This window comes from Rhodococcus sp. 1163, from assembly GCF_002091985.1.
In the GTDB taxonomy this organism is placed as follows: domain Bacteria; phylum Actinomycetota; class Actinomycetes; order Mycobacteriales; family Mycobacteriaceae; genus Rhodococcoides.
On record NZ_MKKX01000018.1, the window covers coordinates 2501 to 60171 of the forward strand.

Genomic DNA, 57671 nt, shown 5'->3' on the forward strand with positions numbered 1-57671 from the left:
GCCCAAGGGGACTCTCGACGCACAATGCCTCCACAGACCGATGGGGTCGTCGGCATATCGGGTTCCCGTTTTCGTGCGTACCAAAGCGCCCTTGAAGACTCGCACCAGACCTAGACGCTTGGCGGCATTGCGCAGATCGGCGACCTGGTGATTATCGACCTCACGGAGGCTGGATCCGATCCACCCCAGTCCCCATTCGAGTTCGACGCGCATGGCTTCGACAGCTGCCGGCGGAAGATTGCCTCCGGGCGCCAACTGCAATCCGGCGTCTCCTACGAGCTCGAGCAACCACGAAAGTTTTCTCATCGCCACAGTTGCAACCGGTAAATCGACAGAGCTTTCGATAGTGAGCTCACACCGCGGTAGCAGCGCCAGCAGAGCGGGCATGTGGTCCGGCTGGGCGGTCCCGAAGAGCCGTGCGATCAACTTCGATGCGACAGCGGCCTCGGCCTCGGCCGATCGCACGGGAGCGCCGGCCCGAAAACCTTCGTTGACGCGAGCTACCTCGAACTGCTCCGGATCGAACGGTCCAACCGATTCCCGCAGACTTTCGTATTCCGCGTGGCCAGGGTCTCCGAGTACGTCGAGTAGATGGCGATAGCCGACGGGTCCTCCGCTGTTCTCGGGCGGACACGCACGTGCGCCGTCGAGGCACAGGGTACGGAGATCCTCGTGATACTCGATGAGGGATTCGAGTTCGACGGTGTGCTTCCAACCGTCGCCGAAATCGTATTCGTATTCGATGACGTCGCCCTCTTTGTCGAGAACGCTATCCAACCTGACGTGCTGTTCGTTGATTACCGACCCTGCTTCGACCAGCGAGGTCTCGAAGTCGTATCGCATGACGGCTACGGACTTCCGTAGCCGGTAGCGGTGCGAATGAGCAGCATTCCACCCCATCACCTGGTGCAGCACCTGGTGAAATTCGGGGAGTAAGAGGTCGGACCGGACCTCGAACTTTCGCCACACTGCCGGTTCGACGCCGTCCAAGGAGACGCGAATCGTGTACCTCGCGACCGGAGCGCCATAGTCGCCGGACGCGTTGGTGAACGTATCGTCGGCGATCTCGAGCTCGGGTCTGTCAGAGCTGTCCAACAGGTCTGGCACCAGGGACAGGTGCCGCACACGTCCAGTGCGATTCCGCATTACTCGACCTTAGTAGCGGCTGCGCTCCGGCAAGGCTCAGACTGCGTTCAGAAGGCCACTGTTGATCGCATCGATGTCGAATGCCAGTTTGTCTGCGTGGTCGGCGAAGGTGGTCACCGTGAGTTGAACCAGGTACTGTGTTTCGTTCTGCACGACGACGTACCTGGTCGTGACGGCCAGTTCCCACTGCTCGGCGACGAATGTTCCCCTGATGAACCGCGATGGATGCCCACCGAACGAGTCGGAGCTCGCGTCTGTTTCGACCCAGCCCTCCATCGCGCGGGCGTCGGTGAAACTGCAGTCGAGGAGGTCATCGGCGTCGATGCGAGTGGACAGCAAGCCCACAAGCAATACTGCGTTGGGCGCGAAGCCGCCTTCGACCAGACCTGGCTCGACAAGAACCTGGGTGGCGCCGGGGAATTGCCCTTCGGGCGCCGCTTGCCAGCCGGCGGGTATGGGGGCCTCGATGCCGAGTGTCGCAGCCTGAGCGCGATCGACGGGTGTCACCGCTACGGCATGCGCCGCAAGGTACTGGGCGACGGTCATGCGATTGGATCCACTGCTCTGTTCCACCCGTACATCTCCTGACGTTTCGAGACAATAGAATTTCGATCGTAAAGTGCGCGCTGCTCACGGTGTGCCGGGCATCTTCACCCGGGCACACTCTCGGCAAGCGGCGCCTGTCCGAGGTAGTTCCGTCATCGACGGCCGGCGACGAGCTCTTCCAAGTACCCCGCGACGCCGTCGTCATCGTTCGAATGCAGCACGCGATGAGCTACAGCCTTGATCTCGGTCATCGCGTTGGCAGTGGTCAAGGCAGTACCCGCCCAGCGCAGCATCGGTAGGTCGTTGAACGCGTCACCCACCGCCGCCACGGCAGCTCGCTCGATCCCGAGTTCCGCACACAGCACCGATAGCGCACTGGCTTTCGACACGCCTGCAGCGGACATCTCTATATATGGCGCGCCCGAATGGGTCAGCTCCACTCCGCCTACCCCTGCTGCCAGGACAGCGTGGAACAGGTCGACGCTTGTCAGCTCCGGATGTCGGGCGACGATCTTGACGGTCTGCTCCGAAGCCGCGGGCAAGACGTCGACCGAGACGTCCATCTCGTGGGGATGTCGATGATGGTCCGCGAAGACACACATCGCTGCATAGTTGTGCTCGGCGACGAACCGAGTCGGACCGACCGTGGCGAAGGCGACTCCGGGAACCAGCTCGCGAACCCTGGTCATAGCAGTGGTCACGACGTCGGATTCGATTCCGGTCGTCTCGGTGATGACCGGCGTGCCGTCGGCGAGGTCGAGCACGACTGCGCCGTTGGCACCGATGGCCTTACCGGTGAATCCACAGGAGGCAGCCAACTCGTCGATCGAATGGCGTGCGCGCGCCGTGGCCCAGACGACCTCGATCCCCGCCGCATGTGCCGCCGCCATCGCTTCGGCGGTACGCGCCGAAATGGTTCGGTCCGAGCGAAGCAGGGTGCCATCGAGGTCGGTGGCGAGAAGTTTGACTGTCACGGCGCCTCTGTCCGCAGGACGAGCACGGTGATCTCGCTGGGCGCAAAGATGCGAAACGGCGGTCCCCAGAAACCGGTGCCGCGGCTGGTGTACAGCTGGGTGTGCTTGCCGTGCCTGCTCAGGCCATGAACTGTCGGTTGATCGAGTCGGACCAGGTACTCGAACGGCCAGATCTGCCCACCATGGGTATGACCGGAAACCTGCACTTCGACGTCGCGTCGAACCGCCTCGTCGATTTGCTTGGGCTGATGTGCCAGGAGGAAGACCGGCAGGTCCGCGTCGACTCCCTCGAGCGCACGATCGAGGTCCGCTCCGTGCCCCGCGAGTGTGGAAGCTGCTGCCGTTCGATCGTCCACACCGGCGACGACCAACCTCGCACCGCCACGTTCGACCACGAGGTGCTTGTTGTGCAGGGCCGTCCAACCCAGCGTCTCCATGTGATCCAGCCAGTCCTGCGCTTCGCCGAAATATTCGTGGTTGCCCGTCACGTAGACCTTGGCCAGCGCTGCACGTCCCCCACGTAACGGCTGGACCTGATGCTCCCGCCGCAGGACCGAACCGTCCGCCAGATCTCCGAGGTGACAGAGCACATCTGCTTCCAATGCGTTGACGACGTCGACGACCTTCGCCGACCAGGCGGCTCGATCCAACGGCCCGTAATGCGTGTCGGTAATCATCACGACACGGAGTCCGTCGAGTCCGGCACCGAGACGCGGAACCACAACGCTGCGCTCGACGACGCGTGGCACGCGCATCGCCTCGTAATGGCCCCACACCAACAATCCGAGGACCACGACGAGCACCGCGGCAGCCACAAGTCGCGATCGCAGGGGATCTTCCAGACCGGCAAGGGCGAGGAGCACTCCGACGATCGAACCGAGCACACTCCACACGAACAGCACCCACACGGTTCCGAGCAACGTGTCACCGATCAAGGCCGCGCGGTCATGAGCGCGCGCATGACCGCGAGCCATGGATACCGGCAAGGCGATCGCAGCGGCGACGAACAGGACGAAGCCGAATATTTGCATCGAGAACGGCCAGTCGGAACCGGAGAAGAAAAGCGTCCACAGTGGAACACCGAACAGCAGTGCAACGACGATCAGAACTATCGGTGCGATCAGCCATCGACGTCGGGAAGGCCCTGACTCGGGCGGGTGGATATCGGTGTCACCGGTCGGCTGTGAATCCGCCATGTGTGTTCCTCACTGCAGAGACGGCGAAATTCCAGGACAAGTGCTCGGAGATCCGACTCAGCTGAGCGCCTCTGCGATGGGTGTGTCGCCGTTGTCGAATTCGATGACACGTCCGATGGTCCCCGGAGTGTCGACGGTTTCGGCGACTACGGCTGCGACGTCGTCCCGGGTGACCGAAGCGCCGGTGGCACCGTTGTCTTTGGTGGAGATCGATCCGGTGCCGGGGTCGAGTGTCAATGCACTCGGTCCCAGGATCGTCCAGGATAACGACGTGGATTTCAGGTACGCGTCGGCGGCCGCCTTGGCCTCCGCGTACGCGAAGAAGGAATTGCTCGGATCTACTCCGTGCTGGGTGTCCGCCCCGAAATACGACACCATGACGTAGCGCGTGATGCCCACTCGTCCGGCAGCGTCCATCGAGCGAATTGCTGCATCACGGTCGACGGCATACGTTCGGTCGGCACTGCCGCCGCCCGCGCCTGCAGACCATACGACTGTGTCGAAGCCGTCGAGTAGTGCCGCGATCTTCTCGACATCCAGATTCTCGATATCGGCCACCAACGGTGTGGCGCCCACATTCGCGATATCGGCGACGTGATCCGGGTTACGAACGATCGACCCCACTTCGTGTCCGCGCTCCACGAGCAACGGCGCTAGACGGAGCGCCACCTGCCCGTGTCCTCCGAAAATGGCGATTCGCGACATTGGCACTCCTTCGACAGACACAGTCGGACGCCATCCACGCTATAGCATTTGGTTCGGTCAGTTGTGGTGGCCATGGCCTCCATCGTGATAGCCGTTGATGGGCAACTCAGCAGTCGGAAACCGGTGCTCGGGGTCTTCGCTCGGAATGGTCCACATGTCGTACTTCTCGCCTTCGGGCGCTGACCGCCACGCGTTCCACGGCGTTTCCGCGGTTGCACTCGTCTGGCTTGTGTCGGGGCGTTCCACTGCATGATCAGCCTGCGCATCCACCGCTACGCCCACTGGCATGTCCTCTGCTTGCACCTCATCGTGCGGTCGATCCAAGTCGACTGGAATCCACTCCTCGGTTACCGTTTCCGCGGGCGCAATCGAAATCGTATTCGGTTCGATTCCTAACGTGGACAGGGTATTCCACAGATCCTCCAGCGCCGCCTCGACATCGAGGTAGTACTCCGACTCACGCACACGCCAGAACGTCCAGCCACAACGTTTGAGTTCCTGCTCGCGCTGAAGGTCGGCCAGACGACGTTCGGGCGTGGACTGAATCGAGTCCCCATCGCATTCCACGGCGAGCCTGGATACCTGCCCGGTGACCACCAGGTCGATACGTCGATTGTTCACCTCGACTCCGGGGTTGACGTGATATCCACGATCTCTCAGATCGACGAACAGCCGCTGCTCGAACAGACTCTCGAACTCGCTGCGCCGAACATCCGGCGTGACATCGCGCGGCATCGGATTCGCAGGCGCAGGCGAGGTCGACGTGACATACGCGAGCAGCGAGTTCCGTAGGTCGGATCGCTTGAGCCGATCGACTGTGACCGAGTGAAACAGCCAGAGTTGATCCTGCGCACGCGAGGCCGCGACATTGAACCGCCTCTTGTACTGGCTTGCGCTGAGAGCGGGAAAGTCCTGGTTCGGTGCGACCACCATCGACAGGAAGACGACACTTCGTTCGTCTCCTTGGAAGTCCGGCGGTGTCCCGACGCGGAGCCTTCGATCCGCCCATTGGTCGATTCCGATGCGTTTGATCAATTCGTTTCGGATTTCATCGACCTGAGCCGTTCCCTGCAGCACGACGACGCCGAATGTCTTACCGTCGTATAGGGGATCGGCAAGGCATTCGAGGATCTGACCGGCGATGGCTTGCCCCTCGGCATGATTGACGAGCGAAGCGCCCTTCCCTCTCACCGATGCATCGGGTACGAAAGTATGGCGAAGCGGCGGGAGCCTGTCCGCGCCGAATTGACGCACAGGAACCAGGGGCGAATCTCCATAGAATTGTTGGGACGACCAGTTGATGATTTCCGGCATCGATCGAAAATGCTCGCGCAGACGGACGACTTGTCCGAAACGCGTGCGCAGCATCGAGAACAGTGACGACCGTGGAGTCAACGTCGCTCGAACATGTTCGGGTAGATCCGGCAGATACACGTCCAGTCGGGTGAACACGTCCTCGAGTGTCCCCGCCTGCGGGACGTCTGCGGGTGCACATTGCCGATCGTCACCGACGACGATCACCCGTGGTGCCAGATACAGAAGGAACAGACTGCTGATGTCGGCCTGGCTGGCTTCGTCGACGATCACGACGTCGAAACTGTCCGCTATGGGCGGCACTGTCGCCAAGACCTGAGAAAGGGGCATGACCCAAGCAGGAACGGCACTTTGCGCATCTCGCATAGCTGAACGCGCAGCGCTGCGGAACGTTTCCGCGTATCGACCTGCTCCTGCCCCGATCGACGACATATGTTCCCGATACGTTTGCAACGCACGCACTTCCACAGCCGTCATGCGCTCGAGACAGTCGCGCCAGGCCATCGCGGCCGCCAGCTGAGCCGTCAGGTACTTCAGATCCGCGTCGAGTGCGTTCAGTTCGACATCGAGCTGATGTTCGACACCGCCGCGATGCTGTTCGCTCACCCACTCACGCGCTCGACGCCACGCCCATGCCTTGGACATCTGCCAACTGATTTCATCCCAGTCGGAGTCCCCGGCCGTATCGAGAACCAATTGGTACAACGCGGGCGCAGCATCGGCGAGCTTCTTCGCCAACTCGTCCTGTACCCGCTGATCATCCTGCTCCTGGCATGCCGCGATGTAGTTCCCCGACGCCTCGGCAACGGCGTCCTCGTCGGCCGAGTTCAGCGCCGTCACGAGAGCTTTTCCCTCGGGCGACGGTCCGATATCCACCTGTGTTGCAACGGAATACAGAATTCTACTCAGTTCAGCCTTGGCCACGTCTGCATCGATACGAGTAGCAATCGCCCTTGCCGACCCTGCGAACTGCGCCGCTTCGTCGAGGCTTCGAATCCACGGCGCCGAAGGCGAGACCGCGTACAGCTTCTCGACCAACGCGTCGCGCGCATGCAGAACACCTGCCACCAACGTCAGCTTGTCACTGACGAGCCGAAGATCGTTCACACGCCGTGACCGAGGCCCGTCGGTGGACACCGAGATCCGTAGGTCTCCGAGCAGGGTCGCCGCGGTGCTGACGATATCGAGAGCACGAATGTGCTCTGTCACGAGCCTGCCGTCGCTCGCCGACGCAACTGGAACGCCATCGACGGTCGCCGTGATGCCAAGATCTTCGACAACACGCTGCTGTTCGCTCTTCCGGAACCGAGGCTTCCACTCGATTCCCGATTCCAAAGCGACAGTGAGGGATTCCATCGCGTTGAGCGCAGCGGTCGTCGACGAGGAACACTGCACATCATGAGCACCGATGAAGCGATCGGCCCGAGCCGCGACCTCGGCCATGGATGAAATCCCGCTTACCCGTGACCATAGGTGCGCAGCTTCGCCGGACAACACGGAATCGGTCAATTGCTGGAAGAGTTGGTCCAGTTCGAGAACGTCACGCACTCGCGCGTCGAGTTCTTCGCACAGCTGCCGAATACCCAGCGCTGCAGCAGGATCGACTCCGCGGAGGAACTCGACAAGCCTGGACGAATGCTCGGACTCCACATGCACCTTGGCGCTCGCTCGCCGACACAACAAACGTAGTTCGGCCGAATTCGGCAGAATTGTGTCCAGCCGTGGGAGTGATTGCCCGGCTCGTGCCGCACGCCCATCCGGCGCAGTCGCGATCAACTTCCGCAGCCGATCCACCTCGGTTCCGATCAGTGTGGGGCGATCCGTCGACAACGGTCCCGGAAGCCACTCGTGAGCCTCTTCCGCTGCCTTGACCTTGCGGACGATTGCAGCCGCGGTCCCCTCGAATCCATCGGAAACATGCTGATGCACAACAGTTTCCGACACGCGCAGGTCGGCGATGGCATCGAGTAGCACGGCACGCCGCTCCGAAGCATCCGCCCGTCGCGCGGTCAATGACGCGATCTTCTCGGCCGCATCCACGTCGTTGTACGCCGCTTTGCGATCTGCGATACGAGCGACGCTGCGATTGAGCTCCTCGGATCCACCGCGCCCGAGATCGGTGATCGAGACGCAAAGTTCCTGAAGTTCGGGTGGAAGTTTGTCTCGAAGCACGCGAAGCGCCTGTGACTTCTCACTGGTGACGAGCACACGCTGGCCGCGGGCGAGCAATGCCGACACCAGATTCGCGATGGTGTGCGTCTTCCCGGTACCGGGAGGACCTTCGACGACTACACCGCTGTCACGGCCGAGCCTGCGCAGGATCTGTGACTGTTCGGCGTTCGCCGGAAGCGGAAAGAGTGGATCCGTAGCGAGCGAGCGAGTCTCGGCCGCCCCCATTCGCTCCAACCAGGCCAAACGTTCGGCGGGTTCGATGGGCTCCACCAACTGCGCCAAACCGAGCGGAAGCCTCGAACCGGGCTTGGCGAGATCCGCGATCATCTGTTCGTAGTAGTCACGCAGCGCGAAGGCATTTCGCTTACGCATGACCAGGGCGGGCGACAACGTCACCGTCGCCCCGTACTCGGGAGCGTCGGCGGTAGACGGCCGATCCAGATCGGCTCGAACGTCGACGGGTATGTCCAGCGCAGTATCGGCCCACTCCACGAGTAGGGACACGACGTCGTCGTCGAGAGGCGAGGTGATGCGCCTCGGCAGGTCACTCTGCATCTTCACCGAACCGGACGGGTCGAAGCCGGCCCGGCCGGTCAGCAGCTGAGTGTCCTCGAATCGCGGTTGAGAATTGGCAGCAAGCTTGACCAGCAAGTCTCCGGTGCGGACGTCCAACTCGATTGCTGCCGACTGGGTCAGCAGGTGCGTCTCGACCTCTCCTGCAGTTCCCAGAGCCGAAAGACTCAACAGGCCTGAGGCGACTACCAGCTCGATGGACTCCGGTTGCGAAGTCAGTTCTTGCATCATCAGCTGGAGAGCGTGGTAGAGCGAGGCTTCCGGTCGCTGCTCTCGATCCGATTCTGCCCATCGACGCCACTCGGTCGAATACGCTTCGAACGCACGTCGAACCTGGTACGCATGTCGGACATCGAAGTCGGCGTCGGCATCGACGTCCTCGCTCGCAGGTGATGCCAAAGCCGATTCGATCAATTCGATGTCCAGATGACGGCTGTCGACCACCATCTCGGTATCGACGAATCCTTCGAGGATCTCCGGGAGCTTCGGCGGTTCTTCGAACTCGACCCGCCGGGCCCTGAGTACGACCCCACCCTGCTCGGCCGACGCATCCAGATGAGACGCGGGCGAGTCGGCCTGAAGCCACTCGACGCGAAGGTGTTTTTCGTAATGCAAAACGGGCTCGGTGCGAGCGGTGACGATCTCGCGCAGGAATTGCAGCATGCGCAGAACCCTGTCCGTGAGCTCTTCATGCCCTTCCGTCAATACTTCGCCCTCCACGAAAACGCCCCCTTCAGCCGGGACCCTGCTGGGATCCGGCTGCTGGCCACGACCGGGAACCGATGCAGTCGACACTGTTGAACCTCTGAAATCCTCGAACGGCCGTCCGTTAACCGGGACGGTGCTTGCGCGCACGCACCAGACTAGTCTCTGCGTCCGGATTGATCACGGTCTACGGACCCTAGGTTCTTTTCGTCGTGGCAGATCACAAGAAGCGAAAGAAAAGCCCATTCGGGTTCACAGCCGATTTTCCGCCACCAGTGATCCGAGCTCGATCGGCAGTATGGGGCCCGCATTCTGGATTTCGCGCCTTATGTCCGATTCCGATCGGCGCCGAGTGGCACGTACCGACCGGTAACGTACCCGCCGGTAATCAATGAACGTCGTCGACACCGAAATGTCCGTTGTCGCAACGCTACTCATCAGTATTCCGTCAAGCTTTCGCTGACCTTTTTCAGTGACATTCCAAAACTTCGGTGAAATACATTGCTGTAGTGGAGGTTTGAACGAAGCGAGATCAATCACATCGACCCATATCGCCGTTGACATGGTAAGAATCATGTGATCCGTTAGAATAGGACGACATTCAGACCTGTTCCACGTCTTCGACGAGGGATCAGCGGGGTAACGAACGAGATCGAGGTCGATGAGTGGGGGCTGTTACATCGACTCCCACTTTGGTCCACACAGACATTTCTCGAGATCGAGTGTGTCGTTTCGTCCCCAGCAAGCCCGATAAGTGACAAGAACCCGCGGGCGTCACGACGTGCCCGGCGTTCGAGAAGAGCATTTTCACCCACCTGACGGAGAGAGAGACGTTGTTCAAACGGATTGCAGTAGTGAACCGAGGCGAGGCGGCAGTACGCCTGATCAGGGCCGTCAAGGAACTCAACGCCGAGTTCGACTACGGCATTCGGACGGTTGCCCTCCACACCGAGGCAGAACGCCGCGCAATGTTCGTCAGGCGGGCCGACGAGACCGTCGTACTACGTAAGCCCGAGGTGGGATCCGCGTACCTCGATCACGCCGAACTCGAGCGGGCACTCGTCGAATCCGGCGCAGACGCCGTGTGGGTCGGATGGGGCTTCGTCGCCGAAGATCCAGCCTTCGCCGACCTCTGCGCACGACTGAAGATCACCTTCATCGGACCTTCCGCCGACGCGATGCGCCTTCTCGGGGACAAAGTCGAGGCGAAACTACTCGCCGAACGGGTCGGTGTTCCCGTCGCACCGTGGAGCGGCGGACCCGTCGAAACACGAGCCGATGCTCGCAGGCACGCACAGGCCATCGGCTACCCACTGATCATCAAGGCTCGCAGCGGTGGCGGCGGTCGCGGCATCCGCAAGGTCTACGAGGAGAGCGAACTCGAACTCGCGCTCGAACGTACGCAGGGTGAAGCCGAACGCTCGTTCGGCGACCCGGTGGTATTCATCGAGCGACTCGTCACCGACGCCCGCCACGTCGAGGTCCAGGTCATCGCGGACAACCACGGCAACGTCTGGGCTCCAGGGGTACGCGACTGCTCCATCCAGCGTCGCAATCAGAAGGTCATCGAAGAATCCAGTTCGCCGGTCCTGACGCAAGAGCAAGCCGATCACCTGCGCACCGTCTCCAGCGAACTCGTGCGCGCCGCCTCCTATACCGGCGCTGGGACGGTGGAGTACCTCTACCAGCCCGAGCAGAAGATCTTCACCTTCCTCGAAGTCAACACCCGACTACAAGTCGAACACCCCATCACCGAATTCACCACGGGTATCGACCTGGTGAAACTGCAAATCCTCGTCGCCAACGGTGATCACCTCGAAGGTGATTGCCCACCCGAGTTCGGTCACGCCGTCGAAGCGCGTCTGAACGCCGAAGATGCCGACAACGGTTTCGCACCCGCACCGGGAACCGTCGAACTTCTCAAGTTTCCCCTCGGCAGCGGCATCCGCGTCGACACCGGCATCGCACAGGGCGACGTCATTCCCCCCGACTACGACTCCATGGTCGCCAAGGTCATCGCCTGGGGGCGTGACCGGGGTGAAGCACTTGCCCGGCTGCGCAACGCATTACGCGAGACGACTGTGGTCATCGACGGCGGAACGACCACCAAGTCGTTTCTGATCGATCTGCTCGACCGTGAAGAGGTCATTTCCGCCTCCGCCGACACCGGCTGGCTCGATAGATCCGAAGCAGGCACGGCCACCGGCCCAACGGCCGTGGCAGACATCGCGCTCATCGCAGCGGCAATCGATGCCTACGACGTCGAGGAAGGACGCGAGCGTGCCGCATTCCTGTCCTCGGCCCGCGGTGGCCGTCCTCGTGCAAGCCACACCATCGGCCGGACCGTAGAACTGAACTACCAGGGCCAGGCCTACAAGCTCGGCGTCGGTCAGATCGGACCGCACCTCTACCGCGTCGACGGAGACAGCGGCGACGTGCAGGTCGACATCGAGCGCCTCGGTCAGTACGAGAGCCGCCTCGTCCTCGGCAACCGCCGCTTCTCGATCGTCACCGTCGCAGGCGCCGCGCACTTCCTCGTCGAAGTGGATGGCATCAGCCATCAGATAAGCCAGGACGAAGCCGGACTGGTCCGTGCTCCAGCGCCCGCCGTCGTCGTTGCCGTGCCGGTTGCGGTCGGCGACGAGGTCGAGGCAGGCCAGACCCTGGTCGTGCTCGAGAGCATGAAGATGGAAACTGCCGTCCGGTCGCCGTACGCCGGCCGCGTACGCGAGGTCTTGGCCTCGGTCAACGGCCAGGTCGATTCCGGTGCCGCTCTGCTGCGTGTCGATCAAGCAGGCGAGCAGAAGGCATCCACACAGACCGCTCGCGTGGAGTTCCGAACCGTGGACCGCCCCGAAGGTGAGACACCGCGATGCAAAGCGCTGTCGTATCTCGACGAGCTGTCGGCCCTCATCACCGGTTTCGACGTCAACGCCTCCCGCGTACAGGCTCTGCTCTCCGACTACGAGACAGTGCGCAACGAGGTTGCGTGCGATGATTCTCAGGTCGTCGACGCAGAGTTGGCACTTCTCAACACATTCGCCGATATGTGCGAACTCTCCCGCAACCGTCCCACCATGGACGAGGAGAACACGGACGAACGGGTACACAGCCCGCGCGAACACTTCCACTCATTTCTGCACTCTCTCGATGCAGACATTCAGGGACTTCCGGAGTCGTTCCGCGGCAAGCTTTCTCGCGCACTGCGGCACTACGGCGCCGAGGACCTCGAGCGCAGCCCAGAACTCGAAGAGGCCGTATATCGGGTATTCCTCGCACTTCAACGTATCGAGAATCAAGTTCCGGTCGTCTCGGCACTCCTCGATCGTTGGCTGACGGATTCGGCAGCGCAGCCCGCTGCAGGTTCTGCTATCGGTGAGGTTCTCGAGCGCCTGATCGTTGCGACTCAGGCTCGGTACCCCGTCATCGGTGACGTCGCTCGCAACCTGCGCTTTCGCCTTTTCGACGCCCCTTCGATCCGACGTTCACGCGACCAGGTCCACGACGGGGTACGTGGCAGCTTGCAGTACCTTGCCGAAAACCCCGACGCGCCGGACCACGCGGCTCGCATCGATGCGCTCGTCTCAACCCCCGAGCCGTTGATCGATCTGTTGGGCTCACGGATCGACGAGCCCGGCGCACTGCTCGAGGTCATCACTCGCCAGTATTACGAGATTCGCGATCTCGAAGACGTCGAGGCATTCGACCGAGACGGGGTTCGGTTCGTCACCGGCAATTTCGAGCTCGCCGGCGAGCGACTCCAGTTGGTCTCGGCCGCAACCACGTTCGCTTCACTCTCCGCGACGATCGATGCGATCGACGACATCGCCGGGCCTGCGCCGGAACACCTTGCCGTCGACCTGTATCTGGCGTGGCCCGATGCCCCGGCCAGCGGCGACGACATCGCGAGCACCGTCCAGTCCGTTCTCACCGAACATCCCCGGACCAAGAACTGGCGTCGGATCACGATCACCGTATGCGGCACCGATGTTCGCCATGTAACGTTCCGACGCCCGAGCGTCGAGGGTTCGGAACCTCTCGCCGAGGACCTCGTCATTCGCGACATGCATCCGTTGACAGGGCAGCGCCTCGACCTCTGGCGCCTGAAGAACTTCGACGGCACCAGGCTTCCTGCCACGCCCGGAACCTACTTGTTCCATCTGACGGCGAAAGAGAATCCGTCCGACGAGCGTTTGATGGCTCTTGCCGAAATTCGGGGAGTGACAACACAACTCGATGACAACGGCATCGTCGTCGCTGTTCCCGAGATCGAAAGAACCGTCGCCTCCTGCCTCGACGGGATCCGGCGCGCCCAGAGCCAGCGGGGTAAGAACCGGCTCGACGCGAACCGCGTCACCCTCTACGTGTGGCCGGTACTCGATGTGCCCGAGGATCGCCTCGCTGCAATCGCACGGCACATTGCGCCGTCCACCATCGGTGCCGGGCTCGAAGAAATCACGATGATCGCCAGGCTCAGGAACGGACCGAGTGCGACTGTTCGCGAGGTCGCAATCCGATTCTCGTACCGCTCCGGCGCAGGTGTCGTCGCCAAGGTCACCGACAGGCCGACCGAGCCACTGCGTCCGCTGGACGAATACACCCAGAAGGTTCAGCGCTCGCAGGCACGCGGAACCGTGTACCCGTACGAGCTGATCCCGTTGCTCACGGGCTCGGGTGGGACGTTCACCGAGTACGACTTCGACGAGACCGCCACCCTGGCGCCTGTCGATCGACCGTACGGCCGCAATACTGCGGGCATCATCGTCGGACTCGTGTCGACTCCGTCCGACCGCTATCCCGAAGGCGTCACCCGAGTTGCCTTGTTCGGTGACCCGACCAAGTCGCTGGGAACCGTAGCCGAGGCCGAGTGCTCACGGATAGTCGCAGCAATCGACCTTGCCGAGCGCCTCGGCGCCCCCGTCGAGTGGTTCGCACTGTCCTCCGGTGCCACCATCTCGATGAGTACCGGTACCGAGAACATGGACTGGGTATCACGTGGGCTTCGTCGCATCATCACGTTCACCCAGGCGGGCGGCGAAATCAACATCGTCGTCGCGGGCATCAACGTCGGCGCACAGCCGTATTGGAATGCCGAGGCCACGATGTTGGCGCACACCAAGGGCATTCTCGTGATGACCCCGGACAGTGCCATGGTCCTGACCGGCAAGCAGTCACTCGACTACTCCGGCGGCGTCTCCGCAGAGGACAACTTCGGCATCGGCGGCTACGACCGCGTCATGGGCCCGAACGGCCAGGCACAGTACTGGGCGCCGAACCTGCGTGCCGCGTGTGAGGTGCTGTTCGCGCACTACGAACATGCCTATACGGCACCGGGTGAAAAGTTCCCGCGACGCGCACTCACCACCGACCCGACCGAACGCGACGTGCGGAGCTACCCCCACGTGCACCCGTCTTCCGACTTCACCACCGTCGGTGACATCTTCTCCTCCGCCACCAACCCGGATCGCAAGAAGCCGTTCGACATTCGCACGGTCATGCGTGCCGTCGTCGACCAGGATCACTCTGTCCTCGAACGGTGGGCAGACATGGCCGACGCGGACACTTCGGTCGTCTTCGACGCCCACCTGGCGGGTATTCCGGTCAGCGTCATCGGCATCGAGTCGCGAGCGATCCCGCGTAAGGGATGGTTCCCGTCCGACGGGCCCGACCAGTGGACTTCGGGCACACTGTTCCCGAATTCCTCGAAGAAGACCGCACGAGCCATCAACGCCGCCAGTGGAAGTCGGCCGATCGTGGTGCTCGCCAACCTGTCCGGGTTCGACGGTTCACCGGAGTCTCTACGCAACATCCAGCTCGAGTACGGCGCCGAGATCGGCCGCGCGATAGTCAACTTCGACGGTCCAATCGTGTTCTGCGTCGTATCCCGTTACCACGGAGGCGCATTCGTGGTGTTCTCCGGAGCGCTCAACGACAACATGGAGGTGTTGGCAGTCGAGGGATCGTTCGCTTCCGTTCTCGGTGGCGCACCGGCAGCGGCAGTGGTGTTCACGCGGGACGTCAACGCCAGGACCGCAGCCGATCCGCGAGTCCTCGACATCGAGGCGAAGCTGACGGCCGCCGAGACCGACGCCGAACGCGCTCGCATCCGCGTCGAGTTGGCAACCGAGCGCGGCAACGTCCGCAACTCGAAGCTCGGTGAAGTGGCCGCCGAATTCGAGGCGATCCACAACATTCAACGCGCACAAAAGGTCGGGTCGGTGGACCATATCGTCCCCGCTGCCGAGCTACGTCCGCAGATCATCGCCGCCATAGAGCGCGGGATGGCTCGCGCGCAGTAACGATTTCACCTCGAATGCACCCCCGCCCGCTCTGCGGCCGGGGGTGCGTTCGTTCGCAGTGTCTCTTATCGGCGCGTAGCCGAGAACAGTTCAGTCGGACAGACTCCGCTCGCTTCGGAAGCGACGCGAAGCGCCGGTGATCGGGTCTTCGAATTCCACCGCCCGCGCGAGAAGCCTCAAGGGTTCGGTGAAGTCGTCGCCCGGCACCGACCGATACCGTGGATAGAACGGATCACCTTCGATTGGTATGCCCAACGAAGAGAGGTGAATTCGTAGCTGGTGCGTCTTGCCCGTCTTCGGGAAGAGTCGATAGCGCGCGCGTGCACCCAAGATCTCGATCATTTCGACCCGTGTTTCACTGTTCGGCTCGCCCGGTTCCTCATGCGCCACCATGACCCCGTGCTCCTTGATGATTCGACTGCGAACCACCCGCGGCAATTCCAGTGTCGGATCGTAAGGCGCGATCGCCTCGTACTCTTTGAGTACCGATCTCGACGAGAAGAGCTCCTGGTACGGCCGTCGGAGTTCCTTGGTGCGGGTAAAGATGAGGACTCCCGCCGTCGCCCGATCGAGCCGATGGGCCGGCGTGAGGTCCGGACAGTCGAACATCCGACGCGCACGCACCGTCGCGGTTTCGGTGACGTGTCTTCCCCTCGGGATCGTTGCCAGAAAGTGCGGCTTGTCGACCACGACGATGCCGTCCCCGTCGTAGAGGACGTCCATCTCGAACGGCACCGGAGTCTCCGGCACCGGGTCTCGGTAGAAGTACACGAATCGACCAGGAGCATAAGCACTTTCGCTGCACCACGGCCGCCCCTTCTCGTCGACGACCTCACCGGAGATCATCGACTGGCCCCACGGATCGGCCGGGTAGTCGCGACTGAGGTACTCGAGCACGGTCTTCGAGGACTCCTGGTGCGGAAGTCGAATGCGCAACGGCGCCAAACCGTGCCGATACGGAAGTGGCTCAGGCACAATCGACACAGACCAGGCGGAGCCCGCGGCCCTCGTCGTCGTCGAAATCCTGGTATCGGGAAGTCGGGTTCGCGCACACCGTGCACCGGCCGATCACCGACGTGTGGTCGGAGAAGTCGATATTCATGCGCTTGTCGAAGACGTACAGCGATCCCTCCCACAGCGCATCGTCGCCGTAGGCCTCGGCGTAGCGCACTATTCCACCGTCCAGCTGATAGACCTCTTCGAAACCTCGTGAGCGCATCAGCGAGGAAAGCACCTCGCATCGCACTCCACCGGTGCAATAAGTGACGACGGGACTCTTCTTCAAATGATCGAACTGCCCCGAGTCGAGTTGCGCAACGAAGTCGCGGGTGGTGTCCACTTCGGGCACCACAGCGTTCTTGAATTTGCCGATCTGCGCCTCGAACGCATTGCGGCCGTCGAAGAAGACGACGTCGTCACCACGACGATCGACAAGTTCGTTCACTTGCGCGGGACTCAGGTGCACTCCCCCGCCGACCACTCCGTCGGCGTCGACCTTCAGTTCCTCCGCTGCCCCGAAGGTCACGATCTCCGACCGGACCTTGACCGAAAGCCGTGGAAAGTCCTCACCCAGACCCTCCGACCACTTGATGTCGGCGTCTTTGAAGGCTGGGTAGCTCCGCGTTCCTCGGACATAGCGCTTGACGTCGGCGAGTTCGCCGCCGACGGTCGCATTGATCCCATGCTCGGAGATGATGATCCTGCCACCGAGATTGTTGGACGCGGCCAGCGTGTGCTGCCACAGCCGGATTGCCTCCGGGTCCGGTAGCGGGGTGAAGACGTAGAACAGCACGATTTTCGGTACAGCCATAGATGTAAGTATGCCGGTGCGTACCGAGTCGGTGTCAGGAGCGACTACGCGCGAACGGGTAGAGCTACCGGATCCACCCGCGCCAACCCGTCGGGAACCGCGAATCCCGCACCCCAATAGATGCCGCTGAGCGGGTCTTCCTTGGCATCGAGGTACCAGTGATCCATCTGGACGCCCGCGGGCGTCACATCGAAGACGCCGAACCCGTGACTGTCGAGGTCGACGTATTTGATGTGGCGGTTGAGCGTGGTCAATGCGGCCTCGGCGACTCTGCTGAGCGTGTGCGGGTCCGTCTTCGTCAGATCATCGATGTTCGCCGAGGACACCGACGTGACGACGAGCTCGGTGGCGACGGCACCGGTCTGGAAGTAGCGCGCTGCGTCGACTGGAACGTCACATGCCCACGAAGAGTGAATATCGCCGGTGATGAAGACGGTGTTGCGCACGTTCTTCTCTGCGATCGCACCGAGCAGCCGCTTACGGTCCGCGGTGTACCCGTCCCATGGATCGGCGTTGTACGGCAACCCACCAGCGGGAATCCCGAGCAGGCCGGTCAACGCGGCAGCCGCTTCGCTCTCGAGCGGAGGGAGAAGAACCGGGGTGATCATGACCGGATTCCCGACGATCTTCCATTGCGTCGGCGAACTCACCAGTCCCTCGGTGAGCCACTCCATCTGGTCCGCCCCGGTGATCGTGCGATTCGGGGAATCGACGTCGCCGCCCTGGAACGGCAACACCTGCTGGGACCGATAGGTCCGCAAATCCAGCATCGACAGCTCGAGCAACGTTCCGAAGCGCAATCGTCGGTAGATGTGGCGATTCTGCGGGGTACCGGCTGCGCGTACGGGCATCCATTCGAAATAGGCCTGTACCGAGTTCGCCTTACGAACCGACCACGGTCCCTCGGTCTCGGGCTGGTGAGTCTGCGCGCCACCGTCGTACGCATCGTTGGCCGATTCGTGATCGTCCCACGTGCAGATCCACGGCACCCCGAGGTGAGCGGCTTTGAGATCCGGATCGGATTTGTACTGACCGTGCCGGATCCGGTAGTCCTGCAAACTGACGATCTCGTGCACCGGATCGTGCTGCCGAACGACGCCGTTCTTGCCGGCGAAACCACCGGTCTCGTACTCGTAGATGTAATCGCCGAGATGGATGATCGCGTCGAGATCGGTGCGTGTGGCCAGATGGCGGTAGGCGCCGAAGAACCCGGACTCCCAGTTGGAGCACGAGACGACACCGAACCTGAGTCCGTCGATTTCGGCGTCGTTGGCCGGAGCCGTGCGGGTCGTGCCGACTACCGATTGCGTGCCTGCTGCATCGCCACCCTGGACTTCGAAGCTGTAGTAGTACGTCGTCGCCGGCGAAAGGCCGTCGACGTCGACTTTGACCGTGTGATCGGAGTCCGGGCTCGTCGACACCGTGCCGCTGCGGACGATCGCCGTCAGCTCCGGATCGGTAGCCACTCTCCATCGAACCTCGGTGGCAGGCCCGATGCCGGAACCGGGGAGGGCATCAGGAGTAGGAGTGACCCGAGTCCATAAAATGACGGCCTCGGGCGTCGGATCACCCGAGGCGACGCCGTGCTGGAACGGGACGAACGAGCCTTGTTGCGCGTGAGCGAGGACCGGGACCGCCGAAGCCGCTCCGACCGCTGCCACTGCGATGGACGAGGACCGAAGAAATCCACGTCTGGACACACCTTTTTTCACGGTCACGCCACAAGTTGATGCGATCGAGAGGCCGCGGTCAAGTCCGGCTGGCCACCGAGGGTAAAGATTCACTTTCCGCTCGCTCGGTGTTCGAAATACATGTACCTGACCGAGGAAGAGTTTGTTCTTCCCTCGACTCGAGCACTCTGCAACTATGTCCTCCGCTCCGCTCTGGTTGTTCGGTGATCAACTCGGCCCGCACTTTCACTCGACGAGTGAGCACATCCATCGCGAAGTCCTGTTGATCGAGAGCGCACGAGTGTGCCGGACACGTCCGTTCCATCGACAGAAGCTGCATCTGGTCCTCTCGGGGATGCGACATCTCGCCGCGGAACTAGGCGATCGCTCGACCTATCTGAAGACCGAAACGTACCGAGACGGCCTCGAACAGTACGGACGGCCGGTGCTGGTGTTCGAACCAACCTCGCACGCTGCGGAGCGTTTCGTCCAGAAACTTCTCGACGAGGGTGTCGTCCTGGATGTGTTGCCGACACCGATGTTCGCGCTGAGCCGAACGGATTTCGCCGAGTGGGCCGGCAACCGCAATCAGTTCCGCCTAGAGGCGTTCTACCGCGACCAGCGCAGACGCTTCGAGGTACTCATGGCAGGTGAGGAGCCGGTCGACGGGGTGTGGAACCTCGATGCGGACAATCGTGAACCACCTCCGAAGAAGCGATCGACACTCGGCATCGATCCGCCGTGGTGGCCGACCGAGGACGACATCGACGATTCCGTCCGGGCAGACCTCGATGCTGTGGACCTCCCGACCGTCGGACAGGACGGCCCACGACTGTTCGCGGTAACCGCCGACGAGGCTCGGGAAGCCCTGCAGCACTTCGTCTCCTATCGTCTCGCCGACTTCGGCAAATACGAGGACGCCGTGATGAGTCAGGACTGGGCGATGGCGCATTCACTACTGTCGGTGCCGCTGAACATGGGACTCCTCGAACCTCTCGACGTAGTCCAGGCCGCCGAGCAGGCTTGGCGCGACGGCGATGCCCCGCTCGCGTCGGTGGAAGGATTCATCCGCCAGGTGCTCGGCTGGCGGGAGTACGTATGGCACCTGTACTGGCATTTCGGCCCGGACTACCTCGACCGCAACGAGCTCGATGCCCATGAGCCACTACCGAAGTGGTTCACCGACCTCGACGGTGAACACCCGATCGCGGCGTGCCTGTCACACACTCTGACGGAACTGAATGCGCGCGGGTGGGTGCATCACATCCCCAGATTGATGATTCTCGGCAACTTCGCACTCCAGCGTGGATACGACCCGAAAGCACTGACCGAATGGTTCGCCACCGCATTCGTCGACGGATTCGCCTGGGTCATGCCGGTCAACGTGATCGGCATGAGCCAGCATGCCGACGGCGGGTTGATCGCCACGAAGCCGTACACATCGGGTGGCGCGTACCTCGATCGCATGACCGATCATTGCGGTGGTTGCGAATTCAACCCGAAGAAGCGCCTCGGCCCGGACGCGTGCCCGTTCACGGCCGGGTACTGGTCGTTCGTACACCGCCACCGGGAGCGGCTGGCAAAGAACCATCGAACAGCGCGGCAGGTGTCGGCGATGCATCGACTCGCCGATCTCGACCAGGTGCTCGAACAAGAATCCCAGCGAGAGATGTTCTGATCGCGCTCATGAGTAGGGGTGCTCGAACTGTTGCTTCGCTACGGTGGACCCATGAGCCTCCCTCGACCTACGCCCGACAGCACTGCCGTCGTCACGGGGGCCTCCTCCGGAATCGGGGCAGCGATTGCCCGCGAACTAGCCGGCCGTGGGCACGGGGTGACCCTCGTGGCGCGAAGCGGCGAAAAATTGAGCGCTCTGGCCGAGGAATTGAATGCGCGCGGAGTCCGAGCCGAGGTCCTCTCCGCGGACCTGTCCGAGCGATCTGCGCGGAGCGAACTATTGGGCCGAATCGAAGCTCTGGGACTGGTACCGAACATCCTGGTGAACAACGCAGGACTGTCCACGCTCGGCCCGGTCGCATCCTCGGACCCGGAAGCCGAGTTGAACATGATCGAGGTCGACGTGGCTGCCGTCGCCGACCTCTGCAGCCGATTCCTGCCAGGCATGACGGCGAGACGACGCGGTGCCGTACTGAACGTTGCGTCGACCGCGGCGTTTCAGCCGCTCCCCGGTCAAGCTGGGTACGGCGCGTGCAAGGCATTCGTCCTTTCGTACACCCAAAGTCTCAGTGGCGAGCTACACGGAACCGGAGTCACCGCGACGGCTTTGTGCCCCGGACCGGTGGATACCGGATTCGGTGAGACAGCGGGCTTTTCGAAGGAAGATGCCGAGGCTGCACTTCCGTCCGTGATGTGGGTATCGCCCGAAGATGTCGCAAAGACCGCCGTCGACGGCATGGCGAAAGGGCAGATGGTCGCGATACCCGGCACCATCAACCGTATCGCATCGATGTTCGCCCAGGTGACGCCACGAAAGTTGTTGGTACCACTCCTCGCTCGCAACCATCCAGGCCTACGCAAAGGATCCACTTCATGACCCGCGAATTCACTGTGTCCGACAGCGCCATCGTCAAGGCTGACGCCGACACTCTCTACGCAGCCATCAGCGATCCGACGCAGATGGGTAACTGGAGCCCGGAAAACCTCGGCGCCGTGGTGCACAACCCCTTCGAAAGCGCTTACGTCGGAATGGTGTTCGACGGAAAGAACAAGCGCGGGCGTGCACGTTGGATCACCCGATGCACCGTCACTGTCGCAGATCCCGGGTCCGCGTTCGAGTTCCGCGTCCACGCGATCGGTGTGAAGACTCCTCGCTTCAAAGGTGCCAACGCGACGTGGCGGTACGACTTCGAACCGGCGCCCGGTGGCACCAAGGTCACCGAGACATGGACCGACGACCGCACGAAGTGGCCCGATACCGTAGCGCTCGTATTCGACAAGATCGCCACGAGCGGAAAGACATTCCCGCAGTTCCAACGTCGGAACATCGCGAAAACCCTCGACAACCTGCAGAAACGTTACGGCTGAGCCAAGCGGACGTACGGTGAGCAGCTACTTCCGCTCGAACAAGCCCCGTACATAGGCCGCTTGTCCACAGTGCTGGAGGTCATCGGACACCACCGACACCAGCCGCACGCCGAGTGTCACCGGGGGATCCCACTGCTGATCGACGACGCGATCGAGATCCTCGGCCGTCAGCGAGCCGAGATAGGCGACTGTCCTGGCGTGTACCGAGTCGTGGTAGCTGCGGAGAAGGTCGGCGTCGGCGCTCACCCGGGCGACATCGTCGGCGCTGTGGCCGTAGCCGATCGAAGAGCTCTCGAACGGTAGGCCGAATCTGCCCTCCCAGCCGTCCGAGGTCCACACCTGCTCCCCTCCTTCGACGCCTGCCACGTGATCATCCTGAACGCGGGTCAAGTGCCAGATCAGCCACGCAATCGTGTTGGCCTCCTCGTCCGGCCTGAAGGTGAGCGCCTCGGGAGAAATGTCGTCGAGGGTGTCGTGGACGACCCCTTTGATGCGGTCGAAGGCGTCGATGAGTACTCCGGCGTGATTCACGTGAATTGTCCTTTCGAAATACGGTGCAGATGGCGTGGTGGGATACCTACCACGACGGGCATACCCGACTGTGTTCGACGTGCAGACCCGACTGTGCAATTTTCATCACCGGGTTCGACGTGCATACCCGACTGGGCAATTTTCATCACCGGAATTTCCGGTACTGCCCAACCCGTTGCACCCTGATATGAAGGCAATCACATACACCAGGACCGGCGACACCTCTGTACTCGATCTCGTGGACCGAGAGATACCTGAACCGGGACCGGGCGAGGTTCGAGTGAAGGTAGCCGTATCCGGTGTCAACCCCACCGATTGGAAGAACCGAGCGGGTGCGCGCCCCGGGGACGCACTCGACTTCGAAGAGGTCGTGCCCAACCAGGACGGTGCAGGGACCGTGGATGCGGCAGGCACCGGCGTCGAAGGTCTGGCAGTCGGTGACCGGGTGTGGCTGTACCTCTCACAGCACCGGAGGCCGACCGGAACAGCACAGGAATACACCGTCGTCCCGGCCGAACGCGTCGTACGACTCCCCGAACACGTCGGCTTCGACGTCGGGGCCAGTCTCGGCGTACCCGCCATGACAGCCCACCGCGCACTGACCGTCTCCGAGGATGGCCCCTCGCGGTTACATCCCGGCGCGCTCGTCGGCAAGACGGTCCTGGTTGCAGGTGGTGCGGGAGCGGTCGGGCATGCGGCGATCCAGCTCGCGCGCTGGGCGGGAGCAACGGTCGTCACGACCGTCAGCGGCCCGGAAAAAGCAGCCCTCGCCACTTCCGCGGGGGCACATCACGTAGTGAATTACACAACGGGTGATGCCGCTGCCTCGATCCGAGCCATCGCCCCGGACGGGGTCGATCTGGTGGTCGAGGTCGCCCCGGCGCAGAACGCGGAGCTGAATGCCGCTGTCATCTCCACGCGTGCCTCGATTGCCGTGTACGCCAACAACGGCGGCAACACGATCACCCTCGATGTACGACCGAACATGGTGCTCAACACTCGCTACCAGTTCATTCTGCTCTACACCGTCGGCGAGGCGGCCCTGAAGGCAGCTCGGGAAGACGTCAGCGCTGCGGCAGGTGCCGGTGTTCTCGAGGTCGGCGAGAGCGCCGGTCTACCGTTGCACCGGTTCCCCTTGTCCGGCACAGCCGCTGCGCACGAGGCAGTTCAGAACGGCGTGACCGGAAAAGTTCTCATCGATGTCTGACACACCTTTCGGCCGCATTTGCCGAATCAGCAAATAAACTTGCGCATCTGCGAGTGCGTCGGCATTGTCATGGATATGCACACACACGACGACGCTCCGGCAGCCTTCGACCAGCCGTTCTGGGACAACCTGTACTCGGAACGACCCAACATCTGGAGCGGCCACGCCAACCAGGTACTGACCACAGAAGCGTCGAAGCTCACGCCAGGCAGCGCCCTCGACATCGGCAGCGGCGAAGGAGCCGACGCATTCTGGCTCGCGGACAACGGTTGGAAGACCACCGGCGCCGACATCTCCCCCATTGCCCTCGAACGCGCTCGGCAGGCACAAGGTGACCGAACCGTTAAGTGGCTCCACCGCGATCTCACCGAGTGGGCTCCACCCGCCACGTCGTTCGACCTGGTCAGTGCCCACTTCTTCCACCTGCCACCCGCCCAGTTCCAGCCGGCAGTCCTTCGCTTCGGCGACGCAGTCACCTCGGGCGGACACCTCCTGATCGTCGGACACAGCCCCTCCGACGCCCTGGCCGCGCAGCACGGACACGCCGAGATCCTGTTCACAGCCGATGAGGTCACCGCACTGTTCCCCACCGAGGCATGGTCCGTCGTCGTCGCCGAGAATCGTGCGCGAACCGGAACCACCCCCGAAGGCGAGCAGGTCGAGCGCGTCGACGCCGTCGCAGTGCTTCGCAAGCTCTGACCTCGCGAGAGGGAATGCAGGGGCAACTAGAGTGATGGCGATGTCCTTGCCGCACCGCTACTGGTTGCCTCTGCCGCTGCGCTACTACGTGCCACTGGCTCTGGCACTGATCGTCGCGATGATCATTCTGTTCACCCCCGCATCAGGCGTGCCCAGCGGATTCACCCACAGCGACAAGATCATTCACTTCACGCTCTTCTTCGCCCTCGCGTACACCTCACGTATCGCAGCGGTGTCGGTGTTGCGGACCGCCCTCTGGACGACAACTTTCGCGATAGCGTCCGAGATCCTTCAGGCCGTCCTACCGTTGGGCCGTAGCGGTTCCCTCCTCGACGCCGCATTCGATGTGGCAGGCGCGGCCGTGGGGGTGCTCGTTGCCATGCGCATAGTTCCGGTTCACTCCGCTATAGACTGACGGCACGCTCCGGGGGTTCTCGGCTCGCACGCCACTTCCGGAAGGGTCACCATTACCTCGACGTCCACGCCCCATGAGATCTATTTGGTCGCCCCCGAGCAAGACACGCTCGACCCGGTGATCGGTGAATCGCCCGAGTCCGTCGCGCGTCTGACGGACCGAACAGATGTGGTTGCGTACGACGGAAGATTCGCCTTGTCGATCACGTCCACGACGCCCCACCAGGCGATGGTCTTCGATCTGCTGTTCATCCGCGCGGCACTCGACAGTGCACGCATCCGGTACCTGCTGGTTCGCGGTAACGACAAGCGACCCGTCATTGCCATAGATGCTGCCGAGCGCGAGCCACTGCGTGCAGCACTGGTCGAGGCGTGCATGCAAGAGCCGTTCTACTCCAAAACGGTTGACATCAAGCGAGCCAAGACGGTACTGGTAGCCGACGGATCATTGTCGCCCGCCTCCGACGCCCGCATCTTTCGTCTCTACCGCCCCCGAATCGAACCGAACAGTGGCCTGCATTACGGCGCCTCGACGGCAGTTCAGATCGAACTGTGGGCATTTTCGCCCCAGGAGATCGTGCTTCCCGTCGAGAACTCACTGACCCGCCGCACCATCCGACGCGACGAAGCGGTGCGCGGAACCGTCGAACGCTTCGGAAAGTCTTGGCCGACAATCGAGAACATGTTCGCCGACCACGCGTCGGACATCAATTTCGATATCGACATCGTGTTCTCCTGGGTCGACGGCTCCTCCGCGGAGTTCCAAGCTCAACGCGCACGCCGCATGCAGAACTACATTGTCGGAGAAGGTGACTCCTCACCCGCACGATTCCGGCAGATCGACGAATTGAAGTATGCGCTTCGCTCGATCCATATGTACGCACCGTGGATTCGTCGCATCTTCGTCGCAACCGATTCCGACCGACCGAGCTGGCTCGCCGAAGATCCGCGCGTGACGTTCGTGCCCAGCGAAACGTTCTTCGTCGACACCTCCGTTCTGCCGACGCACAATTCACAGGCCGTCGAATCCCAGCTGCATCACATCCCCGGCCTGTCCGAACATTTCCTCTACTCCAACGACGACATGTTCTTCGGACGCCCCGTCGGCCCGCAGATGTTTTTCTCACCCGGCGGTATCAGCATGTTCATCGAAGCCGGCACCCGAATTGGGTTGGGCTACAACGACGAAGATCGCAGCGGGTTCGAGAACGCTGCCCGGGTCAACCGTCGACTGCTGCAGGACCGCTTCGGTCTGATGACCACCAGGCACCTGGAACACGCGGCAACGCCACTGCGCAAAAGCGTCATGCAGGAGATGGAGAACGAGTTCGCCGACGAGTTCGCTGCCACTGCCGCAAGCGTGTTCCGGGCCAGCACCAACATCTCGGTCACCAACTCGCTTTACCACTACTACGCGTTGATGAGCGGCCGGGCAGTGGTGCAGACGAACGCCAAAGTGACCTACATCGACACCACGTCGCATTCGGGACTCCATTCCATGGAGAACCTTCTGCCCAAACGCTCGATCGACTTCTTCTGCCTCAACGACGGCAGCTTTCCCGAGGTCGACCTCGAGGTGCGGACCCGTCGGGTCACCGAGTTCCTCGAAAGGTACTTCCCCATCGTCGCGCCCTGGGAAAGCTAGATACTGCTGAACCTCGGCCGCCGTGCGCTTTCGGCGATGGTCACCCCAGCCTCGTCCAGACGCCGAACGACCTCTTCGGCGGAGACGTATTCACCGACTGTCTCGTAGGTTCCGATGGGGACAACCGAGTGCACGACGTTGTCGTCGTAGAGGTGGACGAGGTTGTAGGCCTGAGCACCATCCCGGCCCCGGGTAGCACCGGGTGGGACGTTGAGGTCCTGGGTATAGCAGGTAGCGGACGCAACGGACACCGGAATGCCTGCGAAGGTCGCCGAAGTCGAATAGTGCAGGTGACCGGCCAGGATGGATCTGACGTCGCTCCCACGGAGCACATCCGCGAGTCGGTGCTGATCGAGCAACTCCACCAGCACCGCAAGATCCAACACCGCAGGCACCGGCGGGTGATGCATCGCCAGAATGGTGCCGAATTCGGCTTTCGTCTTGAGAATGCCTGCAAGCCAATCCAATTGGGCTTGCGTCACTTCGCCGTAGTGGTGACCGGGAACCGTCGAATCCAACGTGATGATGCGAAGTCCTGCCACCTCGTGCACACGGTCGACCGTCACGGTCGTCGGCGCCTGGTCGAGTAACCTGGACCGGAAGGTCGCACGGTCGTCGTGATTTCCCATCGCCCAGATGATCCGGGCACCTAGCGCATCGGCAACCGGCTCGACCAGCGCCCGCAGCGTGTCGTAAGCACCCGGCTCACCTCGGTCGGTGAGATCGCCGGTGAATACCAGCGCATCGGGGCGCACGCCGGACGTCTCGACGTCTGCGAGGATGCGACGCAGCGTGGCCGTACTGTCCACTCCACCGTACAAATCACCACCCTCGACAAGGTGGGTATCGCTGAGGTGCAGGAGGCAGTGATTCGGGCGTGGGTACTCAGCCGTCCGAGCCTTCATCGGTGTCTCGCTTCCGATCGGCCTTCTCGTGGGCACACTTTTCGCATGCCCTGTAGTTCACAGTAGCCAAACCCTCCAAAGGGAACACTCGGGGTACGGAGAATTTACGGAGAACGAACACCGAGACAGCTCCCCACACAGGTGAGTGGGAATCTCTCCGATTCCCACTCACCTGTCGGACCTTGCTACTTCGACAGCACGCGCAGGTGCTCGTCGGCACCGCCGAGCGTGTGCTCGATCGCGACGAGCCTGCTGACGTAATGTCCGACCGGATATTCGGCCGTGACGCCGATACCACCGTGCAGCTGAATCGCCTCCTGCCCCAGCTTGCGCGAGGACCGAGATATCTGCAGCTTCGACCGCGAGGCCACGAGCGGATCGACGACGTCGTCCGCGAGATTCATTGTCGCGTACAGCGCCATACTGCGCGCCAGTTCGAGCAAGACGTACATATCCGCTGCCCGGAACGTCAACGCCTGGAATTTGGCGAGCGGAACACCGAATTGCTTGCGCTGCTTCAGATAGTCCGTCGTCAGCCTCAATGCCTCTTCCATGGCACCGACAGCTTCGGCGCACAGTGCAGCCTGAGCCTTCACCTCCGAAGCGACGATGGCCGCGCTCGCATCTACGCCATCACCCAACGGCTCGGCCGCGACATCGGTCAGCGTGATCTGGGCCGCCCGGCCGCCATCGTGAGTCTGGTAGGACTTACGATCGAGCCCCGTCGCATCGCCGTCGACGAGAAACAGGCCTACCCCGCCGCCGGGAAGCGTGGCACTGACCACCAGTACATCGGCGCTGCCGCCTGATGGGACCGGATTCTTCGTACCGGTGATGGACCACGAACCGCCGTCCTCGGTCGCTGAAGTACTCACCGTGACGTTCGGCCAACGGCTGCCGGTTTCGTTGTGCGCGAAGGCAAGCAACGTACTGCCTTCGGCTACGCCGGGCAAGACGCGTCGACGCTGATCGACACTTCCGACCTCGGAGATCAACCCGCCCGGCACGAGCACCGCATCGAGTATCGGCTCCGGGGCGAGGCGACGTCCGACCTCGGTCATGACGGCCATGATCTCCACCGGACCGGCATCCATGCCGCCGTCGTCCTCGGAAAAGCTCAGTCCGAGTAGCCCGACTTCGGCGAGCTGCTTCCACACATCGGCCGACCAACCAGGTTCCGCGGCAACGATCTTGTTCCGCTTCTCGGTGTCATACGCCCTCGACAGCACCTCACGAGTGGTGTCACGCAGGAGTTTCTGTTCTTCGTTCAGTTCGAAATCCATGTCCTGCCCCTCACAATCCGAGAATCGTCGATGCGATGATCTGCCGCTGCACTTCGTTGGAGCCGCCGTAGATCGATACCTTGCGGTAGTTGAGGTACGTCGGTACCGAACGTTGTGCCCAACCGGGACTGTCGATGTCGTCGCCGGCCTCGTAGGGAAGCGAATCGGGTCCTGCGATGTCCATCAACATCTCGGTAGCCGCCTGCTGCAACTCCGATCCGCGAAGCTTCAGAATCGACGACGCAGGATTCGGCTTGCCGTCAGAAGATCCCGACACCATTCTCAGCTGTGTGAGTTCGAGTGCGAGAACTTCGTTTTCGAGCTCGGCGAACCGCGCCGCGAAGATCGGATCTTCGAGCAGCGTGCCGTCGGCAACGGCGGTGGCGGCCGCATGCTTCTTTGCCTGTTCCAGACGAACCTTCGTGTGTCCGACCCGGGTGACACCGGTGCGTTCGTTGCCGAGTAGGAACTTCGCGTAGCTCCACCCCTGGTTCTCCTCGCCCACAAGGTTCTCCGCTGGAACACGGACGTTTTCGAAGAACACCTCGTTGACCTCGACGCTGCCGTCGATCAACTTGATCGGGCGCACCGTGATGCCGGGCGTGTTCAAATCGATCAGCAGGAACGAGATCCCCGCCTGCTTCTTAGGGGCATCCGGGTTGGTCCGGACGAGAGCGAAGATCCAGTCGGCGTACTGCCCTAGCGTCGTCCACGTCTTCTGGCCGTTGACGATGTAGTCGTCGCCGTCGCGCAAGGCGGTGGTTCGCAGCGATGCGAGGTCCGATCCTGCCTCGGGCTCGGAGAATCCCTGACACCACCAGATGTCCAGATTCGCCGTCTTCGGGAGGAACTTCTCCTTCATCTCTTGCGAGCCGAAAGTAGCGATCACCGGTCCGACCATCGAGGCGTTGAATGCCAGTGGCTCGGGTACCGAGGCCAGCTGCATCTCGTCGAGCCAGATATGACGCTGAACCGGCGTCCAATCCCGCCCGCCGAACTCTGCAGGCCAATGCGGAACAGCCAGACCGTTCGCATTGAGAATTTGCATCGTCGTCACCATGTCTTGACGGCTCAGCTCGATGCCCACCTTGCTCTTCTCGCGTATTTCCGCGGGAATCTCAGTGGTGAAAAAAGTCCGCATTTCATCACGAAATGCGGCTTCCTTCTCTGTCAGGGCAAGATTCATTTTGGTCCCTCCGGACTCGACCACGTTGTCTCTTTCGACCGTACTCTCCAGTAGCTGGGATACTCTCCGGACACTATGACTTTGCTGGCACTGGTTCGACATGGCGAAACCGACTGGAATCTGCACGGTCGCCTCCAAGGCTCCTCGGATATCCCACTGAACTCGACCGGCCGCGCGCAAGCCCGCGAAGCCGTGTACGAACTCGAGGGCCACACCTGGGACCTGTTGGTGAGTTCGCCATTGTCGAGGGCTTCCGAGACGGCGGACATCATCGGATCGCATCTCGGGATCGAGCGCAGCGCCACCTATCCCGATCTCGCCGAACGACACTTCGGCGAGGCCGAGGGATTCACCGACTACGACGCGTACTCACACTGGCCGGACGGACTGTATCCAGGGCTGGAGCCGCGCGGCACCCTGATCGAGCGGGGAGTGCGCGCTGTCGATGAGATTGCGCAAACGTTTTCGGACTCCTCCGTGATCGCGGTCGCCCACGGCGGCATCATCCGAGCGATTCTCGGCGCCATCCGCGGTGTACCGTCGCCGCGCATCCTCAACGCAGGGGTGTCCACTCTCGTCCGCGACGAGACTGGATGGACGGTGCGCACGATCAACGGAATTCCGGCACGGAGGTACCACTGAGATGCACATCGAACGCAAGTTGGAAGAACTGGGATTCGTCCTTCCCGCCGAGGCTCACGCGCCGCCGGGATTCCAATTCTCCTTCGAATGGGTTCGCGTTCGAGGCGGCCGGGTGTACGTCACGGGTCACTCACCGCAGCGGGCGGACGGATCGATGGCAGGCCCCTTCGGCGCAGTGCCGTCGCACATCTCCCTCGACGAGGCCACGGACGCTGCACGAGACACGGCCCTGGCGGTACTCGCCAGCGTGCAACGCGCTATCGGCGACCTCGATCGAATCAGCGCCTGGCTCACGGTCTCGGGAATGGTCAACGCCGATCACGGGTTCACCCAGACGACGACCGTCATCAACGGCTTCTCCGATCTGATCCTGCAAGTGTTCGGCCCCGAAGTCGGAGCTCATGCGCGCAGCGCCATCGGAACGGCAGCACTACCGATGAACAACGCCGTGGTCGTATCGGCAGAAATAGAGATCGACGGGTAGGTTTCCTCTACCGAACGAGATGACGGAAGGCCTACTTCGAAGTGCATCGCAAAGTGCTCGCCCTGCTGGCCGTGCTGGTCGCACTGATGTCCGTGGCCGGGTGTGGGTCCTCCACAGGACCACTGATCGATACGGTCAAGGACAACGGTGTCCTCGTCGTCGGTACCGAAGGCACCTACAGCCCGTTCAGCTTTCAGGGCTCGAACGGACAACTCACCGGGTACGACATCGACGTGGTCGATGCCGTCGCGGGCGAACTCGGCGTCCGCGTCGAGTACGTACAAACGCCGTTCGACTCGATCTTCGCCGGACTTCAATCCGGGCGTTTCGACCTGATCGCCAATCAGGTCACGATCAACCCCGATCGACAGAACGCATACGACCTGTCCAAGCCGTACACGGTCTCCGAAGGCGAAATCCTCGACTCGGCGAACAGCACGTCGATCACCTCCGTCGCAGACCTCGCCGGCAAGACGACCGCACAATCCTCGACCAGCAACTGGGCTCAGGTCGCCGCTGACGCAGGCGCAAAAGTCGAAGCCGTCGAAGGGTTCGTGCAAGCCGTCACTCTCGTCAAAGACGGGCGCGTCGACGCCACCGTCAACGACAGTCTCGCTATCGCCGAGTATCTGAAACAGACCGGCGACACCGGCGTCAAAGTAGCGGCGCAGACCGGAGACACCAGCTACCAGGCATTCGCGGCCCGCAAAGACAGCGGCCTGATGGACGAAATCGACAATGCGATAGACACTTTGCAGGCGGACGGAACGCTCGACCGGATCTCCACCGAGTACTTCGGTTCCGCCGTCGCCGCGCCGACGGCAGACACCCAGGCACCGACGTCGGACGCATCAGGGGTCGAACCACAATCCAAGTTCGATCTGATCCTCGACAATCTGTGGCCGATGTTGAAGGCAACGCTGACGATGACCATCCCGCTGACGGCCATCAGCTTCGCCATCGGTCTCGTCATCGCGCTCGCAGTTGCACTGGCGCGCATCTCGTCGAACACAGCATTGTCTTCGGTAGCGCGCTTCTACGTGTCCATCGTTCGAGGCACGCCGCTACTGCTGCAGTTGTTCATCGTCTTCTACGCGCTGCCGCAGTTCGGAGTGGTGATCGACCCGTTCCCAGCTGCGGTGGTCGCATTCAGCTTGAACGTCGGCGGCTATGCGGCCGAGGTCATCAGAGCGGCCATCCTCAGCGTGCCGAAGGGGCAATGGGAAGCCTCGCAGACCATCGGCATGGGTTACCGAACGACGCTGCAGCGCATCATTCTTCCCCAGGCTCTGCGTACCGCTGTGCCTCCGCTGTCGAACACGTTGATCTCACTCGTCAAAGACACCTCGCTGGCGTCGACCATTCTGGTGACCGAATTGCTTCGCGTCGCGCAATTGGCAGCCGCACCGACGTTCGACTTCTTCGCTCTCTACAGCGTTGCCGCTCTGTACTACTGGGTGATCTGCATGATTCTTTCCTTCTTCCAAGGAAAACTCGAAGTCCGACTCGACAGGTATGTGGCGAAATGACCGACCTTCTCGACGTCAAGGCACTCAAAAAGTCGTTCGGCGAGATCGACGTGCTGTGCGACGTCTCCTTCTCCGTCCCGGCGGGGAGCGTCACCGTGATCATCGGGTCGTCCGGATCCGGCAAGACGACGGTGCTCAGATCGTTGAATGCACTCGACCCCGCCGATTCCGGGTCGATCCGGATCGGTGACGTCGCTGTGGACTTCGCAACCACAGTGTCCGCGGCAGACCTTCGACTCCTGCGGGCGCAAAGCGGAATGGTCTTCCAAAGCCACAATCTGTTCCCACACAAAACCGTCCTGCAGAACATCATCGAAGGTCCGGTGATCGTCCAGAAGCGTCCGAAAGACGAAGCGATCGCCGACGCTCTCACCCTGCTCGAGCAGGTCGGCCTCGAAACCAAAGCCGATCAATACCCGTTCCAACTGTCCGGCGGCCAGCAACAACGCGTCGGGATCGCCCGAGCCTTGGCGCTTCGACCGAAGCTCATGCTGTTCGACGAACCGACCTCCGCCCTCGATCCCGAACTGGTCGGCGAAGTACTCGCCGTCATCAAAAATCTTGCAGCACAGGGGTGGACGATGGTGATCGTCACCCACGAAATCCGCTTCGCCCAGCAGGTCGCCGATCAAGTTCTCTTCATCGAGGACGGCATCGTCCTCGAGCGCGGAACGCCAGAGGAAGTACTGGTCAATCCGACCGAGCCGCGGACGAGGCAGTTTCTGCAGCGGATCATGGGCTGACGAAGGCGGGTCCGCCCAAGAGAAACACCGTCCACTTACGCGTCGCACCGTCTGAAACAGGGTGCGACGCGTAGGCAGACGGTGTCTGTCTACTTATCGGCTTTCTCAGCGCCTGGGCTTGCCCTTGAACTTGCCGCCGCCGCCACTGCGTCCCGGAGGCCCGGAGTCGGGGGTCAGCTGAATCAGCACCCCACTGATCCGAGTACGACGCAACGCTTCGACCGTCTCGTCGGCTAGATCCGCAGGCAGTTCCACGAGCGAGTGATCCGGTCTGATGCTGATGTGCCCGAAGTCGCTGCGGCGTAGTCCGCCCTCGTTCGCGATAGCTCCGACGATGGCACCCGGCGCGACGTGATGACGCTTGCCGACGCTGATCCGATACGTCGCCATCTCCTGACCGGTCTTACGGTGATGAGAATCGGCCGCGTCTGCGTCGAACGTGCGCGGAGGCCTCGGCTCGCGTGGCTCCCGTGGTGCGCGCGGCGGGGCGGGCGGCTCGGGCTTGAGCAAGAACGCTTCACCGTCGCGGGACTGCACGGCGAGCGCTGCTGCGATATCCGCGAGCGGGACGTCGTGTGCCTGCACGTAATCCTCGACGAGCCGGCGGAACAAAGCGAGATTCTCGCTCTCGAGGCTCTCGGTGATCGAGTCCCCGAACTTGGTGACGCGTTGCGCGTTGACGTCGTCGACACTCGGCAACTGCATCTCGGTGATCGGCTGACGCGTCGCACGCTCGATCGCCTTGAGCAGGTGACGCTCCCGTGGCGCTACGAACAGCAACGCCTGACCGGCTCGGCCCGCTCGCCCGGTACGACCGATGCGGTGCACGTACGACTCGGTGTCATGCGGAATGTCGTAGTTGATGACGTGTGAAATGCGATCGACATCGAGACCACGAGCCGCGACGTCGGTGGCAACGAGAATGTCGATCTGGCCGTTCTTGAGCTGACCGATGGTCCGCTCGCGCTGAGCCTGCACGATGTCACCGTTGATCGCGGCCGCGGAGAATCCCCGTGCGCGCAGCTTCTCGGCGAGCTCCTCGGTGGCCTGCTTCGTTCGGACGAACATGATCATCGCTTCGAATTCTTCGACTTCGAAGATTCGTGTCAGTGCCTCGAGCTTGCGCTGATGTGCGACCTGCACGTAGCGCTGCGTGATGTTCGGTGCCGTCGAGGTCTTGGTCTTGACGGTGATCTCGACAGGATCGTGCAAATACTGCTTGGAGATCTTGCGGATCGCAGCAGGCATCGTGGCCGAGAAGAGAGCGACCTGTTTGTACTCGGGAGTATCCGAGAGAATTCGCTCGACATCCTCCTGGAAGCCCATCTTGAGCATCTCGTCGGCCTCGTCGAGAACCAGATACTCGAGGGCGGACAGGTCGAGCGTGCCCTTCTCCAGGTGATCGATGACGCGACCGGGGGTACCCACGATGATCTGCGCACCCTTGCGCAGACCCGAGAGCTGAATACCGTATGCCTGACCGCCGTAGATAGGCAGGATGTGCAGGCCAGGGATGTGCGAGGCGTACTTGCCGAACGCCTCGGCCACCTGCAGCGCAAGCTCACGCGTCGGTGCCAACACCAACGCCTGCGGAACACGCCGCGACACGTCGAGCCGCGAGAGGATCGGCACCGCGAACGCCGCAGTTTTGCCGGTACCGGTCTGAGCCAATCCGACAACGTCGTTGCCTGCCATCAGCGGCGGAATGGTGGCAGCCTGAATAGGCGACGGTGTCTCGTATCCCACGTCCCGCAGGGCCTGCAGAACACGTTCCTCGATTCCGAGGTCGGCGAAAGTAAGCTGCGGAGCTTCTTCGGACGCAGCGTCCGGGGCGGGGGTCGAGTCGGTGGGCGCCGGTGCCGACCTATTCGAAATTGCTTCGTCACTCGTCACGGCGGCATCCTGATTCGGCTCTGTTGTGCTCATATGCAACCCAGTTTAGTCCCTGCGACCGACCCAGTGGACCGAGTGCCGAGAATTCATGGTCACGCACCCACCGGCCGCAGTGGTTCTCATCCCCCGATCCGACCGACGGCGATATCGGGGGCAGATAAGGAGAGAAGCCTCGAACCTCCGTGCGACAACGGTTAAGGTCCACCCAGAGTTACACCAAAACTCGGTAGATCTGGCCGAAAGTTCGCAATCCGGACACCCCATCGGTAGTGCACGCCGGCCAAGAGTGTGATGAAATGCACATCTATTACGTCATTTTCCCGGAGGGGTCCCACAGTGCGAGAATATTCTGTACCTGCGTCATTCACCATTCCCGAAGACGCATCCATGGCAGATTCGGTGTTCCGGTACGAAAAGGAGTCCCCGAACCTCGTACCGTTCGTGCGGATGCAGAACGGTTCGTGGACCGACGTCACCGCAGCTCAGTTCGCCAAGGAAGTATCTGCAGTTGCAAAGGGACTCATTGCCTCCGGAGTCGAACTGGGCGATCGCGTCGCAATCCTGTCCGCAACTCGTTACGAGTGGGTTCTCCTCGACTACGCGATCTGGACCGCCGGCGGATGCACGGTCGCGATCTACGAGACATCCTCGGCTGATCAGGCTCAGTGGATCCTCGAAGATTCCGCTACCAAGATCCTGTTCATCGAATCCGTGGCACATGCCGAGGCGTTGAAAGAGGTCACCGAAGGCGCCGCCGACCTGCGTGAGGTACTGCAGATCGACGCAGGCGCAGTCGAAGAACTGAGCAAGCGCGGCGCAGCGATCACCGATGAAGAACTGCACACCCGTCGCAAGCAGGTCGGCGCGTCCTCGCCTGCAACGCTGATCTACACCTCCGGCACCACCGGCCGCCCCAAGGGCGTGCAGCTGACGCACTCCAACTTCTACGCCGAGGTCCAGGCAGTTCAGTTGGCGCTGCACGATTCGATGAAGGAGGGCAACCGTACGCTCATGTTCCTGCCGATGGCACACGTGTTCGCGCGGGCAATCTCCTTCGGCGCGTTCGAATCCAAAGTCACCGTGGGGCACACGGCCGACGTCACGACCCTCGTCGACCAGTTCGCCGTCTTCAAGCCGGACTTCATCCTGTCGGTACCGCGCGTGTTCGAGAAGGTCTACAACTCTGCCAAGCAGAAGGCGCACGATGGCGGCAAGGGCGGAATCTTCGACAAGGCCGCCGCAACCGCAATCGAGTGGAGCGAGGCCAAGGAAAAGGGCGGAGCCGGCCTCGTTCTCAATCTCAAGCACGCACTGTTCGACAAGCTCGTCTACTCCAAGCTGCGTGCCGCTCTCGGCGGCAATTGTGTGCGGGCCGTCTCGGGCGGCGGCCCCCTCGGAGCACGCCTCGGGCACTTCTTCCGCGGAATCGGCGTCCCGGTGTACGAGGGCTACGGCCTCACCGAAACCAGCGCAGCAGTCACCGTCAACACCACGGCAGAGCAGCGCGTGGGCACGGTCGGCAAACCGCTCAACGGTCACGCTGTTAAGGTCGCCGAGGACGGCGAACTACTCCTCAAGGGGCCAGTGGTCTTCAGCGGCTACTGGCACAACGACAAAGCCACCGCCGAGTCCATTGTCGACGGATGGTTCCACACCGGGGACCTCGCCTCCATCGATCAGGACGGTTACGTCTCCATCACCGGCCGCAAGAAGGAAATCATCGTCACCGCCGGTGGCAAGAACGTTGCACCCGCTGTACTCGAGGACGCACTGCGCGCGCACGCGCTCATCAGCCAGACCCTCGTCGTCGGCGACGCCAAGCCCTTCATCGGCGCGCTGATCACCCTCGATCCCGAGGCACTGCCCGGCTGGAAGCAACGCCACGGGCTGTCCGAAACCGTTGCCTTCGCGGAACTGTCGATCCACGTCGATCTCGTTGCCGAGATCGACAAGGCCGTCGCCGAAGCGAACAAGAAGGTCTCCAAGCCCGAGCAGATCAAGAAGTACAAGATCCTCGAGCAGGACTTCACGGTGGAGACCGGAGAGTTGACCCCGACGCTCAAGCTCAAGCGGAACATCATCCACCAGGAGCGCAGCTCGGTCATCGAGTCGATCTACAGCTGACCTACCCGTGTGACGTGCATGTCTGCTGTTCGGGCATGCACGTCACACCTTTATGCCTACACACCTATGTCTATACAGCTGTATCTATACAGCCGAGCATGAACTCGGCCGCGTCGAGCGAGACGGTCCGGTGGATCTTCTCGTGCAACAGATCATGACCGGCATTGTCGTATTCCTTCAACTGAGCACCCGGCACCGACGGAATCCACGTGCGAACAGCATCTATCGACGCCATCCGGTCGTCCATGCCGTGCAGCGCCAGGATAGGCACGGTCGAGCTGCACAGATCAGCGCCGGCTGCACCGACGACCGACTTCGGGGTCGCACACAACACCGCCGAGGTGAATCGGCTCGAATCCTTGTCGAGAGCAGCAATCGCGGTTGCCGCGCCCAACGAATGCCCCATCAGGGCCACCGGGATGCCGTCACGCTCGGACTGCGCTATCGCTGCGAGCTGAAGGGCGTTGTCAGCAAGACCTTCGATCTGCGAGGCATCGGACAGCTCGCCCTCGGTGAGACCGTGGCCGACGTGGTCGATGGCCCATACATCGATGTCGCACCCGTTCATCACCCGCGCGAACCGATGGTAATGGCCGCTGTTCTGTCCCAATCCGTGGAGGAACACCACGATGAGACGGGGGTGTGCCGTCGTCCATGATCGGTAATGAACGGCACCGGTGACTCCCTCGAAAAACGGCATTGGACCATCTTGCCTGTTTAGGTTCCGTGTCGGTGCATTCCCCTACAGTTATGCGCGTGTTCCTCTTGGACGATCAGGTAATTTACAGCGCCAGCGATCTCGCGGCGGCCTCGTCCTGCGAGTTCGGTCTGCTCCGACGACTCGACAGCTTGAACGGGCTCGTGCGGCGTGTTGCCGCCGAACCCGATCCGATGCTGGAGCGAACATCAGCACTCGGCCTCGCACACGAACGCACGCAGCTGGCACGGTTCGAAGAGCAGTTTCCGGGCGGAGTGCTGACGATGGAGAGGCCGGGCCGCACCCGTCAAGAACTCGCCGACGCCGACTGGTCGACGTTCACAGCGTTGACCTCCCGCACCCCGGTGCTCTATCAGGCGACCTTCTTCGACGGCCGATTCCTCGGATTCTGCGACTTCCTGGTAGCCGACGGGGACCGCTACAGCGTCTACGACACCAAATTGTCTCGTCATGCAAAGGTTCCTGCGCTACTTCAGTTGGCGGCGTACGCCGACTCACTGCAGCGCGGTGGAATCACGCCATCCGATCACGTGCATCTGATGCTCGGCGACGGCAGCACTTCCAGCCACACCCTCACCGAAATACTTGCCGTCTATCGGCAGTCCCGCGAGAACCTTCAACGCATACTCGACGAACATCAGGCGGAGGGGACCGCTGTCGGGTGGGCAGATACGAGATATTCCGCGTGCGGCCGGTGCGATACCTGCGCGGTGCAGGTCGAGGAACACCGAGACCTGATCCTTGTTGCGGGTATGCGCAGTTCGGCGCGCGAGCGACTGATCGACGCAGGCATCTCGACTATCGAAGAGCTCGCCGCCTCGGCCGGTCCGGTGGACGGCATGTCGGACAGAACATCGACGAGTCTGCGGGCACAGGCCGCACTGCAGGTGCGTCAGGAGCGCACCGGCGCCGCCGAATTCGACATCTTCGACGCTCAGGGTCTCGGCTCGATCCCAGAACCGGACCCTGGTGACATCTTCTTCGACTTCGAAGGCGACCCGCTCTGGGCCGATCCGGCACATCCGAACGACTGGGGTCTGGAGTACCTCTTCGGTGTTCTGAACACGGACTTGTCGTTCGAGCCGTTCTGGGCACACGATCGCAACCAGGAACGTCAGGCGCTGATCGATTTCCTCGCCTACGTCACGGCCCGGCGCGCTGAATACCCGAACATGCACGTCTACCACTACGCCCCGTACGAGAAAACAGCGTTACTTCGGCTGGCAGGCCGGTACGGCGTCGGCGAGGACACCGTGGACGATTTGTTGCGGCACGAGGTCCTGGTGGATCTGTATCCGATCGTGCGCGCGTCGGTCCGCATCGGTGCCAGGTCGTACAGCATCAAGAAGCTCGAACCGCTCTACATGCCCGCGGACAGATCGGGAGACGTCACGAATGCCGCGGCCTCGATCGTCGAGTACGCACACTGGTGCGAGTTCCGCGATGCAGGCAAGGATGTCGCGGCGGCGGAACTGCTGAACGAGATCGCCGAGTACAACCGGACGGACTGCGTCTCCACGATCGAGCTCCGCGATTGGCTTCTCGCCAGGGCTTCAGACGCCGGGGTCACGCCCCGCAAGCCGAGCGAACCGGTCGTGGAAAGGGAAGACACTGCAACCCCACTGGAAATCTCACTCGGCGAGTACGCCGGCCTGCCCTGGAATCGAACACCGGCTCAGCAGGCGGTTGCCATGTACGCGGGCGCCGTCGGCTTTCACCGACGCGAACGTAAGCCTTTCTGGTGGGCGCACTTCGACAGACTGACCGACCCTGTCGACGAGTGGGCCGACGCCGCCGACGTCATGAAGATCGATCACGTGGAAGTTCTCCACGATTGGATGAAAACCGCGCCACGCCAACGAGTTCTACGTAGGAAACTGAGAGTTGTCGGTGAACTGTCCAATGGTGTCATCGGTGGAGTCGGTCATACGGTCAGACTGTTGTACGACAATCCGTCACCCGAGGGGTTGGACAAGCTGCACCAGACCCATCGTGGTTCGTCCATGGCGAAGATCGTCGACGTCGGGTTCGCCGGCACCCGAGATGCCGTCATCGTCGAGGAATCTCTGAGAGCGGGCACCGAGCCGTATTTCGATGCTCCGATCGCGACAGCTCCGGATCGACCCGTACCCACCGCAAGCCTCGAGTCCGCAATCGAGACCGCCGCCACCGAGGTCGATGACACGCTGCCCGATCTGCCACTGACCGCCGTGGCCGACCTGATGGCGCTGTCGCCACCTCGAACCACATCGGGCAATCGGCTTCCACCCGTAAACGGAAACGACTATGCCTCGGCCATCACAGCAGCGCTTCTCGACCTCGACCACTCGTACCTTGCGGTTCAAGGCCCGCCCGGAACAGGAAAGACCTACACCGCATCCAAGGTGATAGCCCACCTTGTGCGCGAGCATCATTGGCGCATCGGAGTTGTCGGACAATCACACATGGTGGTCGACAATCTTCTCGCCACCGTCGTCAAGGCAGGAGTCGACGCCCGATCGGTCGGTAAGAAAGCACCGACCGAACAGACCGTATTGAAAGAAACCGAGTACCCAGGCTTCGTTGCCGACGCAGATCGCGGCTGCGTCGTCGGCGGGACGGCATGGGACTTCTCGCATTCCACCCGGGTAGTTCCTGGGTCGCTCGATCTTCTCGTGATCGACGAAGCCGGCCAATTCTCACTGGCCAACACCATCGCCGTCGCCGGTGCAGCTCGAAATCTGTTGCTGCTGGGCGATCCACAACAACTACCCCAGGTAAGCCAGGGAACCCACCCCGAACCCGTCGACCGATCGGCGCTCGGTTGGCTCGCTGCCGGACACGGCGCCCTTCCTGCCGATCGCGGTTACTTCCTGGCTACCACGTGGCGTATGCATCCGGCACTGTGCGCGCCAGTATCGGCGCTGGCGTACGAGGGGCGCCTCGAGTCGAACTGCGAGGTGACCGAGGCACGAAACCTCGACGGACTCGCCCCCGGCCTGCACACCGTCCTTGTCGATCATCACGGGAACTCGACGGGCTCGCCGGAAGAAGCCGCGGAGATCGCCACTCGCATTCAGGGACTGATCGGCAACGAGTGGACGGACCCTGCGTCGTTCGAGGGGACCCGAGCACTCGCCGCATCGGACTTTCTCGTCGTCGCCGCATACAACGCACAGGTCGCTGTCATCCTCGCCCACCTCGCAGAGGTCGGCCTCGACGAGGTTCCGGTGGGAACCGTCGACAAGATTCAAGGCCGTCAGGCTCCGGTGGTCCTCGTCTCGATGGCCGCCTCGTCCGTCGACGACGTCCCCCGAGGAATGGGATTTCTGCTCTCACGCAACAGACTGAACGTAGCAATCTCGCGTGGCCAGTGGGCCGCATTTCTCATCCGGTCCCGCAGCCTCACTCAGCACCTCCCCACAACCCCCGACGGGCTCGTCACATTGGGAACCTTCATGGCACTGAGTAATCGCGGGCAGGGGTAACAGCGGGCAGGGGTAACAGCGGGCATGACTAGCCGAAGTTCTTCGACTCTCCTCGGTAGGTCGGGACCGCCGACCGTCCACCGTCCGCGTCGATGACGTACAGCGTGTCGAAGCGCTCGCACACTTCACCTGCCTTGGCGTGACGGAACCAGATTCGGTCACCGATCGCAACCGATTCGGCATTACGCAGCGGCGTCTGAACCTCGCCTGCGCCTTCGTTTCGGATCAGCTTCAACCCGCCACGCGTCACCCCGCGCACCACATTCGAGAACCCGACAGGCAACGGCACTCGCGTCGCCGACACCGGACCCGAAGCGATGTACCCGCCGCCGAATGCCGTCGCGATCGACGCGGTGGGCTTGCGGAGAACCGGCAACGCGAAATACAGGGCCGGATTCGGCGGAAAAGCCTTGTAGCGGTCGAACAGCGCGGGCAGAAAAAGTCCCGAACCGGCAGTGACCTCGGTGACGACGGGATCCGCCGAGGTCACCTCGAGTGAACCGGTACCACCACCATTGACGATTTCCAAGGGTCCGACCACGTCGGTCACTGCGCTGACCACTGCCTGGCGCCGCACCAGAAGCTCCGATGCCGACAGACGCTTCATCAGCTCGACAGCGCGATTCGAGTCCGGCAACCCCGCGATCTGGGCTTCGTAGAACATCACTCCGACGACGTGGAAGCCTCGCGCATGCGCGATGCGTGCGAGTTCGGCGACCTGCGCCGGCTCACGTAGCGGAGAGCGCCTCACCCCGATATGAGCGGGTCCGATCCGCAGCGAAGCATCGACATCGATACAGATGCGCGGGGCGAGTCGATCGGAACCTGCTGCGGCCCGAATGATATCGAGATGTGCAACGTCGTCGGCCATGAGAGTGATGCGTGAAGACAGCACCGGATCACGGGTGATCGCGGCAAGGGATGTGGTGTCGACGCTCGGGTACCCCATGAGGATGTCGACGGCGCCATCGACTCCGTGCTGATCACCGGCACCTGCGAGCCACAGGGCTTCCGCCGTCGAGTACGCCATGATTCCCTGGAACCCTTGCCCGGCAGCCGTATTCGATCCAGCCGTGGTTTCGGTGACCCGATCCCTTCCGAGGACACGGCCGAGTATCGCTCGCGATCGCACCGACTTGCTGGCGACCCGAACCGGTAGCGCATTGCTGCGAGTAATCAACTGGGACGCGTTGAAGTCCAACGCAACCGAGTCCACGGCAGCGAAAGGTGGTTCCAGATCCTTGGTGGCCGAAGCGATACGTTCGAGGGCCGCGTCTTGCGTGGCAGTGTCGTGAGTGGCTGCGTCATGCTTGATCCGACCGAGAAGTGACGTCACTGAGCTGTCTTCCTTTTCGTCTAATCGCTAGTGTCCGATCAATACTGTCCGATCGATACTGCGGGGGGCGGTCAGTCAAGCATCGGGAGCACGGTTTTGCCAGCGACCGTCACAGATCGACGGCCTTGGCCGCTATCAGAGCAGACAGTTCGTCGAGCTGCGCGATCACTGCCATCTCGTCTCGATCCACCAGCCAACGCAGGACCATACCGTCGATGACGGCCATGCCGAACCGTGCCACCGCGTCAGGTGGCTCCAGCCATCGGATACCGGCATGAGCGGCGCAGCGCTCGAAGAACTCCAGGGCTTCGGTGTCGCGGATGGCGTACTGACCGGTGGCGATCTGGGCTGCCTGTTCCGAACCGAGTGCGCGGTGGCGCAAGAGGTACGTCTTGATCTCGTAGGACAGCAGTTGGCGGTCTGCGGACTGCTCGATGACCGGCCAGATACCGCTCAGGCCGCTGTGCAGAAGTTCTCGAAGTCCGCGGACGCCGGTAAGTTCGCGTGCATCCACCGCTCGTTCGAATGCGCCGTGCAACGCGCCGATCACCTCGGCGATCAGCCGCTCACCCATGGCAATAACGAGAGCTTCCTTCGATTCGAACCAGTAGTAGACAGCAGCCTGGGTGACGCCCGCTTCTTCGGCGACGCCGCGAACGGTCAACGCCTCGAGGCCGACGTGCTCGGCTCGCTGCACCGCATAAGCCACCAACTGCGCGCGGCGCGCATCTGCCGACAACTGGGTCTGCATGCCCACGATAGTAGGCCCAGGCAGAGCAATACGCCGGAAAAATTGACCGTGTCGGGCGTGCGATCCATAGTTATGCCATGACGGGGCATACGTGGAAAAATTGGGCCGGAAATCAGATCGCACGTCCGGCGGAGTACCTCGCGCCTCGAACGATCGACGAGCTGAGGTCGGTGGTCCTACGGGCAGCCGAGAGTGGCCTTCGCGTCAAATGCGTCGGCGCCGGCCATTCGTTCACCTCGATTGCCGTGACCGACGGAGTGCAAGTCAGCCTCGACATGCTTTACGGAATCGAATCGGTTGTCCCCGGGGCCGACGGCTCCACTTTGGTGACCGTGCTCGCCGGGACTCGATTGCGGGAGCTGACGGCTCGTCTGTGGGACCTCGGGCTGGCGATGACCAATCTCGGCGACATCGACTCTCAATCCGTGGCGGGGGCAATCTCGACGGGTACCCACGGGACCGGTGCACGGTTCGGTGGCCTCGCCACACAGGTTCGGGCCCTCGAGATACTCACCGCCGACGGACAGCTGATCAACTGTTCGGCGATGTTCGATACCGACCTCTTCGACGCTGCCCGTGTCGGGATCGGTGCGCTCGGCATCATCACCAAGGTGACTTTGGCCTGCGAGCCTGCCTTTGCGCTGCACGCCGTCGAGGCACCGGCGACGCTCGACGGAACGCTTGCGCACCTGGACGAGTCCGTCTCCGGCGTCGACCACTTCGAGTTCTACTGGTTTCCGCACACCGATCGGGTGCTGACCAAGCGAAACACGCGGCTACCGGCGGACACGCCACTGTCCCCGCTCGGGTCGGTTCGGGCCTACATCGACGACGAGTTGTTGTCCAACACGGTCTTCGAGGTCGTCAATCGAGCAGTGACGAGGTTTCCCCGTGCAACTCCGCGCATCAACATGTTCTCTGCACGGGCATTGTCTGCTCGCGAGTTCACCGACCGTAGCTATCGAGTATTCGCGTCCTCCCGCACCGTCAGGTTCCGCGAAATGGAGTACGCGGTACCGGCAGAATCGACCACGTATGTGTTGCGCGAAATCGATCGATGGCTGGAGTCTTCTGCCGTCACGGTCGCGTTTCCCGTAGAAGTGCGGTTCGCTGCGGGGGACGACATCTGGCTCTCGACCGCCTACGGCCGAGATACCGCTTACATCGCCGTCCATCAATATCACCGCGTGGACCATCGCGAGTATTTCGACGCGGTCGAAGCGATTGCGCGCAGTGTCGGTGGCAGGCCGCACTGGGGAAAGCTGAACTCGCTTCGGGCCGAGGAGTTCGCCGGAACGTACGAGCACTTCGACGACTTCTGCGACATCCGTGACAAGTTCGATCCGGACAGGTTGTTCGACAACGAGTACCTTCAGCAGCGGTTACGCAAGTAGACGCGAGCCGAAGACCCGGGTCCGGCGAGAGCACCGCTTATCGTGGAGTGATGTTGAAGCGTGCACTATCCGGTCTCCTTGCGGCAGGAGTGATTCTCGGCGTCGGCGAACTCGTCTCGGTTCCCTTCGGCCCGAACTCCTCTCCGTTCTATGCCGTGGGCTCGGCGGTGGTCGACAACACCCCCGAAGCAGTCCGCGAATGGGCGATCGACACCTTCGGCACCTCCGACAAAACGGCCCTCTTCGTCGGGATGTCACTGATCATCGCCGCGCTCGCAGCCCTCGCGGGCATAATGCGCGCTCCACGCGGCGCCGTGCTGTTCGTCGGACTCGGCGCCGCCGGGGTGATTGCAGCGCTGACTCGCACCGGAAACAACCTGCTCGACGCCATCCCGACCGTCACGGGAGTCGCCGTCGGGATCGTGGTGTTGAACGCGCTGATCCGCGCCGCCGAATCACCCGAGCCGACACAAGGTATAAGCAGACGGAGTTTCCTCGGCCTTGCCGTTGCTGCGGGGGCGCTCGCGGTAGTTGCCGGAACCGCCGGCCGGATGATCGGACAAGCCCGCAACGTCACGGCCAACCGCCTCGCATTTCTGCTTCCGACACCGAAACCACAAGTTCCGATCTCACCCGGCGCCGATCTGAACACCACGATGAACATCGACGGCCTTCCGTCATACATCACCCCGAACGAGGACTTCTACCGAATAGACACCGCACTGGTGCTACCGCAAGTGCCATCGAACACCTGGAAACTCCGCATCCACGGCATGGTGGAGCGGGAACTCGAGATCACCTTCGAGGATCTGATGCAACGCGAAGCCGTCGAAAAGACCGTGACCCTGACCTGCGTCTCCAACATCGTCGGCGGCGACCTAGTCGGCAATGCCACCTGGATCGGTTACCCGCTGAAAGATCTTCTAGAAGAAGCCGGTATCCAAGACGGCGCCGACATGGTGCTCTCCTCGAGTTACGACGCGTTCACCGCAGGAACCCCACTGGAGGTGCTGCTCGACGGCCGCGATGCACTGCTCGCAGTCGGTATGAACGGCCAACCACTGCCCGTCCGCCATGGCTATCCAGCCAGACTGGTGGTGCCCGGACTCTACGGCTACGTCTCCGCCACCAAATGGGTCACCGACCTCGAAGTGACCCGATTCGACAAGGTCACCGCATACTGGACCGACCGGGGATGGGGCGAACTCGGACCGATCAAGACCGCCTCACGCATCGACACGCCCCGCTCCGGCAGAACCGTCCAGGCAGGAAAGACCATGATCGCCGGCGTCGCCTGGCACCAGCACCTCGGAATTTCGGGGGTCGACGTCCAGATCGACGAAGGCAACTGGATGCCCGCGACGCTGTCCGAGGAATACTCGAAAGATACCTGGCGGCAATGGGTCCTCGAATGGGACGCGCCACCGGGCAATCACACCATTCGTGCACGAGCCAGCGACGCGAACGGCGACATCCAGACATCCATGACCGCCGACACCGTACCCGACGGCGCAACCGGATACCCGCAAATTTCGGTATCCGTCAGCTGAACGACGCGCGAATCGAGTTGTCGTACAAAATCTCTCGCTCACGTTCGGTCAGACCGAGCTGATCGGTCAGGGCAGCGAAGTTGTCGTCGACGTAGCCGCCGAAGTAAGCCGGATCATCCGAATTCACCGTCACCACGAGCCCCCGCTCGATCATCTGACGAATCGGATGATCGGCAAGCGTATCGACGACCTTGAGCCGAACATTCGAAAACGGACAGACGGTCAATGGAATTTCCTCTTCGACAAGACGATTCACCAACGCCTCGTCTTCCAGACAGCGAACCCCATGATCGATACGTTCGGCGCCCAGTAAGTCCAGCGCCTGCCAGATGTATTCGGCCGGGCCTTCCTCCCCCGCATGAGCAACGACATGCAAGCCTTCCGCCCGCGCACGCGCGAACACATCCACGAACAACGAAGGCGGGAAACCCACCTCCGCCGAATCGAGACCGAGGCCGATGATCGGCGCCTTCATCGCCAACAAATCCTCGAGCAACTTGTTGGCATGCAGGACCGGCTTGTCCCGCAGAATCGAAGCGATCAAACCGCTCGTGACACCGAACTCCCGCTCGCTCGACGCCGCAGCATCGGCCAACCCCTCCACCACCGCCTCCAACGCAACACCCCTGCTGGTGTGGGCCTGAGGATCGAAAAAAACCTCCGCATGCGTGATACCGGCAACCTTGGCACGCGCGAAATACGCCCGCCCCAGATCGGCGAAATCCTCAGCAGTACGCAGCACCGAAGTATTCGCATAATAAAGATCGAGAAACGACTGCAGATCCGTGAACTCGTACAACCCACGCAACTCGTCGATATCCGCATACGGCAACCGAATACCGTTACGCTCCGCGAACTGGAAAATCTGATCGGGCTCCAACGAACCCTCGATGTGCATGTGCAATTCAGCGAGAGGCAAACTCATCCACCCCACACTACTTGCCCGAATAAACCGCCTTACCGGGGCCGTTTTCCAGAAAACTCTTCACCGCACCGCGTAGATCATCCGTCTCGAACAACGCACCCGACACCTCCGACGTGATCTCGTCAGCATGCGCGACACCTCCCGAGCGCCACGCTGCCACAATCTTTTTCGTGGCAGCGTGAGCCACCGTCGGACCGGCGGCCAACCGCTCGACCAGGGAACTTCCTGCCGCGTCGACATCGGGGTGGATGGCGTTGACGACGCCCCACTCACGCATCGTTTCGGCGTCGTACAGATCACCGGTCATGACGAGCTCGCGAGCGCGACCCGAACCTGCCCGTTCGGCCAAGCGCTGCGGGCCGCCCATCGACGGAGTCAGCCCGACGACGGTTTCGACGAGGCCGAATCTTGCCTTGGGCCCAGCGACAATGATGTCGCAGGCGAGGGAAATCTCGAATGCCGCGGTCAGAGTCAGCCCATGAGCGGCGTAGACGACCGGGCACGGCAGCGCCTCGAGCGGGTGGGCGATGTCAGCAAAAAGCTGACGCCACATATCGGCCCCCTGCTGCGCAGTGAGTCCCTCGAAGACCTGCACATCCACCCCTGCGGAATTGACCTTGCCCTCCGCGCGCAGCAGCACCGCGCGCGGCGGGCGTGCAGTCAGATCAGCTACATCCGCGGCGACGGCGTCGAACATCGCCTGATCGAACAAATTGAGCGGTCCGTGATCGAAAGTTAGGACGGCAACCTCGGCGCCGGCATCGGTGAAGTATCGAACTAGCGAAGTGGGGTGGTCAGCCATGTGGTTTAGCGTGCCACATCGCCACAGAAGCAGAAGTTACCAACGGGTACATTTTCCAAGAGAGCCCTTACTTGGAGGAATACATGAAGCGCAGTTTGTTCGACGCGGACCACGACGCGTTCCGCGAATCCGTCCGCGAGTTCGTCACCCGCACCATCACCCCGCGCGAAGAGAAGCTGATCGAACAGCGCTTCATCGACCGCGACATCTGGCTCGAAGCCGGCCGAAACGGGTTCCTGGGGCTCGAGGTTCCAGAAGAATACGGTGGTAGCGGCGCCGAGGACTACCGCTTCAACGCCGTCCTCGGTGAGGAACTCTCCCGCTCGAGCGCGGCAGTAGCGTCGTGCTTCGGCATTCACGTCGACATCGTCGCGCCGTACTTGGTAAAACTGACGACCGAGGAGCAGAAACAGCGTTGGCTGCCGAAGTTCTGCACCGGCGAGTTGCTCACCGCGATCGCGATGACCGAGCCTTCCGGGGGCTCCGACCTCGCCGCGTTGAAGACCACCGCAGTCAGGGATGGTGACGACTTCATCATCAACGGATCCAAGACGTTCATCACCAACGGGAACAGCGCCGACCTCGTCATCGTCGCCGCGCGCACCACGCCTGAGAAGAAGGCGAGGGGCATCACCTTGTTCGCCGTCGAGAAGGACGCGGTGGGGTTCTCCCGTGGACGCAAGCTCGACAAGGTGGGCCAGCCCGAGTCCGACACCGCCGAACTCTTCTTCGAAGATGTTCGCGTGCCCGCGAGCAACATGATCGGCGAATTCGACGGAGGGTTCATCCACATGATGCAACTGCTCCCTCAGGAGCGCATCAGCTGCTCGGTTGCCAATCTTGGGCACACACGACCGATCCTCGAAGAGACACTGCAGTACGCCAAGGACCGTAAGGCCTTCGGCCAGCAAATCGGTTCGCTTCAGTGGAACAAGTTTCTGCTCGCCGAGCTGACCACGAAACTCGATGTGGCGCAGGCATATATCGACAACTGCATCGTCGCTCACGGTGCCGGTGAACTCACTGCCATCGATGCCGCGAAAGCAAAGTGGTGGAGTTCGCAGGTGCAGAACGAGATCCTCGATCACTGCGTGCAGTTGCACGGCGGCTACGGGTTCATGAACGAATACCGAGCGGCTCGCGCATGGAAGGACGCACGCGTCACCAAGATCTGGGCCGGATCGAACGAGATCATGAAGGAACTGATCGGGCGCGATCTCGGGTTGTAGCGCGCACGCGAGTGGGAGTACGACCTGATGGGCCGCACTCCCACTCACCTGAAGTAAAGCCGCACAGCACAAAGGCCGGATACTCGAAGATTTCTCTTCGGATATCCGGCCTTTGAAAACTCGGAGTCGGACAGCTTAAGCCGTCAGCATTTCCGGGTGGCGATCCTTTAGGGGGATCAGATAGCGCGAACGCCGGTGGCCTGGGGGCCCTTCTGGCCCTGTCCAACCTCGAACTCCACGCGCTGACCCTCGTCGAGAGACTTGAAGCCAGTTCCCTGGATCTCGGAGTAATGAACGAACACGTCAGGTCCGCCACCATCCTGCTCGATGAAGCCGAAGCCCTTTTCGCCGTTGAACCACTTAACACTGCCCTGCGTCATACCGTAAACCTTCTGTAGCGAGCTGGACCTTCACGTCGAAGCTCCAATCTCACTCCCGATCATGCCATTCATTTGTCATTTGCGATACGCCGGGGTGAAAAAAGTCTGAAAACTTATTTTTCGGCGAGCCCGGATACCCTTGGCCCGGTGGATTCCCATCATCACGACATTGTCCGACTCGCCTGGTCCCGACGCCTCGGACTGCCCGACGCGGCTATGAAGCCCGGCATCCGATATCTGCAGGTAGACCCCGATGCGACGGAGGTCACGTTCCTGCGCCTGGGGGACGCGAGCGCGCTGGTGGGGCCGGAGCAGGTCTTGGAGGCTGCAGAGCACCGATCCGACGACGAACTGGCCGACCGCGGAACTCTCTCACTGCTGGAGTCGTCGGTGTCCGGACGCAGCCGCGGACCCATCGTCTTGTCCTATGCCGCCGACATCGGCACGACCATCGATCTTCACGACCCACTCATTTCCCACGACCTAGGGCACGTTCTCGCACTGGACGCCCTGTGCGCGCCGGATGACCTACTCAGTGCAGATCTGACGCGCAAGCGGTCGTGGTTCACCCTCCTCTCCGACGATCGCCCGGCAGAGTCCGCCGCGCCCCTGTCCTGCGCGGCGTACCTCGAATGGGAAGGCATTCTCGCCGACGTCGGCGTTCTGACCGCACCGCTCGCGCGCCGACGCGGCAACGCTCAGGTCGTCGCACGGCTCGCAACGAACGACGCGATAGACGAGGGCCTGATCCCCCAGTGGCAGACAAGCACGGAGAACGGGACCGCCCGAAGGCTCGGTTCACGTCTCGGGTACGAGGAATGGGGCGTGTTCATCTCCGTCGAGCTGGGAACTACGTAACGTTGAATCCATGAGCTACGTCGAACCCGGCAAGGAATTCAATAGGGACACCAACTACATCGAAACGCGGATAACCGCCGACGGGCGTGACGGCTACCCCGTCGAGCCCGGTCGCTACCGACTCGTCGCCGCCAGGGCCTGCCCGTGGGCGCACCGATCGATCATCGTTCGTCGTCTGCTCGGACTCGAGGATGTGCTGTCGCTGTCGATTCCCGGCCCGACGCACGACCAGCGGAGTTGGAACTTCGACGAGGAGCCCGGGGGCGTCGATCCAGTGCTGAAGATCGAGCGCCTGCAGGAGGCGTACTTCGCGCGCTTCTCCGACTATCCGCGCGGCATCACCGTTCCCGCGATAGTCGAGATCTCCACCGGCGAAGTCGTCACCAACGACTACCCGCAGATCACCCTCGACTTGTCCACCGAATGGAAGCAGTACCACCGCCCGGGAGCACCGGATCTGTATCCCGAGGCACTGCGCGCCGAAATCGACGAGGTAGCCCAGCGCGTGTTCACCGAGGTCAACAACGGTGTGTACCGCTGCGGTTTCGCCGGATCGCAAGAGGCCTACGACAAGGCATACGACCGACTGTTCACCGCCCTCGACTGGCTCGCCGGACGTCTGAGCGGCCAGCGCTATCTCGTCGGCGACACCATCACCGAAGCCGACGTCCGGCTGTTCACCACGCTCGTGCGGTTCGATCCGGTCTACCACGGCCACTTCAAATGCAACCGCAGCAAACTCAGCGAAATCCCAGTGCTGTGGAATTACGCGCGCGATCTGTTCCAGACACCGGGCTTCGGCGACACAGTCGACTTCGACCACATCAAGCGGCACTACTACATAGTGCATACCGACATCAACCCGACGGGCATCGTGCCCAAGGGGCCGAATCTGCACGGTTGGCTCGAGCCGCACGGACGCGAATCACTCGGCGGTCGACCGTTCGGCGAGGGCACCGCCCCCTCACCGCCCAAGGCCGACGAAGTGGTGCCCGCCGATCATTGGGTTCCGGCATAGGTCCCAAAACTCCAGTGAACGCCCTCGGGGTCGCGGCAAGTGAACCCTCTGCCGTAGTCCTCGTCTTGTAACCCCTGAGTGACGTTGCCACCGGCGGACACGACGCGGTCGTGAATCGCGTCGGGTTCGTCGGTGACGATGTAGACGGACCCGACTCCCGGGGGGAGGCCGCCGAGAGCGCTGCCCTCGCGGACGCTCCCGAGCATCACGCCTCCTCCTGTCGGCCACAGCAGTTCTGCATGGTCGACACGGTCGCCTTCGCCGTAGACGGCCTTCTCCACGAAGCCGAGAACGTCGACGAGGTATCCGATGGCGGCAGGCGCGTCGTTGTAGCTGAGGGTGGGCCAGATCGTTGTTCGAGTGTTGGTGGTCATCTTGGAAGTCATCGTTGTTTCGGTCATGGACATCATCGTGCGCTCCGACTGCCGTCGTGGTCTTGGACAAATGCGAACTCCTCCACTCGACGCCACTGCGACGGAGACATGCCCGCGAACTCACGCCATTCCCGGGCCATGTGCGCCTGGTCGTAGTAGCCGCAGCCTGCAGCGACCTCGGACAACAGAGGTACCGACGGCCTGCGCAGAGCTTGGTGTGAGCGGTGGAACCGCGAAATGCGGGCCGAGTCCTTCGGCGCGACCCCGAACTCGGCGGTGAACTTGTTGATCAGATGTCGCCGGCTCCATCCAACGTTCTGGGCTACCTCACCCACCCGTGCCGAGCCACCCGACCCGACCAACTGCCGCCATGCTTCTGCGAGCGTCGGATCGATGGGCCGTTCTCCCAGATTGCGAGCCAGGATCTCGTCGACAACGTCGAACCGTCTGTCCCAGTCTTCGGTCGCGGCGACTCGATCGAGGAGTTCGCCAGCGCCGGACATGACGTCGCCGAGCTCGACCATCCAGTCCCCGAGCGCGGCAGTGGGGATCCCGAACAGCGCACGGGCACCGGCGGGGGTGAACGACAGCTGAATCCCGTGTTGGTTGCCGTCGTGCGCGATGATGACAGGTTCGGCAGAGATACCACTGGCAAGTGTCTCGAAAGCGCAGGACCCCTGTCGCGGCGAATCCGCGATCTCGAGCTCGGGGCCGATGGCGATGATCACAGTCAGATACGGACTCGGCATCCCGATATGCTCACCGGGCTCGTAACCCGACAGTCGATATCCGCTGTACGACGCGACATACGGACGCAGCCGAGCGCTCGGGGTTCCGCGCGCGCCCTCGGATACACCGGCCACCATTGCAGGGTAGAACCGAATGTGAACGGGTACCAGCGCTCAACGACCGAAAAACAAAGAATTCACATCGATCGGAGTGCGGATGGCGAGCAAGGACAAGAACAAGGATGAGGTCGAGATGATCAAGGAGGGCGGTCGCCTCGAACAGGCGCTCGTGAAAATCCTCGACCACGGCAGCAGGATCCAGGGACCGGCCGTCGAGAAGTACGTCGGGTACATGCGTCGAGCCCATCCGAACGACACTCCCGCGCAGCTGATCGAGCGCCTGGAGAATCGCTTTCTGCTCGCAGTGACCGGAAGCGGAAGCGCGGTGGGTGGCGCCGCAGCGGTACCGGCGATCGGGACCGTAGCTTCCCTTGCTGCAGTCGGTGCAGAGACGGCATTCTTCATCGAATCTTCCGCACTGTTGACGCTGTCGGTGGCCTCGGTGCACGGTATCGCGGTCCACGACCACCAGCAGCGACGTGCGCTCGTCCTGTCGGTCGCGCTCGGCGAATCGGGAATGCAGATCGTGCAGAAGACCGTCGGGACCAGCGCACGTAACTGGGGATCGCTCGTCACCACTCGAATTCCGGGTGGAGCGATGACCAACATGAACAAGTCCCTCGCCAAGAAGTTCGTCTCGAAGTACTTCGCCAAACGTAGCGCTCTGCTGTTCGGCAAACTTCTGCCTGCCGGAATCGGCGCGGTGATCGGTGGAACAGGCAACCGCATGATCGGCAAAGGCGTCATCAAGAATTCACGCGAAGCATTCGGACCGGCACCGCGCGCGTGGCCGGAGACCCGGATCATCGAGCCGGACGAGTAGTCCGCAGGAATTAGAGCCGTGCGCAGCGGTGTTGGTCATGGACATGACCATCACCGTCACACCTGAACTCGGCACGATCGGAATCTGGCGTCACTATTCGGGGATCCCACCCGAGTTGGCCCACACGATCGAAGGAGCCGGTTACGGCGCCATCTGGCTCGGCGGCTCCCCGCCTGCGAATCTGGCCTCGGCCGAGGAGGTTCTCGATGCAACCGAGTCGATCGTCGTGGCGACCGGGATCGTCAACATCTGGTCCGCGGACGCACCGGAGGTCGCAGAATCGTTCCACCGCATCGAGAAGAAACACCCGGGGCGATTCCTGCTCGGTGTCGGTGCGGGGCACCCGGAGGCAACGCAGGAATACAAGAAGCCGTACGAGGCACTGGTCGACTACCTCGATGCCCTCGACGAGGGCGGGGTCCCCATCGGGCGTCGGGTACTCGCGGCGTTGGGACCGAAAGTGTTGAAGCTGTCCGCAGACCGCACCGCGGGAGCCCACCCTTATCTGACGACTCCCGAACATACAGCCGAGGCTCGGGCGATTCTGGGACCGGACAAAGTCCTCGCCCCCGAGCACAAAGTGGTCCTCGACACCGATCCGAAAAGGGCCCGAGACATCGGGCGGCCACCGGTGAACAATCCGTACCTGCACCTGCGGAACTACACCAACAACCTAGAGCGCCTCGGATACTCCAAAGAGGAGATCGGCGACGGCGGCAGCGACCGGTTGATCGATGCCCTTGTCGCCCATGGAAATGCGGCCGCGATCGCCCAGCGACTCGGCCAGCACATCGACGCCGGCGCCTCCCACGTCATCGTGCATGCGTTGCCGGACCAGGCGGATCCGTCCGAGGTGTATCGCGAGATTGCTGCCGCGTTTCTCTGAGCACTCGCGAACGTCGTAACCTGAACCCGGGGTCGGGAAGTTCACTCGATCCCGGGTAGCTCACGTTCGACGATCCGGGGGAATCGAATCCATGACAGGCGGCTACGCAGGGACGAACGGCTTCGCGGTCCACGCACTGCAAGCGCAAGGCCTCACCAAGGTCTTCGGCTCGATTCGCGCAGTGTCCAACCTCAGCTTCGTGGTCCCACGCGGATCCATCACAGGATTTCTCGGCCCCAACGGATCCGGTAAGACCACAACTCTGCGGATGCTGCTCGGCCTGGCGAAACCGAGCGCCGGAGTCGGTCTCGTGGCCGGTGCACCCTTCTCGGCTCTGCGCCACCCGGCTCGCGCCGTCGGTGCCGTACTCGATTCACGCAGTCTGCACCCCAAGCGCACCGCGGCCGGCCACCTCCGCATCTTCACCGCGTCGATCGGTGTGCCCGACAGCCGCGCCGACGACGTTCTCCGACTCGTCGGCCTCGGGGACGCGACAAACCGTCAGGTCGGCGGATTCTCCCTCGGAATGCGTCAGCGACTCGCCTTGGCGACGGCACTCCTGGGCGATCCCGAGATTCTGGTACTCGACGAGCCTGCCAACGGACTCGACCCCGAGGGAATCGCCTGGCTCCGCGACTTTCTGAAGTCCTACGCGGCAGGCGGAAGGACCGTACTCATCTCCAGCCACCTACTCCGCGAAGTCGAGGCGACGGTCGACAATCTGGTGATCATCAGTGGCGGTTCACTGATGTATCAGGGTGGGATCGATCAGCTTCGTGCCTCGCGGCCGAGCCGAACACTCGTTGCCGTATCGGATCCGGCCGCACTCGCCCTGGCACTTGCATCCAACGGAATCACGAACGCACAACTGCTTCCCGACGGCCGACTCGGCGTCGCCGGGAGCGACACGGACACCGTCACGCGCATAGCGTCGGAGTCCGGGTTGACCGTCTTCGGTGCTTCCTACGAGCACGCAGACCTCGAGCAAGTATTTCTTTCGATGACTGCCGGGCAGTACACCGCGACACCCGCGGGCACTATCGGAACGCCTGGGTACGGACCACCACCGGGTTATCCCCAGCCCCCTGCTTACGCTCCTCCCCTCGGTTACGGCCAGTCTCCCTGGGACGGAGGTCGACGATGACTACGTTGATCACCTCAGAGATACGCAAGGTGACCACCCTCAAATTCTGGTGGGCGCTGGCCATACCACCGGTCTTCGTCGGGATCTGCGCCAGCGCGATCGCCGCGTCGATAGCCAACTCCACCTCCGACTACGAGTTCGAACTGTCGGGCGGCTTCGGAATCGTGGGGCTCTACGTCGCCCTCGGGTTCACGATGATGTTCGTCGCGGTGTTCGGAGCGGTGAACGGTGGCACCGAATTCCGGTACGACACGATCACCACATCATTTCTGACCTCGACGAGTCGTGACCGCGTCATCGCCGCCAAGCTGGGTGTCACCGCTCTGTTCGCACTCGGATACGGCCTCCTGGTCGAGATCGTCAGCCTGGTGTGCCTGCTGCTGTTCTCGAGCGAACCTTTCGTGCTGTCCGGCGCGGTGATCGGCATGCTCGCCATGGGGTTGTTCGCCGTCGTCGTCTGGTCCTTGATCGGGGCGGGGCTCGGACTCCTGATGGGCTCCCCGACCTGGCCCGCGATCATCATCGTCGCGTGGTATCCGATCGGCGAACTCGTTGCGACCTCGATAGTGTCGGGTATCGGCCTCGGCAACATCTCGGTGGTGACGCCGTCGGCGGTCACTCTCGCGACGGTCAGTGTGGGCGAGGTCGAGAGCGAATTCTTCATGCCATGGCCGGTGGCGCCGTTCGGCCTGCTCGTGTGGGGTCTCGCCATTGCCGGTGTCGGCTGGCTGCGGACCAGGGAACGCGATATCAGCTGAGAACCATGTCGGTAGCGCGGTCTACCTTTGACCGTGATGTCGACTACCCCTAGCGCCCAACGATCGGTGAGAAGATCCCCTGGCTGGATCCGCCGTCTCGGAGCTCAATGCTGGATTCACCGCCGCACCGCCGCGGGTGCGTTGGCGGTAACCATGATCGCCGCCGTCATCGATATCTCTTTCCCGTTGCTCACACGCATCGCAATCGACGACGCAAGCGCAGGCGAAGGCAGCACCATCGGTGCCATCGCCATCGCGATCGGTGGACTCGGCGTCGTTCGGTTCGGCTGCCAGTTCGGTCGACGATTCCTGGCCGGCCGACTGTCGATCGACGTCCAACACGATCTGAGGCTCGGTCTACTCGCGTCACTGCAACGCCTGGACGGTCGACGCCAGGACGACATCAGAACCGGGCAGGTCGTCTCGCGGACCATCACCGATCTGCAACTCGTTCAGGGGTTGCTGGCGATGGTGCCGTTGTCGGCCGGGGCACTGCTGCAGTTCGTCCTCGCCCTGGTCGTGATGGCGTATCTGTCGCCACTGTTGACCGCAGTAGCACTGTTGATCGTTCCAGCAGTGTCGATCGTCGTCTATCGCATTCGGCCGACCCTGTATGCAGCAACATGGTCGGCGCAACAACGCGCGGGCGACCTTGCCCAGCACGTCGAGGAAACCGTCACCGGAGTGCGCGTCGTCAAAGGTTTCGGGCAGGAAGCCAGAGCGGTCGACCGGCTCGAGAACCTGAGCCGCACACTCTTCGCCGAACGCATGCGCTCGGCCAGAATCAACTCCCGATTCACTCCGTCGATGGCGGCAATCCCCCAACTGGGACTCGTCGGTGTCATCGCACTCGGGGGATACCTCGCCATGACCGACCACATCACTATCGGTACCTTCCTCGCCTTCGCGACGTACGTGGCAACGCTGTCGGCGGTAACCCGCACGCTGTCCTCGGTCATCATCATGGCGC

The 57671-nt window shown here is 62.3% G+C and carries 46 protein-coding genes (2 of these 46 running past the window's edge); 24 read left to right on the forward strand and 22 right to left on the reverse strand.

The genetic code is table 11. From position 1 onward, the window contains the following. The 6 genes from BJD99_RS06200 to BJD99_RS06225 all read right to left on the reverse strand — a co-directional run. A protein-coding gene (locus BJD99_RS06200; protein WP_084345965.1) for a plasmid pRiA4b ORF-3 family protein crosses the window boundary here: on the reverse strand, positions 1 to 1146 show its 5' portion. 273 nt of this gene lie to the left of the window's left edge; only the first 1146 of its 1419 coding nucleotides appear in the window; the start codon lies at positions 1144 to 1146; the stop codon falls past the left edge of the window. Between the two features lie 36 nt (positions 1147 to 1182). After that, on the reverse strand, positions 1183 to 1719 hold the full coding sequence (locus BJD99_RS06205) for an LpqN/LpqT family lipoprotein (RefSeq protein WP_256895522.1): 537 nt from the start codon (positions 1717 to 1719) through the stop codon (positions 1183 to 1185). A 125-nt stretch (positions 1720 to 1844) separates the two neighbouring features. After that, positions 1845 to 2666 (reverse strand): HAD family hydrolase, encoded by an 822-nt coding sequence (locus tag BJD99_RS06210; protein ID WP_084345966.1) that lies wholly within the window; start codon positions 2664 to 2666, stop codon positions 1845 to 1847. Beyond that, the gene (locus BJD99_RS06215; RefSeq protein ID WP_084345967.1) at positions 2663 to 3862 is read right to left on the reverse strand and encodes a metallophosphoesterase; all 1200 of its coding nucleotides are present in this window, start codon (positions 3860 to 3862) and stop codon (positions 2663 to 2665) included. The genes BJD99_RS06210 and BJD99_RS06215 overlap by 4 nt, the downstream gene beginning before the upstream one ends. Before the next feature lie 57 nt (positions 3863 to 3919). Next, positions 3920 to 4567, reverse strand: a complete 648-nt coding sequence (locus BJD99_RS06220) for an SDR family oxidoreductase (RefSeq protein WP_084345968.1) — start codon at positions 4565 to 4567, stop codon at positions 3920 to 3922. Positions 4568 to 4624: 57 nt separating this feature from the next. Then, positions 4625 to 9289, reverse strand: a complete 4665-nt coding sequence (locus tag BJD99_RS06225) for an AAA domain-containing protein (RefSeq protein ID WP_084346330.1) — start codon at positions 9287 to 9289, stop codon at positions 4625 to 4627. Positions 9290 to 10164: 875 nt separating this feature from the next. Here BJD99_RS06225 and BJD99_RS06230 point away from each other — a divergent pair. Then, complete coding sequence (locus BJD99_RS06230) at positions 10165 to 15630, forward strand: carboxyl transferase domain-containing protein (RefSeq protein WP_084345969.1); 5466 nt, start codon at positions 10165 to 10167, stop codon at positions 15628 to 15630. A gap of 90 nt (positions 15631 to 15720) precedes the next feature. Here BJD99_RS06230 and BJD99_RS06235 read toward each other — a convergent pair whose 3' ends face one another. From BJD99_RS06235 to BJD99_RS06245, 3 genes are read right to left on the reverse strand one after another with little or no spacing between them, the layout of a single operon-like run. Then, positions 15721 to 16605: a pseudouridine synthase gene (locus tag BJD99_RS06235; protein WP_084346331.1), complete on the reverse strand. Its 885-nt coding sequence runs from the start codon at positions 16603 to 16605 to the stop codon at positions 15721 to 15723. Beyond that, positions 16598 to 17440 carry a rhodanese-related sulfurtransferase gene (locus BJD99_RS06240; RefSeq protein ID WP_084345970.1) on the reverse strand — a complete coding sequence of 281 codons (843 nt, stop codon included), beginning with the start codon at positions 17438 to 17440 and terminating at the stop codon, positions 16598 to 16600. The genes BJD99_RS06235 and BJD99_RS06240 overlap by 8 nt, the downstream gene beginning before the upstream one ends. A 44-nt stretch (positions 17441 to 17484) precedes the next feature. Next, positions 17485 to 19158: an alkaline phosphatase gene (locus BJD99_RS06245; protein WP_084345971.1), complete on the reverse strand. Its 1674-nt coding sequence runs from the start codon at positions 19156 to 19158 to the stop codon at positions 17485 to 17487. A gap of 148 nt (positions 19159 to 19306) precedes the next feature. On the opposite strand from BJD99_RS06245, the gene BJD99_RS06250 reads away from it, so the two are divergent. Genes BJD99_RS06250 through BJD99_RS06260 form a run of 3 tightly spaced genes read left to right on the forward strand, consistent with a single transcriptional unit; the run spans position 19307 to position 22155 of the window. Then, positions 19307 to 20788, forward strand: coding sequence for a cryptochrome/photolyase family protein (locus BJD99_RS06250; RefSeq protein ID WP_084345972.1), 1482 nt, complete (start codon positions 19307 to 19309; stop codon positions 20786 to 20788). 51 nt (positions 20789 to 20839) lie between these two features. Further along, complete coding sequence (locus tag BJD99_RS06255; RefSeq protein ID WP_084346332.1) at positions 20840 to 21664, forward strand: SDR family oxidoreductase; 825 nt, start codon at positions 20840 to 20842, stop codon at positions 21662 to 21664. Then, positions 21661 to 22155 carry an SRPBCC family protein gene (locus BJD99_RS06260; protein ID WP_084345973.1) on the forward strand — a complete coding sequence of 165 codons (495 nt, stop codon included), beginning with the start codon at positions 21661 to 21663 and terminating at the stop codon, positions 22153 to 22155. The genes BJD99_RS06255 and BJD99_RS06260 overlap by 4 nt, the downstream gene beginning before the upstream one ends. A gap of 24 nt (positions 22156 to 22179) precedes the next feature. On the opposite strand, the gene BJD99_RS06265 is transcribed toward BJD99_RS06260, so the two are convergent. Then, the gene (locus tag BJD99_RS06265) at positions 22180 to 22692 is read right to left on the reverse strand and encodes a DinB family protein (protein ID WP_084346333.1); all 513 of its coding nucleotides are present in this window, start codon (positions 22690 to 22692) and stop codon (positions 22180 to 22182) included. A gap of 181 nt (positions 22693 to 22873) precedes the next feature. Here BJD99_RS06265 and BJD99_RS06270 point away from each other — a divergent pair, with 181 nt between their 5' ends. From BJD99_RS06270 to BJD99_RS06285, 4 genes are all read left to right on the forward strand, one after another. Next, a complete protein-coding gene (locus tag BJD99_RS06270; protein WP_084345974.1) occupies positions 22874 to 23893 on the forward strand; it encodes an NADPH:quinone reductase in 1020 nt (339 codons plus the stop codon). A 75-nt stretch (positions 23894 to 23968) separates the two neighbouring features. After that, positions 23969 to 24592 carry a bifunctional 2-polyprenyl-6-hydroxyphenol methylase/3-demethylubiquinol 3-O-methyltransferase UbiG gene (locus BJD99_RS06275; protein WP_084346334.1) on the forward strand — a complete coding sequence of 208 codons (624 nt, stop codon included), beginning with the start codon at positions 23969 to 23971 and terminating at the stop codon, positions 24590 to 24592. A 40-nt stretch (positions 24593 to 24632) separates the two neighbouring features. Continuing rightward, positions 24633 to 25007: a VanZ family protein gene (locus BJD99_RS06280; protein WP_256895523.1), complete on the forward strand. Its 375-nt coding sequence runs from the start codon at positions 24633 to 24635 to the stop codon at positions 25005 to 25007. A 228-nt stretch (positions 25008 to 25235) separates the two neighbouring features. Next, positions 25236 to 26651, forward strand: a complete 1416-nt coding sequence (locus BJD99_RS06285) for a stealth family protein (RefSeq protein WP_084346336.1) — start codon at positions 25236 to 25238, stop codon at positions 26649 to 26651. On the opposite strand, the gene BJD99_RS06290 is transcribed toward BJD99_RS06285, so the two are convergent. The 3 genes from BJD99_RS06290 to BJD99_RS06300 form a co-directional block, all read right to left on the reverse strand. Next, entirely contained in the window at positions 26648 to 27556 is a 909-nt protein-coding gene (locus tag BJD99_RS06290; RefSeq protein WP_084345975.1) for a phosphodiesterase, read from the reverse strand. The two genes, BJD99_RS06285 and BJD99_RS06290, sit on opposite strands and share 4 nt — an antisense overlap. Positions 27557 to 27741: 185 nt before the next feature. Beyond that, a complete protein-coding gene (locus tag BJD99_RS06295; protein ID WP_084345976.1) occupies positions 27742 to 28839 on the reverse strand; it encodes an acyl-CoA dehydrogenase family protein in 1098 nt (365 codons plus the stop codon). Positions 28840 to 28849: 10 nt separating this feature from the next. Then, entirely contained in the window at positions 28850 to 30025 is a 1176-nt protein-coding gene (locus BJD99_RS06300; RefSeq protein ID WP_084346337.1) for an acyl-CoA dehydrogenase family protein, read from the reverse strand. Positions 30026 to 30100: 75 nt separating this feature from the next. Between BJD99_RS06300 and BJD99_RS06305 the strand changes: the two genes are divergently transcribed. The 4 genes from BJD99_RS06305 to BJD99_RS06320 are packed head-to-tail and all read left to right on the forward strand — an operon-like array spanning position 30101 to position 33423. Beyond that, the gene (locus tag BJD99_RS06305; protein ID WP_084345977.1) at positions 30101 to 30667 is read left to right on the forward strand and encodes a histidine phosphatase family protein; all 567 of its coding nucleotides are present in this window, start codon (positions 30101 to 30103) and stop codon (positions 30665 to 30667) included. A 1-nt stretch (position 30668) separates the two neighbouring features. Next, complete coding sequence (locus tag BJD99_RS06310) at positions 30669 to 31151, forward strand: RidA family protein (protein ID WP_084345978.1); 483 nt, start codon at positions 30669 to 30671, stop codon at positions 31149 to 31151. Between the two features lie 41 nt (positions 31152 to 31192). Further along, positions 31193 to 32680, forward strand: coding sequence for an ABC transporter permease subunit (locus tag BJD99_RS06315; protein ID WP_084345979.1), 1488 nt, complete (start codon positions 31193 to 31195; stop codon positions 32678 to 32680). After that, positions 32677 to 33423 carry an amino acid ABC transporter ATP-binding protein gene (locus BJD99_RS06320; protein WP_084345980.1) on the forward strand — a complete coding sequence of 249 codons (747 nt, stop codon included), beginning with the start codon at positions 32677 to 32679 and terminating at the stop codon, positions 33421 to 33423. The genes BJD99_RS06315 and BJD99_RS06320 overlap by 4 nt, the downstream gene beginning before the upstream one ends. A 105-nt stretch (positions 33424 to 33528) precedes the next feature. Here the strand turns inward: BJD99_RS06320 and BJD99_RS06325 are convergent, their stop codons facing one another. Then, the gene (locus tag BJD99_RS06325; RefSeq protein ID WP_256895524.1) at positions 33529 to 35349 is read right to left on the reverse strand and encodes a DEAD/DEAH box helicase; all 1821 of its coding nucleotides are present in this window, start codon (positions 35347 to 35349) and stop codon (positions 33529 to 33531) included. Positions 35350 to 35652: 303 nt separating this feature from the next. Between BJD99_RS06325 and BJD99_RS06330 the strand changes: the two genes are divergently transcribed. Next, entirely contained in the window at positions 35653 to 37440 is a 1788-nt protein-coding gene (locus BJD99_RS06330; protein WP_179142213.1) for a long-chain fatty acid--CoA ligase, read from the forward strand. A gap of 70 nt (positions 37441 to 37510) precedes the next feature. Here BJD99_RS06330 and BJD99_RS06335 read toward each other — a convergent pair whose 3' ends face one another. Beyond that, positions 37511 to 38140, reverse strand: a complete 630-nt coding sequence (locus BJD99_RS06335) for an alpha/beta hydrolase (RefSeq protein WP_084345982.1) — start codon at positions 38138 to 38140, stop codon at positions 37511 to 37513. 56 nt (positions 38141 to 38196) lie between these two features. Between BJD99_RS06335 and BJD99_RS06340 the strand changes: the two genes are divergently transcribed. Then, entirely contained in the window at positions 38197 to 41625 is a 3429-nt protein-coding gene (locus BJD99_RS06340; protein WP_084346339.1) for a bifunctional RecB family nuclease/DEAD/DEAH box helicase, read from the forward strand. 28 nt (positions 41626 to 41653) lie between these two features. On the opposite strand, the gene BJD99_RS06345 is transcribed toward BJD99_RS06340, so the two are convergent. Both BJD99_RS06345 and BJD99_RS06350 read right to left on the reverse strand, forming a co-directional pair. Continuing rightward, entirely contained in the window at positions 41654 to 42940 is a 1287-nt protein-coding gene (locus BJD99_RS06345) for an alanine racemase (RefSeq protein ID WP_084346340.1), read from the reverse strand. 130 nt (positions 42941 to 43070) lie between these two features. After that, a complete protein-coding gene (locus BJD99_RS06350) occupies positions 43071 to 43712 on the reverse strand; it encodes a TetR/AcrR family transcriptional regulator (RefSeq protein ID WP_084345983.1) in 642 nt (213 codons plus the stop codon). 77 nt (positions 43713 to 43789) lie between these two features. Between BJD99_RS06350 and BJD99_RS06355 the strand changes: the two genes are divergently transcribed. Both BJD99_RS06355 and BJD99_RS06360 read left to right on the forward strand, forming a co-directional pair. Next, positions 43790 to 45106 carry a D-arabinono-1,4-lactone oxidase gene (locus BJD99_RS06355; RefSeq protein ID WP_084345984.1) on the forward strand — a complete coding sequence of 439 codons (1317 nt, stop codon included), beginning with the start codon at positions 43790 to 43792 and terminating at the stop codon, positions 45104 to 45106. Positions 45107 to 45156: 50 nt separating this feature from the next. Then, entirely contained in the window at positions 45157 to 46656 is a 1500-nt protein-coding gene (locus tag BJD99_RS06360) for a molybdopterin-dependent oxidoreductase (protein ID WP_084346341.1), read from the forward strand. Here the strand turns inward: BJD99_RS06360 and BJD99_RS06365 are convergent. Further along, a complete protein-coding gene (locus BJD99_RS06365) occupies positions 46649 to 47581 on the reverse strand; it encodes an adenosine deaminase (protein WP_084345985.1) in 933 nt (310 codons plus the stop codon). The two genes, BJD99_RS06360 and BJD99_RS06365, sit on opposite strands and share 8 nt — an antisense overlap. Before the next feature lie 10 nt (positions 47582 to 47591). Beyond that, complete coding sequence (locus tag BJD99_RS06370; RefSeq protein WP_084345986.1) at positions 47592 to 48383, reverse strand: enoyl-CoA hydratase/isomerase family protein; 792 nt, start codon at positions 48381 to 48383, stop codon at positions 47592 to 47594. Positions 48384 to 48466: 83 nt separating this feature from the next. On the opposite strand from BJD99_RS06370, the gene BJD99_RS06375 reads away from it, so the two are divergent. Continuing rightward, on the forward strand, positions 48467 to 49612 hold the full coding sequence (locus BJD99_RS06375; protein WP_084345987.1) for an acyl-CoA dehydrogenase family protein: 1146 nt from the start codon (positions 48467 to 48469) through the stop codon (positions 49610 to 49612). 176 nt (positions 49613 to 49788) lie between these two features. On the opposite strand, the gene BJD99_RS06380 is transcribed toward BJD99_RS06375, so the two are convergent. Next, positions 49789 to 49992: a cold-shock protein gene (locus BJD99_RS06380; protein ID WP_068369974.1), complete on the reverse strand. Its 204-nt coding sequence runs from the start codon at positions 49990 to 49992 to the stop codon at positions 49789 to 49791. A 147-nt stretch (positions 49993 to 50139) separates the two neighbouring features. Between BJD99_RS06380 and BJD99_RS06385 the strand changes: the two genes are divergently transcribed. Together BJD99_RS06385 and BJD99_RS06390 are read left to right on the forward strand one after the other, a co-directional pair. Further along, positions 50140 to 50850, forward strand: a complete 711-nt coding sequence (locus BJD99_RS06385) for a GNAT family N-acetyltransferase (RefSeq protein WP_084345988.1) — start codon at positions 50140 to 50142, stop codon at positions 50848 to 50850. Positions 50851 to 50860: 10 nt separating this feature from the next. Further along, complete coding sequence (locus tag BJD99_RS06390; protein WP_084345989.1) at positions 50861 to 51868, forward strand: glutathione S-transferase family protein; 1008 nt, start codon at positions 50861 to 50863, stop codon at positions 51866 to 51868. Here BJD99_RS06390 and BJD99_RS06395 read toward each other — a convergent pair. Together BJD99_RS06395 and BJD99_RS06400 are read right to left on the reverse strand one after the other, a co-directional pair. Beyond that, the gene (locus BJD99_RS06395) at positions 51850 to 52242 is read right to left on the reverse strand and encodes a VOC family protein (protein WP_179142245.1); all 393 of its coding nucleotides are present in this window, start codon (positions 52240 to 52242) and stop codon (positions 51850 to 51852) included. The two genes, BJD99_RS06390 and BJD99_RS06395, sit on opposite strands and share 19 nt — an antisense overlap. Before the next feature lie 32 nt (positions 52243 to 52274). After that, positions 52275 to 53108: a helix-turn-helix domain-containing protein gene (locus tag BJD99_RS06400; RefSeq protein ID WP_373270520.1), complete on the reverse strand. Its 834-nt coding sequence runs from the start codon at positions 53106 to 53108 to the stop codon at positions 52275 to 52277. A 115-nt stretch (positions 53109 to 53223) separates the two neighbouring features. Here BJD99_RS06400 and BJD99_RS06405 point away from each other — a divergent pair, with 115 nt between their 5' ends. The 5 genes from BJD99_RS06405 to BJD99_RS06425 form a co-directional block, all read left to right on the forward strand. Further along, positions 53224 to 53913, forward strand: coding sequence for a hypothetical protein (locus BJD99_RS06405; RefSeq protein ID WP_179142246.1), 690 nt, complete (start codon positions 53224 to 53226; stop codon positions 53911 to 53913). Positions 53914 to 53950: 37 nt separating this feature from the next. Next, positions 53951 to 54799, forward strand: coding sequence for an LLM class F420-dependent oxidoreductase (locus BJD99_RS06410; protein ID WP_084346344.1), 849 nt, complete (start codon positions 53951 to 53953; stop codon positions 54797 to 54799). A 91-nt stretch (positions 54800 to 54890) separates the two neighbouring features. After that, positions 54891 to 55943, forward strand: coding sequence for an ABC transporter ATP-binding protein (locus BJD99_RS06415; protein ID WP_084345991.1), 1053 nt, complete (start codon positions 54891 to 54893; stop codon positions 55941 to 55943). Further along, positions 55940 to 56701, forward strand: coding sequence for an ABC transporter permease (locus BJD99_RS06420; RefSeq protein WP_084345992.1), 762 nt, complete (start codon positions 55940 to 55942; stop codon positions 56699 to 56701). The genes BJD99_RS06415 and BJD99_RS06420 overlap by 4 nt, the downstream gene beginning before the upstream one ends. A 36-nt stretch (positions 56702 to 56737) precedes the next feature. Further along, positions 56738 to 57671: the start of an ABC transporter ATP-binding protein gene (locus tag BJD99_RS06425; RefSeq protein ID WP_084345993.1), read on the forward strand. 2873 nt of this gene lie beyond the right edge of the window; 934 of the gene's 3807 nt are visible here — the first part of the coding sequence; the start codon lies at positions 56738 to 56740; the stop codon falls past the right edge of the window.

Excerpts from the sequence above, each read along its gene's own strand:
- BJD99_RS06215 (WP_084345967.1), bottom strand. The coding sequence starts at position 3,862 with ATGGCGGATTCACAGCCGACCGGTGACACCGATATCCACCCGCCCGAG.
- BJD99_RS06220 (WP_084345968.1), bottom strand. The coding sequence starts at position 4,567 with ATGTCGCGAATCGCCATTTTCGGAGGACACGGGCAGGTGGCGCTCCGT.
- BJD99_RS06225 (WP_084346330.1), bottom strand. The coding sequence starts at position 9,289 with ATGCTGCAATTCCTGCGCGAGATCGTCACCGCTCGCACCGAGCCCGTT.
- BJD99_RS06240 (WP_084345970.1), bottom strand. The coding sequence starts at position 17,440 with ATGGCTGTACCGAAAATCGTGCTGTTCTACGTCTTCACCCCGCTACCG.
- BJD99_RS06250 (WP_084345972.1), top strand. The coding sequence starts at position 19,307 with ATGTCCTCCGCTCCGCTCTGGTTGTTCGGTGATCAACTCGGCCCGCAC.
- BJD99_RS06255 (WP_084346332.1), top strand. The coding sequence starts at position 20,840 with ATGAGCCTCCCTCGACCTACGCCCGACAGCACTGCCGTCGTCACGGGG.
- BJD99_RS06260 (WP_084345973.1), top strand. The coding sequence starts at position 21,661 with ATGACCCGCGAATTCACTGTGTCCGACAGCGCCATCGTCAAGGCTGAC.
- BJD99_RS06270 (WP_084345974.1), top strand. The coding sequence starts at position 22,874 with ATGAAGGCAATCACATACACCAGGACCGGCGACACCTCTGTACTCGAT.
- BJD99_RS06275 (WP_084346334.1), top strand. The coding sequence starts at position 23,969 with ATGCACACACACGACGACGCTCCGGCAGCCTTCGACCAGCCGTTCTGG.
- BJD99_RS06280 (WP_256895523.1), top strand. The coding sequence starts at position 24,633 with ATGTCCTTGCCGCACCGCTACTGGTTGCCTCTGCCGCTGCGCTACTAC.
- BJD99_RS06285 (WP_084346336.1), top strand. The coding sequence starts at position 25,236 with ATGGTCTTCGATCTGCTGTTCATCCGCGCGGCACTCGACAGTGCACGC.
- BJD99_RS06290 (WP_084345975.1), bottom strand. The coding sequence starts at position 27,556 with ATGAAGGCTCGGACGGCTGAGTACCCACGCCCGAATCACTGCCTCCTG.
- BJD99_RS06295 (WP_084345976.1), bottom strand. The coding sequence starts at position 28,839 with ATGGATTTCGAACTGAACGAAGAACAGAAACTCCTGCGTGACACCACT.
- BJD99_RS06300 (WP_084346337.1), bottom strand. The coding sequence starts at position 30,025 with ATGAATCTTGCCCTGACAGAGAAGGAAGCCGCATTTCGTGATGAAATG.
- BJD99_RS06305 (WP_084345977.1), top strand. The coding sequence starts at position 30,101 with ATGACTTTGCTGGCACTGGTTCGACATGGCGAAACCGACTGGAATCTG.
- BJD99_RS06310 (WP_084345978.1), top strand. The coding sequence starts at position 30,669 with ATGCACATCGAACGCAAGTTGGAAGAACTGGGATTCGTCCTTCCCGCC.
- BJD99_RS06320 (WP_084345980.1), top strand. The coding sequence starts at position 32,677 with ATGACCGACCTTCTCGACGTCAAGGCACTCAAAAAGTCGTTCGGCGAG.
- BJD99_RS06325 (WP_256895524.1), bottom strand. The coding sequence starts at position 35,349 with ATGAGCACAACAGAGCCGAATCAGGATGCCGCCGTGACGAGTGACGAA.
- BJD99_RS06335 (WP_084345982.1), bottom strand. The coding sequence starts at position 38,140 with ATGCCGTTTTTCGAGGGAGTCACCGGTGCCGTTCATTACCGATCATGG.
- BJD99_RS06350 (WP_084345983.1), bottom strand. The coding sequence starts at position 43,712 with ATGCAGACCCAGTTGTCGGCAGATGCGCGCCGCGCGCAGTTGGTGGCT.
- BJD99_RS06355 (WP_084345984.1), top strand. The coding sequence starts at position 43,790 with ATGACGGGGCATACGTGGAAAAATTGGGCCGGAAATCAGATCGCACGT.
- BJD99_RS06360 (WP_084346341.1), top strand. The coding sequence starts at position 45,157 with ATGTTGAAGCGTGCACTATCCGGTCTCCTTGCGGCAGGAGTGATTCTC.
- BJD99_RS06365 (WP_084345985.1), bottom strand. The coding sequence starts at position 47,581 with ATGAGTTTGCCTCTCGCTGAATTGCACATGCACATCGAGGGTTCGTTG.
- BJD99_RS06370 (WP_084345986.1), bottom strand. The coding sequence starts at position 48,383 with ATGGCTGACCACCCCACTTCGCTAGTTCGATACTTCACCGATGCCGGC.
- BJD99_RS06375 (WP_084345987.1), top strand. The coding sequence starts at position 48,467 with ATGAAGCGCAGTTTGTTCGACGCGGACCACGACGCGTTCCGCGAATCC.
- BJD99_RS06380 (WP_068369974.1), bottom strand. The coding sequence starts at position 49,992 with ATGACGCAGGGCAGTGTTAAGTGGTTCAACGGCGAAAAGGGCTTCGGC.
- BJD99_RS06390 (WP_084345989.1), top strand. The coding sequence starts at position 50,861 with ATGAGCTACGTCGAACCCGGCAAGGAATTCAATAGGGACACCAACTAC.
- BJD99_RS06395 (WP_179142245.1), bottom strand. The coding sequence starts at position 52,242 with ATGACCACCAACACTCGAACAACGATCTGGCCCACCCTCAGCTACAAC.
- BJD99_RS06400 (WP_373270520.1), bottom strand. The coding sequence starts at position 53,108 with ATGGTGGCCGGTGTATCCGAGGGCGCGCGCGGAACCCCGAGCGCTCGG.
- BJD99_RS06405 (WP_179142246.1), top strand. The coding sequence starts at position 53,224 with ATGATCAAGGAGGGCGGTCGCCTCGAACAGGCGCTCGTGAAAATCCTC.
- BJD99_RS06410 (WP_084346344.1), top strand. The coding sequence starts at position 53,951 with ATGGACATGACCATCACCGTCACACCTGAACTCGGCACGATCGGAATC.
- BJD99_RS06415 (WP_084345991.1), top strand. The coding sequence starts at position 54,891 with ATGACAGGCGGCTACGCAGGGACGAACGGCTTCGCGGTCCACGCACTG.
- BJD99_RS06420 (WP_084345992.1), top strand. The coding sequence starts at position 55,940 with ATGACTACGTTGATCACCTCAGAGATACGCAAGGTGACCACCCTCAAA.